Here is a 56,610-nt window from a genome sequence, read left to right as displayed (position 1 = left end):
CTTTTAATCACCCCGCTTTCGCGCATGTTTTCAATCAGCAGCAGCACCAGCGCATCGTCTTCCGTCGGCAGCGCCATGCGCCGCAGGCGCTCACGACCAGGACCGGGTTCATCCTGATGCTGTTCATGGTAAGTCGCGAGGGTGTTCAGTATCTTACGCTGCCAGTGTGCAGCCACCGGCGCATCGAGCAGGCTGTTGCCGGCCTGAATAAAGCCCGGCTGTTGGGTCAGCTGACGCAACCCTTCGCCGCTCAGCTGGCGTGCCCATGCAAAATCACTCAGGCTCACCGCCCCGCGCTCAAGATGCACCCGCAGCGCGGCGTTATCATCCCGAGCCTGAGCCAGCGATGCCAGCCATTGCAGGTATTCAGGCTTACGCTTGCCGCGTCGCGGCGGGTTCAGCGTCACCACCCGCGCTCCGGCCAGCGTTTCCCGTGCGGAAATATCCCGCAGCACCAGACGGTCGTTGTCCGCCAGCCAGAGCGGCGCATCAAAAACCAGTTCGGCAAGATCGTTTTCCAGCAGCGACACCCGCCCGGTGATATGGCTGGCCGCGTGGTGAATATGCAGCGGCTGCCATTGGGTCAGCGGCACGTTTGTCTGCAGGGAGACAATGACGCGTTCAGACGGCTCGGGCGGGGCGTCGGCCAGCAGCCAGTCGCCGCGGCTAAGCTGCTCTTTTTCCGCATCCCCGGCAATGTTGAGCGCGATCCGCTGCCCTGCGTGGGCATGCTCCGCAGGCTGGTTTTGCGCATGCAAGCCGCGCACGCGCATCGGCTTATTAACGCCCGTCAGCCACAGGCTATCGCCCAACTTCACTTCACCGCTCAGCGCCGTACCGGTGACCACCAGCCCCGCGCCTTTGACGGTAAACGCCCGGTCAATCGCCAGACGGAAGCGGTGATGGCTGGCGTGTTCGCGCGACGAAAGCTGCTGCAAATGGTGGCGAAGTTCGTCGATACCGCGCCCTTCAGTCGCCACGGTGACAAAAAGCGGCGCATCGGCAAAACCATATTCCCGTAGGGTCGCCTGCACCGCTTCGCGCACCTCGCTGATGCGCGCGTCGTCAACGCGATCGGCTTTGGTCAGCGCCACGGTCAGCTGCGGGTTGCCGGTCAGCTGGAGGATCGCCAGATGCTCGCGGGTTTGCGCCATCACGCCGTCATCGCACGCCACCACCAGCAGGGCATGGTCGATACCCCCTACGCCCGCCAGCATGTTGGACAGAAACTTTTCATGCCCCGGAACATCAATAAAGCCCAGCACGCGGCCATCGGGCTGGGGCCAGTAGGCATAACCCAGATCGATGGTCATGCCGCGCTTTTTCTCTTCCGGCAGGCGATCGGCGTTTATGCCGGTAATTGCCTGCAGTAACGTGGTTTTTCCATGGTCGACGTGACCGGCGGTGGCAATAATCATTTCAACAACATCTCCAGAAATCGCTCTTCATCTTCAAGACAGCGCAGATCCAGCCACATGCGGCCGTCGTAAATCCGCCCGATGACCGGCGTCGGCAGACCGCGCCAGCGCAACGACAGGGCCTCAAGGTGGCTACCGCGCCCGTCACGCGGGGTGAAGGTGAGCGCTTCACTCGGCAGCCTGTCCACCGGCAGCGAACCGCTGCCAATCTGCGACTGGCAGGGCTCAATGCGAACGTCAAAATCGGGGTAGTGCGGGGCGACGCGCGGCAGCAGCAGTTCGGCCTGGGCGCGAATCGAGGCGGCATCCCGGCTTAACAGGCGCAGCGTGGGCAGGCGGTCGGCCAGTTTCTCCGGGTGGAGATAGAGCCGCAGCGTCGCGTCCAGCGCGGCAAGGGTCATTTTATCGGCCCGCAGGGCGCGCTTGAGCGGGTGCTGCTGCAGCTGCGCAATCAGCTCGCGCTTGCCGACGATAATCCCGGCCTGCGGCCCGCCCAGCAGTTTGTCGCCGGAAAAGCTGACCAGGCTCACGCCCGCGGCAATCATCTCTTGCGGCATCGGCTCTTTTGGCAGCCCGTACTGGCTGAGATCCACCAGCGAGCCGCTGCCGAGGTCGGCAATCACCGGAATATTCAGCTCGCGCCCAATCGCCGCCAGCTCGGCCTCTTCAACCGTTTTGGTGAAGCCTTCAATATGATAATTGCTGGTGTGAACCTTCATCAGCAGGGCGGTGTTTTCATTCACCGCCGCGCGATAATCTTTCGCATGGGTACGGTTAGTCGTACCCACCTCATGCAGCGTGCAGCCCGCCTGGCGCATCACGTCCGGGATGCGAAACGCCCCGCCAATCTCCACCAGCTCGCCGCGGGACACTACCACCTCTCTGCCGCTCGCGGTCGCCGCCAGCATCAGCAGAACCGCCGCCGCGTTGTTATTCACAATGCAGGCATCCTCCGCGCCGGTTAGCTGGCAGAGCAGATCCGCCAGCGCGCGATCGCGATGCCCGCGCCCGGCGCCGTCCAGATCGTACTCCAGCGTCACCGGCGAGCGCATGGCCTGCACGACCGCAGCCACCGCCTCTTCCGCCTGCCGGGCGCGTCCCAGGTTGGTGTGCAGCACGGTCCCCGTCAGGTTAATCACCGGGCGTAACGCGCTTTGCGCCTTCTCGCCCAGCCGATGCTCCACTTCCTGCTCCCACGCTGCGCACCAGTCGGGCAAGGTGTTTTCGGCCTGGATATGGCCGCGGGCTTCATCCTGAAGCAGACGCAGCATCTCCACCGTCGCGGTATGGCCGAAGCGCTCAACGGCAGCATGGATGCGGGGATCGCGAAGAAGTCGGTCGGTCGCGGGGATCTGGCTGTACAGCGAATGATGAGTAGTCATGAAAGCGCCTGGCGAGTAAATATCTTCCCCCCTCCCGACGGGAGAGGGAGTTAACATGTGGAGGGATTGTACCGCCTCCGACGCCGAAGTGTTATAACCCGCGTCAAGCCTTTGGCGGTTCTGTACGGGCAAAGCTCTCGCGGCTAAAGAGCGTTTCTGCGAGTTTCACCAGCAGCGGACGGTCAACGCACCAGCCAGGGGACACCCGGCGGAAGTTGAGATAGCCGATGGCGCAGGCGATAGCGATGGTTGCCAGGTTCAGGCTGTCGGTGTGGATCTTGCCCTCCCGGATAAGCTTTTCGCACATATCCAGACTGCGGCTGATTTTTTCCCGCTGGCGCAGCAGCTCGCTGTCTGACTGCTGGGCGGCGGGCCTTGCCTGCTCGCGTACGGAGGTGAGTGCCGCATCCATAATGCCGTCGGCCAGGGCTTCAATTTGCTTCACCGCCAGCGCCGCTTTAGGGTCAGACGGCAGCATTGCCGGGGCAACGCCCAGCAGCTCGATATACTCCGCAATAATGGGGGAATCGAACCAGTATTCGCCCTCGTCCGTTACCAGCGCCGGGACTTTCCCCAGCGGGTTATACTGCGCGACGCCGTTTTCGGCGTTGTAGGGCTGTTCATTGACGAATTCAAATTCAATCCCTTTCTCCAGCAGGAGAATCGAGATTTTTCGCACGAAGGGACTGGTGTAGCTACCGATGAGTTTCATTGCCTGATCCTTGATGCCGGGAAAAAGTCAGTATGGATCAAGCGATGAAAAAAGGGCAGATATGCGTGTCGCATTCCTGCCCCGGAAGGATTAGTGATCGAGATAGAGGTAGTGCATCCAGCTGGTCATACGCAGCAGCACTTTACGCATCACCGAGACGTGGGCGAAATGATCCGAATAGACCGCCACCTGGGCATAAATACCGTCCGGCAAAGCATCGACGTCGGCGTTAGGCTCCAGCTCAATCAGCGCCTGTACGCCATCCGTACCCGGCGCAACGGTCAGCGCCTGCAATGCGCCCTGCGCCTGATACGACCCGCCCGGCACCACCGGCAGAACGCTGGTGAGCTTACCGGTGAACACCTGGCCCGGCAGCGCGTTAAACACCACTTCCGCTTCATCGCCCGGCTTCAGACGCAGCAGCGAGTTCTGACGGAACTGGGCCACAATCTGACGCTTCTGTTCAGGAATGAAAACCATCACCGGGCGCAGCGGCAGCGCGGCGGCATAGGTTCCCGGACGGATCAGCACCTGGGTGATATAACCGTTGCTCGGCGCACGCACCACGGTCTGATCGAGATTGTATTTCGCTTCAGCAAGCTGGGCGCGTAACGAGGCAATTTGCGACTGCTCGCCGTTTACCATGCTGTCCAGCTGGCTTTGAATCTGCTTCTGTTCAGCAACGGAGCCTTTCACCATGGCATCCTGCGCCAGATAGTTCTGCCGCGCGTTATCTATATCGCTTTCAGAGAACGGATTCACCTTCGCCTGGCTGCCCTTCAGGTAGCGCTGATAATCTTTATACAGGCGATCGCGTTCAGCGGAGACGCGTGTCGTATTGGCAACCGCTTCCGAAAGCTGCGCTTTCAGATTGTCGATATTGTGCGTCGCGGTCACCAGGTCTGCCTTCAGTCTGTCGACGCGCGCCTGATAGCGGCCCGGATCCAGCTTAAATAACACTTCGCCTTTTTTAATGAGCTGGTTATTTTTATCGGTCACTTCCGTAACCACCCCCGTGACCTGCGGCGTAATCGGAATGGAAATTACCGCTTTTTGCGCCGTAAAGGTATACGGATGGTTATAGTTCATTAGCAGAATGAGTCCGGCAACAATAAACACCCCGCCTAACGTCGCGGTAGCAAGCGTCCACTGGTTTACCGGAATACGGAATATTTTAAAGATTGCCCAGGCAAATGCCACATAGGTCAGAATAATCAACAGATCCATGATTAGCGCTCCAGCGTGTTTTTATCATCAGAGGGCTGAACCGCTGCCAGCTTGTGTTCTAACTCGGCCACGCGTTTGGCCAGCGCATCCATGCCCGGAACCTCATCAGACTTAGTGATGTGGTTCTGCATTCCCCAGCCGCGATCTTCCCGGTACAGCGTGGCCCAAATCCACAGGAACGGCCAGATGGCATGGAGCGTAAACAGGCTGATCCAGCCTGCCGTATGAATAGCATCGGCATGGGGATGATTGCGCTTTTTGGCCATATTATAGGGGATGTCATGGATGGCGATGATTCCGTAAAAAAGAACCAGAAATACAAAAATCAACACGCCCAGCGCGAAATAGTTGAGAAACATATTCTCCTCACTTAAACAACGTCAACTCATTACATTAATAAAACAGCACGCAGCCTAATTAATTTATTTTTAAATTTAAAAGGCACACTGATTATTTCAGAGCCGGGGAGTATCGGTTTTTATAATATCTCCATGCAAGTTTATAAGCGTGTCAAAATATATCCTGAATAATAATATACTCAACCTTACATTATGAGCGTAATTCAGGTTTTAACTTTTCGCCATACAACATATGAAGAGTATTTTTTTAGCTTTACGTGTCACTCCAGGCCATCCTGACGCCGATCGCAGTCGGAGAAATCTGCATAAAAATATTTTGTGAAACCAGTCACAATCCAGAAACAAACTCGCAAATACAAAATGTGACATCAATCACATAAAGAGGTGGTTTTTGCTCTATTTCTCGCCATCGTATTTTTTTCACCCACCAATTTTGTGATTCAGATCACCTCATTCAGCGCCACACCCCCTACATTTACGTGACATACATCACACAAAATTCCACTGTCTGGACAGTTGAACGATTCAGTGCCAGATTTCACAGCATCAGAACAGGGTCCGGCTACCTCTGCCGCCGCACATTAACGATAAACCTCGGGCCGCAAGCCTAAGCGTAAACATAAGAAGGGGTGTTTTATGTCATCCGATTTCAAGATCAAAGTTCAAAGCTTTGGTCGTTTCCTCAGCAACATGGTGATGCCAAATATCGGCGCGTTTATCGCGTGGGGTATTATCACCGCATTGTTCATTCCGACAGGGTGGTTGCCTAACGAAACGCTGGCGAAACTTGTTGGCCCAATGATTACCTATCTCCTGCCGCTGCTCATCGGTTATACCGGTGGTCGTCTGGTGGGCGGTGACCGTGGTGGCGTCGTGGGTGCCATCACAACCATGGGTGTTATCGTTGGTGCGGATATGCCGATGTTCCTCGGTGCGATGATTGCCGGTCCTCTGGGCGGCTGGGCGATTAAGAAATTCGACGTCTGGGTTGATGGTAAGATCAAATCCGGCTTCGAAATGCTGGTGAACAACTTCTCTGCGGGCATCATCGGGATGATCCTCGCGATTCTGGCGTTCCTCGGCATTGGTCCGGCTGTTGAAGTGCTCTCCAAACTGCTGGCGGCGGGCGTTAACTTCATGGTGGCGCACGACATGCTGCCGCTGGCGTCTATCTTCGTTGAACCGGCGAAAATCCTGTTCCTGAACAACGCCATTAACCACGGTATCTTCTCGCCGCTGGGTATTCAGCAGTCTCACGATCTCGGCAAGTCCATCTTCTTCCTGATTGAAGCGAACCCGGGTCCGGGTATGGGCGTTCTGCTGGCGTACATGTTCTTTGGCCGCGGCAGCGCGAAGCAGTCTGCTGGCGGCGCGGCTATCATCCACTTCCTGGGCGGTATCCACGAAATTTACTTCCCGTACGTGCTGATGAACCCACGTCTGATCCTGGCCGTTATCCTCGGCGGTATGACCGGCGTGTTCACCCTGAGCGTGCTGGGCGGCGGTCTGGTCTCCCCTGCTTCTCCGGGCTCTATCCTGGCGGTGCTGGCGATGACGCCGAAAGGCGCGTACTTCGCGAATATCGCGGCGATCTGTGCGGCGATGGCGGTCTCCTTCGTGGTCTCTTCTATCCTGCTGAAAACCAGCAAGGTGAAAGAAGACGACGATATCGAAGCGGCAACCCGTCGTATGCACGACATGAAAGCCGAATCCAAAGGCGCGACCCCGCTGGCGGCTGGCGATGTCTCTAACGACCTGAGCCACGTGCGTAAAATCATCGTTGCCTGCGACGCCGGTATGGGCTCCAGCGCAATGGGTGCAGGCGTGCTGCGTAAGAAAGTGCAGGATGCGGGTCTGACTAATATCTCCGTGACAAACAGCGCGATTAATAATCTGCCACCGGACGTTGACCTGGTGATCACGCACCGCGATCTGACCGAGCGCGCTATGCGTCAGGTACCGCAGGCACAGCACATCTCGCTGACCAACTTCCTGGACAGCGGCCTGTACACCAGCCTGACCGAACGTCTGGTTGCCGCGCAGCGTCACGAAGACAACGAAGTGAAAGTGCGTACCAGCCTGCAGGACAGCTTTGACGAGAGCAATGCTCACCTGTTTAAGCTGGGCGCGGAGAACATCTTCCTCGGCCGTACCGCGAGCACCAAAGAAGAGGCGATTCGCTTCGCGGGTGAGCAGCTGGTGAAAGGCGGCTACGTTCAGCCAGAATACGTTGACGCGATGCTGGAACGTGAAAAACTGACGCCAACCTACCTGGGCGAATCCATCGCGGTTCCGCACGGTACGGTTGAAGCGAAAGACCGCGTGCTGAAAACCGGCGTGGTGTTCTGTCAGTATCCTGATGGCGTGCGCTTCGGTGAAGAAGAGGACGACATCGCCCGTCTGGTGATTGGTATCGCCGCTCGCAATAACGAGCACATTCAGGTGATTACCAGCCTGACCAACGCGCTGGACGACGAGTCCGTCATCGAGCGCCTGGCCAACACCACCAGCGTGGAAGAAGTTCTGGCCCTGTTCAACAAATAGCAGCGCCTCTTCCCTCTCCCCTTTGGGGAGAGGGCTAGGGTGAGGGGAAAACGTTCCTCACCCCAGCCCTCTCGGGTAAAAACATTGATGAAGGTTAACACTATGAAAGCATTACATTTTGGCGCAGGTAATATCGGTCGTGGTTTTATCGGTAAACTGCTGGCAGACGCGGGCATTACCCTGACATTCGCCGATGTGAATCAGGTGGTTCTGGATGCCCTGAATGCCCGTCATAGCTATCAGGTTCATGTGGTGGGTGAAAACGAGCAGGTTGAAACCGTCTCTGGCGTCAACGCGGTCAGCAGCATCGGCGACGACGTGATTGACCTGATCGCCAGCGTTGATCTGGTGACCACCGCCGTGGGTCCGGTGGTGCTTGAGCGTATTGCTCCTGCGGTCGCGAAAGGCCTGGCTAAACGTAAGGCACAGGGTATCGATACCCCGCTGAACATCATCGCCTGCGAAAACATGGTGCGCGGCACCACGCAGCTGAAAGGTCACGTTATGGCGGCCGTGGCTGACGAAGATAAAGCCTGGGTTGAAGCGCACGTCGGTTTTGTTGATTCCGCCGTGGACCGCATCGTTCCGCCGTCCGAATCCGCCACCAACGACCCGCTGGAAGTGACTGTGGAAACCTTCAGCGAGTGGATCGTCGATAAAACCCAGTTTAAGGGCGTGCTGCCAACCATTCCGGGAATGGAATTAACCGATAACCTGATGGCATTTGTCGAACGCAAACTCTTCACGCTGAACACCGGGCATGCTATAACCGCGTACCTCGGAAAATTGGCCGGTCATCAGACCATTCGTGACGCGATCCTCGATGAGCAGATCCGCGCGGTGGTAAAAGGGGCGATGGAAGAGAGCGGCGCGGTGCTGATCAAACGCTACGGTTTTGATGCTGATAAACACGCAGCATACATCCAGAAAATCCTCGGTCGTTTTGAAAACCCGTATCTGAAAGATGACGTTGAGCGCGTGGGCCGTCAGCCGCTGCGTAAGCTCAGCGCGGGCGACCGCCTGATTAAGCCGCTGCTCGGCACGCTGGAATACGGCCTGCCGCACGCCAACCTGGTGAAAGGAATTGCCGCCGCGATGCACTACCGCAGCGAGCAGGACCCGCAGGCGATTGAGCTGGCTCAGCTGATTGATGACAAAGGCGCGCAGGCTGCGCTGGCGCAGATTTCCGGTCTGGACGCCAGCAGCGACGTGGTTGCGGAGGCGGTTAACGCATACAACGCAACCAAATGATGCAGAATCCGGCGCAGGTTAGCCTGCGCCCGAATAACAGATTGTCAGATATGCAGGCAATAATGGAACAAACCCAGGCCTTTGAAAATCGTGTGCTTGAGCGTCTGAATGCTGGCAAAACCGTACGAAGCTTCCTGATTGCCGCCGTCGAATTACTGACCGAGGCGGTGAACATTCTGGTGCTTCAGGTGTTTCGCAAAGACGACTACGCGGTAAAGTACGCTGTAGAACCGTTACTGGACGGAGACGGACCGCTGGGCGATCTGTCGGTGCGCCTGAAGCTGATTTATGGTCTTGGCGTGCTGAACCGGCAAGAGTATGAAGATGCGGAGCTGTTAATGGCGCTGCGCGAAGAGCTCAATCATGACGGTAATGAGTACACCTTTACCGATGATGAGATTCTGGGGCCTTTCGGCGAACTGCACTGCGTAACCGCCCTGCCCCCTGCTCCCCATTTTGATAATAGCGACCCTGAACTGTACGCGATGCAAAAGCTGCGCTATCAACAGGTTGTCCGTTCCACTATGGTCCTTTCCCTGACTGAGCTGATTTCTAAAATCAGCTTAAAAAAAGCGTTTCAGAAGTAAGCCCGTTCACATTGGTGTATCCTTCCCTGTAAATTCCCCGTTTTCAGAGTCATTTGTCATGAAAGAAGTCGAAAAGAACGAAATTAAGCGCCTGAGCGACCGCCTGGATCTGATCCGTCACCAGATGGCTGGCCTGTCACTGGTCGATTCCGCCGAGAAGTACGCCGAGCTGGAAAAAGAGTCCGCGAAGCTGGAAGCTGAAATCGAGCGCCTGCGCGAAGTGAAAGGCCAGAAGCTGAGCAAAGAAGCGCAGAAGCTGATGGGCATGCCGCACCGCCGCGCGATTACCAAAAAAGAGCAGGCCGACATGGGCAAGCTGAAGAAAAGCGTCCGTGGCCTGGTGGTGGTTCACCCGATGACCGAGCTTGGCCGCGAAATGGGCCTGAAAGAGATGACGGGTTTTTGTAAGACGGCTTTTTAACCGTTCTTCCCCTCACCCTAACCCTCTCCCCAAAGGGGCGAGGGGACTGTACGGTGCGGTTTTCTCCCTCTCCCTCTGGGAGAGGGCTGGGGTGAGGGATTCAGGCCCCACCAGCTTAAAATTGGCCCAACCAATCCCCATTTTCTTCCTTCCCCGGTTCACAATTTCATTATTTCCGCTCACAAAACCATTGCCACCTCATAACATCTGGTTAACCATTCATTGTCATTAACCCTACAACACAATATTGGCAGGACCACTTTTACACAGTTTGTGACGCAGAGTTGAGCGGAGACTCACCCGCAGCACAGGCTGTCTGGTCCCCAGGAGACCTGCATGAGCCTCTGGCAACAAAACTACGACCCGGCCGGAAATATCTGGCTGTCGAGCCTGATCGCATCGCTTCCGATCCTGTTCTTCTTCTTTGCGCTGATTAAGCTCAAGCTGAAGGGCTACCTCGCCGCGACGTATACCGTTGCCATCGCCCTGCTGGTGGCGTTGTTCTTCTATAAAATGCCGGTCGACCGCGCGCTGGCCTCCGTTGTCTACGGCTTCTTCTACGGCCTGTGGCCGATTGCGTGGATCATCATCGCCGCGGTCTTTGTCTATAAAATCTCGGTAAAGACCGGGCAGTTCGACATCATTCGTTCGTCGATTCTCTCCATCACCCCGGACCAGCGTTTACAGATGCTGATAGTCGGCTTCTCCTTCGGGGCGTTCCTGGAAGGGGCTGCCGGATTTGGCGCGCCGGTGGCGATCACCGCCGCGCTGCTGGTCGGGCTGGGCTTTAACCCGCTTTATGCCGCGGGCCTGTGCCTGATTGTGAACACCGCGCCGGTAGCCTTTGGCGCGATGGGGATCCCGATTCTGGTGGCCGGACAGGTGACCGGGCTGGACAGCTTTGAGATCGGCCAGATGGTAGGCCGCCAGCTGCCGTTCCTGACCATTATCGTCCTGTTCTGGATCATGGCGATTATGGACGGCTGGCGCGGCGTGAAGGAGACCTGGCCTGCGGTGATGGTGGCAGGCGGGTCGTTCGCCATTGCCCAGTACCTCAGCTCGAACTTCCTCGGCCCGGAACTGCCGGACATTATCTCTTCGCTGGTGTCGCTGGTCTGTCTGACGCTGTTCCTGAAACGCTGGCAGCCGGTGCGCATCTTCCGCTTTGCCGACATGGGCGCGTCGCACGTGGATCAGACTCTCGCCCGCACGGGCTATACCGCAGGGCAGATCGTCCGCGCCTGGTCGCCATTCCTGTTCCTGACCGCCACCGTGACGCTGTGGAGCATTCCGCCGTTTAAAGCCCTGTTCGCTCCGGGCGGCGCGCTGTACGACATGGTGATTAACATCTCCGTGCCGTTCCTCGACAAGATGGTTGCCCGTATGCCGCCGGTAGTGCACGACGCCACCCCGTATGCGGCAGTGTTTAAGTTTGACTGGTTCTCCGCCACCGGCACGGCGATTCTGTTTGCGGCACTCCTTTCCGTGGCGTGGCTGCGCATGAAGCCTGCCGCAGCGGTACAGACTTTTGCGGCGACGATTAAAGAGCTGATGCTGCCGATCTACTCCATCGGCATGGTGCTGGCGTTCGCGTTTATCTCCAACTACTCCGGCCTGTCGTCGACGCTGGCGTTAGCGCTGGCCCACACCGGACACGCGTTCACCTTCTTCTCGCCGTTCCTCGGCTGGCTGGGGGTGTTCCTGACAGGGTCAGATACCTCGTCTAACGCCCTGTTTGCCGCCCTGCAGGCAACGGCGGCGCAGCAGATTGGCGTGTCGGACGTGCTGCTGGTGGCCGCGAACACCACCGGCGGCGTGACCGGCAAAATGATCTCCCCGCAGTCCATCGCCATTGCCTGTGCGGCGGTGGGACTGGTGGGCAAAGAGTCGGACCTGTTCCGCTTTACCGTTAAACACAGCCTGATATTCACCTGCATGGTGGGCGCGATCACCACCCTGCAGGCCTATGTCTTAACCTGGATGATCCCATGATAGTGATGCCCAGACGCCTGTCCGACGAGATTGCCTCTCGCGTGCGGGCGCTGATTGAAGAACAACAGCTGGAAGCGGGCATGAAATTGCCCGCCGAGCGCCAGCTTGCCGCCCAGCTTGGCGTATCGCGTAACTCACTGCGCGAGGCGCTCGCGACGCTGGTCAGCGAAGGCATGCTGGTGAGCCGTCGCGGCGGCGGCACCTTTGTGCGCTGGCAGCATGACGACTGGTCCGAGCAAAACATCGTCCAGCCGCTGAAGACGCTGATGGAAAACGACCCGGACTACAGCTTCGACATTCTTGAAGCGCGTCACGCCATCGAAACCAGTACCGCGTGGCACGCGGCGATGCGGGCAACCGAAGCCGACAAAGAGAAGCTCAAAGCCTGTTTTGAGGCCACGCAAAGCAGCGACCCGGACATCGCCTCCCAGGCGGACGTGCGTTTCCATCTGGCAATCGCCGAGGCCTCGCACAACGTGGTGCTGCTCCAGACCATGCGCGGGTTCTTCGACCTGCTGCAATCCTCCGTGAAGCAGAGCCGCCAGCGCATGTATCTGGTCCCGCCGGTCTTTGCCCAGCTGACCGAACAGCACGAGGCGGTGCTCAACGCCATTCTGGCCGGCGATGCCGAAGCCGCGCGCAAGGCGATGATGGCGCATCTCGGCTTCGTGCACACCACCATTAAACGATTTGATGAAGACCAGGCCCGACAGGCGCGTATTACCCGTCTGCCTGGCGACAGTGATATTTCCAGGGAGAACAAAGCATGATTATTTCAGCAGCCAGTGACTACCGCGCCGCGGCGCAGCGCATTTTGCCGCCGTTCCTGTTCCACTACATCGACGGTGGGGCGTATGCCGAATACACCCTGCGCCGCAACGTGGAGGATCTGTCTGAAGTGGCCCTGCGCCAGCGCGTGCTGAAGAATATGTCTGACCTGAGCCTTGAGACGAAGCTGTTTAACGAAACGCTTTCCATGCCCGTCGCGCTCGCGCCTGTTGGCTTATGCGGCATGTATGCCCGCCGTGGCGAAGTGCAGGCCGCCGCCGCTGCGGATGCCAAAGGCATTCCGTTTACGCTTTCTACCGTCTCAGTCTGCCCGATTGAAGAGGTCGCCCCGACCATCAAGCGCCCGATGTGGTTCCAGCTTTACGTCCTGCGCGATCGCGGCTTTATGCGTAACGCCCTTGAGCGCGCCAAAGCGGCGGGCTGCTCCACGCTGGTCTTTACCGTCGATATGCCAACGCCCGGCGCGCGCTACCGCGACGCGCACTCCGGCATGAGCGGCCCGAATGCCGCCCTGCGCCGCTACTGGCAGGCAGTTACGCATCCGCAGTGGGCGTGGGACGTCGGCCTGAACGGTCGTCCGCACGATCTGGGGAATATCTCGGCGTACCTCGGTAAACCCACCGGGCTGGAAGATTACATCGGCTGGCTGGCGAACAACTTCGATCCGTCAATCTCCTGGAAAGACCTGGAGTGGATCCGCGAATTCTGGGACGGCCCGATGGTGATCAAAGGGATCCTCGATCCGGAAGATGCCCGCGACGCGGTGCGTTTTGGCGCGGACGGGATTGTGGTCTCTAACCACGGCGGACGCCAGCTTGACGGCGTGCTCTCTTCTGCCCGCGCGCTGCCGGCCATCGCCGATGCGGTGAAAGGGGATATTGCGATTCTGGCCGACAGCGGCATCCGCAACGGGCTGGACGTGGTGCGCATGATTGCCCTGGGCGCCGACAGCGTGCTGCTGGGCCGCGCGTACCTTTACGCGCTGGCCACCAGCGGCCAGGCCGGCGTGGCAAACCTGCTGAGCCTGATTGAGAAAGAGATGAAGGTGGCGATGACCCTGACCGGCGCGAAAACGATCGGTGAAATCAGCAAGGATTCGCTGGTGCAGGAGCTGAGCAAGCTGCCTGCGGCGCTGGCCCCCCTTTCGCAGGGAAACGCGGCCTGACTTTCATCTGTTACTATTTTTCTCCTGCGCCCGACTTCCCCCTCGGGCGCTTTTTTTGTCGAAAATAACACCTGCGTAACATTCTGGATAAGAAAATTTGACACACCCCTCCGGTTAGCAATTGTATAGACAAGCAAATACAAGAGCACAAAAACAACATCACATCAGAGAGGAGCGTATGGCCTATTCAGGTAAGGTGGATATTCAGCAGGTAATCGACGAGAGTCCCTTTTCAGGGTTTCACTGGCTTCTTATCGTGCTGGGCTTTCTGGTTCTGGCGATCGATGGTTTTGATACCGCAGCAATGGGCTACATCGCGCCTACGCTGTCGGCAGAATGGGGGATACACAAACAGGATCTGGGCCCGGTGCTGAGCGCGGCGCTGCTGGGGCTGTCGCTGGGCGCCCTGATTGCAGGCCCGGTATCGGACCGGATGGGGCGCAAGCGAGTGCTGGTCTTTTCGTGCCTGTTCTTCGGCCTGGCGAGCCTGGGAACAGCCTGGGCGCAAAGCCTGAATACCCTGACGCTGTGGCGCTTTCTGACGGGTCTCGGGCTCGGCGCCGCGATGCCTAACGCCATCACGCTGATTTCGGAGTTCGCCCCCCAGCGCTGCCGCGCCATGGCGATTAATACCATGTACTGCGGCTTCCCTCTGGGCGCGGCGGGCGGCGGCGCGATCTCTTCCTGGCTTATTCCCCACCACGGCTGGCGAAGCGTGCTGCTGACCGGCGCGATTGCCCCGCTGATTTTAACCGTGCTGCTGGCGCTGCTGCTGCCGGAATCGGTGAAGTTTCTGGTGCAGCGCGGGAAGGACGTCATGCAGGTCCGCCGCATCGCCAGCCGGTTCAGCCGCAGCACGCTGGAGAGCGTTACGGGCTTTTTCCTGGCGGAAGAGAAAGTCGCGTCTAAAAAAGGGAGCGTGGGGCAGCTGTTTTCCATGCCCTGGCTGCCCGGCACCCTGATGCTGTGGGTGACCTATTTTATGGGGCTGGTGATTTACTACGTCCTGCTTAGCTGGATGCCGACGCTGATGCAGGGGATGGGGTATGCCCTGGCGGAATCCGCCTGGCTCACCTCGCTGTTCACCTTCGGCGGCACCGCAGGCATTCTGCTCGCGGGCTGGATGATGGACCGCTGGGAAGCGCACAAGGTGGTCGCAGGGGGATTTGTCCTGACGATGGGACTGATCCTGTTACTCGGCCTTGAGCATAACCATATCGCCCTGTTTGGCGGGCTGATTTTCCTGATGGGGATCGCGATGAACGGCGCGCAGTCGGGCATGCAGACCCTGGCGGCCACCTTTTACCCTACCGAGTGCCGCGCGACGGGCATCGCCTGGATGCAGGGGATCGGCCGCTTTGGCGGGGTGGCGGGCACTATGACCAGCGCCCAGCTTCTTTCTATGCAGTGGCAGGCAGACAGTATTTTAATGATCCTCAGCGTACCCGCCCTGGTAGCCGCGGCGGCAACCGTCTACAAAATGCTGTATAGCCGCTCGCAGGAACCCGGCGTCGCGTAGTTCCTCTCTTTTCTGCTATTCTGCCCCCGCAATTAAGGGGGCAGCATGCTTAACATCGTTTTATTCGAACCAGAAATTCCGCCGAACACCGGCAATATCATCCGCCTGTGCGCCAACACCGGTTTTCGCCTGCACATCATCGAGCCGATGGGCTTTACGTGGGACGACAAACGCCTGCGCCGCGCGGGACTGGATTACCATGAATTTACCGCCGTGGTTCGCCATCACGATTACGCCGCGTTTCTGGAAGCAGAGAAGCCGCAGCGCATGTTCGCCCTGACCACCAAAGGCACGCCAGCGCACAGCGCCGTGAGCTATCAGGAGGGTGACTATCTGATGTTTGGCCCGGAAACCCGCGGCCTGCCGGCCACGATCCTGGATGCCCTGCCCGCTGAGCAAAAAATCCGCATTCCGATGATGCCGGACAGCCGCAGCATGAACCTGTCGAACGCGGTGTCGGTGGTGGTGTACGAAGCCTGGCGCCAGCTGGGTTATCCCGGCGCCATTCTCAGAAGTTAAATGCCGTCACCATACTCGAAGGTATGGTGAATGCCGTTGAAGTGCTGGTCCATATCCATCGACGGCTTATCGCTGTCTGGCTTACCAACGATGCGCGCCGGTACGCCAGCGGCGGTGGTGTGCGGCGGCACGGGCTGGAGCACAACCGACCCCGCGCCAATCTTCGCGCCGCGCCCGACTTCGATATTGCCGAGAATTTTAGCCCCCGCGCCAATCATCACCCCTTCGCGAATTTTCGGGTGGCGATCGCCGCTGGTTTTACCGGTACCGCCCAGGGTAACCGACTGCAGGATCGAGACGTCATCTTCAATCACCGCCGTTTCACCCACCACGATGCCGGTGGCGTGGTCGAGCATGATCCCGCGGCCAATCTTCGCCGCCGGGTGAATATCGACCTGGAACGTCACGGAGACCTGGTTTTGCAGGAAAATCGCCAGCGCGCGGCGGCCTTCATTCCATAACCAGTGGCCGATGCGGTACGCCTGCAGGGCGTGGAAGCCTTTCAGGTACAGCAGCGGCGTAGAGTATTTATCCACCGCCGGGTCACGCGTGCGCACGGCCTGGATATCACAGGCGGCAGAGGCGATCATTTCCGGGTCTGCGGCGTAAGCCTCTTCCACCACTTCACGAATGGCGATAGCAGGCATAATGGAGGAAGCGAGCTTGTTGGCGAGCATGTAGCTCAGCGCGCTGCCGAGATTTTCGTGCTTGAGTAACGTCGCGTGGTAAAAACTGGCCAGCATCGGCTCACAGTCGGCCAGCGCCCGGGCTTCGGCTTTAATATTATTCCAGACGATATCCAGTTCTTCACACGGCATTGCTAACTCCAGACGATAGTATAATGACCAGCCAGTTCTGCGCTGGCTGGGTCATTCAGGTGACAACGGTTCCGACTAGTTACTGCTGCGCTCGTCCTTGCGCGCACGACCTAATAAGGTCAATGCTGCCTCGCGCGCATTTTTTCCGCAATACAATACCTGATAAATTTCCTCGGTTATTGGCATTTCGACACCAAACCGGTGCGCCAACTCGCGAACTTCTTTGGTATTGCGGTAGCCTTCCACCACCTGTCCAATCTTCTCCTGCGCGCTTTTTACATCGCTGCCCTGTCCGAGCATCATGCCAAAGCGGCGGTTACGAGACTGGTTGTCGGTACAGGTCAGCACCAGGTCGCCCAGACCCGCCATCCCCATAAAGGTGGCCGGATCGGCACCCAGCGCTTCGCCCAGACGGGACATCTCGGTTAAGCCGCGGGTAATCAACGCCGTACGCGCGTTGGCGCCAAAGCCAATACCGTCAGACATCCCGGCACCGATGGCAATCACGTTCTTCACCGCGCCGCCCAGCTGGACGCCGATAAAATCGGGGTTGCTGTAGACGCGGAAGCTCTTGCCGCAGTGCAGCAGCTGCTGGAGATCGTCGGAGAAGGCCTGGTCAGTGGATGCCAGCGAGATCGCCGTCGGCAGGCCCGCAGCCAGCTCTTTGGCAAAGGTCGGGCCGGAGATGACCGCCAGCGGGATCTCATCCCCCAGCGCTTCGCGGGCAACGTCCTGCAGCAGGCGTCCGGTTTCCGCTTCCAGCCCTTTGGTCGCCCAGACGATACGCGCATCCGGGCGCATCAGCGGCTTGATCTGATTCAGCACGTCGCCAAAGACATGGCTCGGCACCACAATCAAAATGTTACGGCTGGCCGCCAGCGCGGTCGCAAGATCGCTTTCCAGGTGCAGGGTGTCAGGGAACGGAACGTCCGGGAGAAACGCCACATTGCAACGGTCATGCTGCAGCGTGGCGATATGTTTTGGATCGTGGCCCCACAGGACCACGTCGTGACCATTTCTTGCCAGCGTGATGGCAAGAGCGGTGCCGTATGAGCCGGCACCGATCACAGTCATTGACGCATTAACAGTGCTCATCAGGCATCCTGATGTTGTTCGGCACCTTCGCCAGCCTGCTGCTGCAGATAGTTCATGAACAGCGCATCAAAGTTCACTGGCGCAAGGTTCAGTTGCGGGAATGTACCGCGAGAAACCAGGCTGGTGATGCATTCACGGGCATACGGGAACAGGATGTTCGGGCAGTATGCACCCAGGCAATGCGCCATCTGGTTGCCTTCGATGCCGCCGATGGAGAAGATACCGCCCTGCTGTACTTCGCACAGGAATGCAGTTTCTTCGCCCAGAGAGGCGGTCACGGTCACACGCAGTACGACTTCATACACGTCATCCGCCAGCTGGGTGGATGCGGTATCCAGATCAAGTTTAACCTCTGGCTGCCAGTCTTTCTGGAAAACGTGCGGCGCATTTGGCGCTTCGAAAGAGACATCCTTGGTGTAGATACGCTGGATCTGGAAAGTCATTTCGGTGTTGTTTTGTTCTGACATGGAAATACCCTTTTTAATTGTCCTAAAGTCTCTTAGCTCAGCAGCGGATCGAGTCCACCACGAGCGTCGAGCGCATACAAGTCATCACAGCCGCCAATGTGCTGCGCATCAATAAAAATCTGCGGAACCGTCGTACGACCACTACGTTGGATCATCTCTTCGCGTTTAATCGCGTCACCGTCGATCGGCAGTTCCTTGAACGTGACGCCTTTGCTGCTCAGCAGCGCTTTCGCACGGTGGCAGAACGGGCACGTCGCTTTGGTGTAGATCTCAATATTGGCCATGACTGAACTCCTTATTTACCGCGAACCAAAGGAAGATTTTCCCCGCTCCAGCCGGAAATCCCTTCTTTCAGTACCGTTACGTTTTCGAAGCCCGCTTTATAAAGCGCGCTGGCAGATTCCTGCGCCTGCATACCGGTCGCATCCACAACGATAATGGGCTGGGCTTTGTGTTTCTCAAGCTCACCAACGTTGTTGGCTTTGATTTCAGCTGGCAACAGGTTGATTGCGCCGGCAATGTGACCTTTACGGAAATCGTCACGCTGACGCAGATCGACAACGACGGCATCTTCTTTGTTAATCAGACGCGTCGCTTCACCACGGGTGATAACCTTAATCTTAGACGTCAGGCTCTTAAATGTGGTGAACAGCACAGCAGCCAGCAGGCCAATCCACGCGATGCTCAGTACCGGATGGCGGCTAACGAATTGCATAATTTCTTGCATGGAGGGTAACTACTCCCGACTAAGTGATAAAAAAAACCAGGACAGGAGTATACCTGTGCGTTCTGGCAAATACAGCCAGCGACCATAACCTAATCCATTTTCTGCGGCATGCCACCTAAAAAAATGCTTCAAAATGGTCCGGTCAGCATCTTGCCCCCGCGCTTTCTTTGATCTTCTGCGGCTATTTGATCGATTCAGCTGTAGTAAAATTACGCAAATTTTGACTCTTGAGCATGAGGTTGTTGCAATGTCGGTTTCTAAAAAACCTATGGTACTGGTGATTCTGGATGGCTATGGCTACCGTGAAGACAGCCAGGATAACGCTATTTTCAACGCAAAAACCCCGGTCATGGATGCACTGTGGGCAAAACGTCCGCATACCCTGATTGACGCATCCGGTCTGGAAGTGGGCCTGCCGGATCGCCAGATGGGCAACTCCGAAGTCGGCCACGTTAACCTAGGCGCAGGCCGTATCGTGTATCAGGATCTGACCCGTCTGGACGTCGAAATCAAAGAACGTACCTTCTTCGCGAACCCGGTTCTCTGCGGTGCGGTAGATAAAGCCGTTGCGGCAGGTAAAGCGGTGCACATCATGGGTCTGCTCTCCGCGGGCGGCGTGCACAGCCACGAAGATCACATCATGGCGATGGTTGAACTGGCCGCTGAACGCGGTGCGGAAAAAATTTACCTGCACGCCTTCCTGGACGGTCGCGATACGCCGCCACGCAGCGCAGAAGGCTCTTTGCAAGCCTTCGAAGACAAATTCGCCGCGCTGGGCAAAGGCCGCGTAGCCTCCATCATTGGCCGTTACTACGCTATGGACCGCGACAACCGCTGGGATCGCGTTGAACAGGCCTATGATCTGATGACCCAGGCAAAAGGGGAATTCCAGTTCGCGACTGCCGTTGAAGCGCTGGAAGCCGCTTACGCACGTGATGAAAACGATGAATTCGTGAAAGCGAGCGTGATCCGCGCTGAAGGCCAGGACGATGCCGCCATGGAAGATGGCGACGCGCTGATCTTCATGAACTTCCGCGCTGACCGCGCGCGCGAAATCACCCGTGCGTTCGTGAATAGCGATTTCGACGGTTTCGCCCGTAAAAAAGTGGTGAACATCGACTTCATCCAGCTGACCGAATACGCGGCAGACATCAACGCGCCTTGCGCTTACCCACCTGCCTCGCTGGCCAATACCTTCGGCGAGTGGATGGCGAAGAACGACAAAACCCAGCTGCGTATCTCCGAAACTGAGAAGTATGCGCACGTGACCTTCTTCTTTAACGGCGGCGTTGAAGAGCCGTTCAAAGGCGAAGAGCGCATTCTGATCAACTCGCCGAAAGTGGCGACTTACGATCTGCAGCCAGAAATGAGCTCTGCAGAATTAACTGAAAAACTGGTCGCGGCCATCCGAAGCGGCAAGTACGACACCATCATCTGTAACTATCCGAACGGCGACATGGTCGGCCATACCGGTGTGATGGAAGCGGCAGTGAAGGCGGTTGAAGCGCTGGACCACTGCGTTGAGCAGGTTGCGAAAGCGGTTGAGTCCGTTGGCGGCCAGCTGCTGATCACCGCTGACCACGGTAACGCCGAGCAGATGCGCGACCCGGCAACCGGTCAGGCGCACACCGCCCATACCAACCTGCCGGTTCCGCTGATTTATGTGGGTGATAAATCACTGAAAGCAGTGGAAGGCGGCAAGCTTTCCGACATCGCGCCAACCATGTTGTCGCTGATGGGTATGCCGATCCCTGAAGAGATGACTGGTAAGCCGCTGTTCATCGTGGAATAATCGCTCCCCATGAGGGGAAAGGCGATTTTTTCAATCACATGGGTCGTGAAGCCGCTTAGGTTATCAGTCAGACCTCTGCTTTGCGCCAGCGCACTCAGCGCTGGCGTATTGCTGTGCGCCGCATCCGCCCACGCGGATGACCGCGACCAGCTGAAATCCATTCAGGCCGATATCGCCGCCAAAGAGCGTGCGGTACGCCAGCAGCAACAGCAGCGCGCCACCCTGCTCGCCCAGCTTAAGCAGCAGGAAGAGGCCATCTCCGCTGCCGCACGTAAGCTCCGTGAAACGCAAAACACCCTCACCCAGTTGAACAAACAGATCGACGAGATGAACGCGTCGATTGCCAAACTGGAGCGCCAGCGTGATGCGCAGGAGCGCAACCTCGCGGCTCAGCTCGATGCCGCATTCCGCCAGGGTGAACATACCGGACTCCAGCTGATCCTCAGTGGTGAAGAGAGCCAGCGCGGCCAGCGCCTGCAGGCCTACTTCGGCTATCTGAACCAGGCGCGTCAGGAGACGATCGCGCAGCTGAAGCAGACGCGTGAAGAGGTCTCCACCCAAAAAGCGGAGCTGGAAGAGAAGCAGAGCCAGCAGCAGACGTTGCTCTACGAACAAAAAGCGCAGCAGGCAAAGCTTGAGCAGGCCCGTAACGAGCGCAAGAAAACGCTGTCCGGTCTTGAGTCCTCCATTCAGGCAGGACAGAGCCAGCTGAGCGAAATGCGCGCCAACGAATCCAAACTGCGCAACAGCATTGCCCGTGCGGAAGCCGCAGCGAAGGCGCGCGCTGAAAAAGAGGCCCGCGAGGCGCAGGCGGTTCGCGACAAGCAGCAGGAAGCCTCCCGCAAAGGGACCACCTACAAGCCAAGCGAAAGCGAACGTTCCCTGATGTCGCGTACCGGCGGTCTGGGTTCCCCTCGCGGTCAGGCCTACTGGCCCGTTCGCGGCACTATTCTGCATCGCTATGGCGAACAGCTGCAGGGTGAGCTACGTTGGAAAGGGATCGTTATCGGTGCGTCTGAAGGTAGCGAAGTGAAAGCCATCGCCGATGGCCGCGTGATTCTGGCCGACTGGCTGCAGGGTTACGGGCTTGTGGTAGTGGTCGAACACGGTAAAGGCGACATGAGTCTTTACGGCTACAACCAGAGCGCGCTGGTCAGCGTCGGCACCCAGGTGCGCGCCGGCCAACCCATCGCCCTTGTGGGCAGCAGTGGCGGTCAGGGCCGCCCGTCACTCTATTTCGAAATTCGTCGTCAGGGTCAGGCGGTCAATCCACAGCCGTGGTTGGGAAGATAAGTTTTGCTTCAGTTTCGTCGAATGGTTCTCTCCGTCGTCAGCGCGCTGGCGCTGGCTGCACCGGTATATGCAGGCAAACTCGCGATTGTGATTGATGACTTCGGTTATCGTCCACACTATGAAAATCAGGTGCTGGCGATGCCGTCAGCCATCTCCGTCGCCGTCCTGCCGAATGCGCCACACGCGCATGAGATGGCAACCAAAGCCCACAATAGCGGTCATCAGGTGCTCATCCATCTGCCGATGGCACCGCTCAGCAAGCAGCCGCTGGAAAAAGATACCCTGCGCCCGGATATGAGCAGCGATGAGATCGAGCGCATCATCCGCGACGCCTACAACAAAGTGCCGTATGCCGTGGGTCTGAACAACCATATGGGCAGCGCGATGACCTCCAGCCTGTACGGTATGCTGAAAGTGATGCAGGCGCTGGAGCGTTACAATCTCTATTTCCTCGACAGTATGACCATCGGCAACAGTCAGGCGATGCGTGCCGCTCAGGGTACGGGTGTGAAGGTCATCAAGCGTAAAGTCTTCCTGGACGACTCCCAGAACGAAGCGGATATCCGCGTGCAGTTTAACCGCGCGGTAGCGCTGGCGCGCCGCAATGGTTCGGCGATTGCCATCGGGCACCCGCATCCGTCTACCGTTCGCGTTTTACAGCAAATGCTGCCGACCTTACCCGCCGATATCACGCTGGTACGCCCGAGCGATCTGCTTAATGAACCGCAGGTAGATACGTCTCGTCCGGGTAGCGCACAACCTCCCACCACGCAGCCGCGCAATCCGTTCCGCGGCGTGAAGAACTGCACGCTGAAAAAACCGCCTGAACCGGTGCATGCAACCCGCTTCTTCGCGGTCATCAGCGAAAGCGTGAGCCAGAGTACGCTGGTGCAATACTTCCAGCACCAGTGGCAGGGATGGGGTAAAAAAGTCTCAGCGAACCAGTCCCAGTGACGGGCGATTAAGGTAGAACAATGCCGCAACGACACAAAATTCTGCTCCTCGATACCGGTAAAGAGTGGGGAGGAGGCACCAACAGCATGCTCGAACTTCTGAAGCGCATTAACCGCGAGAAGTTCGATATTACCTGCTGTTTTTACAGCGACTACAGCCGGGCCGAAGGGCAAACCATCGGCCAGGTGCTGAACGGCATTGGCATTCCCTTAATTGTGATTCCCCAGGATAAGCAGCCCGCATGGGCGAAAATCGCAAAAGAGCTGGGCCGCAGCCTGTTGTTTTTCTCCCGCAGCGCCCGGAAGGCGTTTACGCGCCATATTGATACCCTCTGGCGCATTCGCCCCAACGTCAGCAAGATCGAGACGATTTTTCGGGAAGGCGGTTTTGATACGCTGTACATGAACAACCAGCCAGGCTCTAACGAAGAGGGTTATCTGGCGGGCGCGAAGCTGCATGCGCGGATCATCCAGCACTGCCGCATTGAGCCGGTGCTGACGCCGCCGCTGGTGAAGCTGGTGAATGCCCATGCCACAAAAATCATCGCCGTCTCGCACGGCGTTGAGCGCGTGTTACTTCAGCATGGCGTCCGGCCCGAGCTGTGTACAACGGTCAACAACGCTATCGACATCCACCAGCCTTTGCCCGACCGACGCGCCATGCGCCAGCGTCTGAACATTGATGACGACACCTTTGTGTTCGGCAGCATTGGGTCGCTTATCCCTCGCAAGGCCAACCACCACACGCTGGAGGCGCTGGCCCAGTTCAGCCAGAAGCATCCGCAGGCAAAATGGAAGATGGTGCTGGTCGGTGAAGGGGCTGAACGCGGCGCGCTGGCGGCACAGGCTGACGCGCTGGGTATTGCTGAACACGTGATTTTTACCGGTTTCCAGAACACGCCTTTTGACTATCTCGCCACCTTTGACGCGTTTATTCTGGCCTCGCAGAGCGAAGGCCTTCCCCGCGTCGTGCTGGAAGCGATGCTGCTGAACATTCCCGTCATTGGTTCAAAGGTGACCGGCACGGCAGAATTGATCGATCACGAGTCGACCGGGCTGCTTTTCCCGTGGAGCGATGTATCGAAACTTGCTCAACATCTGGATAATATCTGGCAGGATCCCGATCTGCGCGCCCGGCTCGCCGCGGCCGCGTATCAGAATGTCTGCAACGTGTATGCCATTGAAAGCTATGTTAACGGTGTCGAGGCCGTTCTTGGCGCGCAATAACCAAACGAGAAGAACATGTTTAAATTCCTGAATGCTCGCTACCGCCACATCACCGGGCGACATAACATTCCGTACGCTTCCCTTCCGGTCACGCGCGATCTCGTTGCGGTGGATTCCATCGTGATTCCGTGTACGGGCGCGGATTTCGTAGAAGAAGCGCTGTTGTCAGCGACCTTTGCAGAACGTTACGCCACCGGCGTCAGCGAAATTGTTATCGTCAGCGATCAGCCTGAATCCGCTTTCGGCGAACTGCCGCCAAAAACCCGCGTCGTTACGCTTACCCTTCCGGTACGCGAGGAAAGTTATCGCTATAAGCAGATCTATCTCAGCCGTCTGGTGAAGCTGAACGCTCCGCTGCAGGCGCGCGGCGAAGGGGTATTGATGATCGACTCCGATCTCAACCTGCTGAAGATGCCAGAGATTAACATGGCCGATATGCACATCTACTCCAGCTTCCGTCAGGGCAAAATGATTGCCAAACTGGACGGCGCACCAGCGGAGAAAGTGCCGGCGTATTACAAAGAGACGGTGCGTCCGTATCTGGTCGATCACGTTAACGGCGCGTTTCTTGCCGCCACCAAAAAGACCTGGCGCCGTATCTGCCCGCTGTGGCTGACGCTGTTCCAGGATACCTGGGAACTGATGGACGACACGCAGCCGCCGACCGATCAGCTGCCGCTCGCTGCGCTGCTGGACATGCTGGATTTAAAAACGGTTAACCTTGGCGACTGGATGAACTGGCCGGTCTCCAAGAAGATCGGCGGTCAGGAAGCCGTTGTGCCGAAAGAGGTGATTGGCGCGCACGGTGGTTTCCCGCTTTCCGAATGGCAGAAGTATCTTGAATCGCCGGATAATAAGCTGCTGTTCAAAGGTCAGGATTACACCCGCAAGGTGCGTTATCTGACGGACGAAGAGAAAAAGAATCAGTAAAAAAAGGGGCCGCTGGCCCCTTTTTTATTACTTATCCCAGCTCAGGATCACTTTCCCTGACTGGCCGGAACGCATCGCGTCAAAGCCCTGCTGGAACTCGTCGATGGAGAAACGGTGAGTAATAATCGGGGACAGATCCAGCCCGGACTGGATCAGCGCCGCCATCTTGTACCAGGTTTCGAACATCTCGCGGCCATAGATGCCCTTGATGAACAGCCCTTTGAAGATGACTTTGTTCCAGTCGATGGACATATCTGACGGCGGAATACCCAGCATCGCGATACGGCCACCGTGATTCATGGTGTCGAGCATGGTGCGGAACGCCGGTGGCGCGCCGGACATCTCCAGACCCACGTCAAAACCTTCGGTCATGCCCAGCTCTTCCATCACGTCGGTCAGGCTCTCTTTGGAGACATCCACCGCGCGGGTGACGCCCATTTTACGCGCCAGCGACAGGCGGTATTCGTTCACGTCGGTGATCACGACGTTGCGCGCCCCCACGTGCTTCGCCACGGCAGCCGCCATAATGCCGATTGGGCCCGCGCCGGAGACCAGCACGTCTTCACCCACCAGGTCGAAGGAGAGCGCGGTGTGTACCGCGTTGCCGAACGGGTCGAAGATGGAGGCCAGATCGTCAGAGATATTGTCCGGGATTTTGAACGCGTTAAACGCCGGGATCACCAGGTATTCCGCGAAGCAGCCCGGACGGTTTACGCCCACGCCGACGGTGTTGCGGCACAGGTGCGTGCGTCCACCGCGGCAGTTACGGCAGTGGCCGCAGGTAATATGGCCTTCACCGGAGACGCGATCGCCAATTTTGAAGCCTTTTACTTCCTGGCCGATACCGACCACTTCGCCGACATATTCGTGACCGACAACCATCGGTACCGGAATAGTTTTCTGCGACCACTGGTCCCAGTTGTAGATGTGAACGTCAGTACCGCAGATAGCCGTTTTACGAATTTTGATCAGCAGATCGTTATGACCGACTTCCGGCTCCGGCACGTCGGTCATCCAAATCCCTTCTTCCGCTTTCAGTTTGGATAACGCTTTCATCACACGTCCTCAGGCAATTACGCCCAGCTGTTTACCGATGCGGGTAAAGGCTTCCACCGCACGTTCAATTTGTTCAGGCGAGTGCGCCGCAGACATCTGGGTGCGGATACGCGCCTGACCTTTTGGCACCACCGGGAAGAAGAACCCGGTGACGTAGATCCCTTCTTTCTGCAGCTCGCGGGCAAATTGCTGCGCGACGACCGCATCGCCCAGCATCACCGGAATGATCGCGTGGTCAGCACCGGCCAGGGTGAAGCCTGCGGCGCTCATTTTTTCACGGAACAGACGGGCGTTGGACCACAGGCGGTCGCGCAGTTCGGCCCCGGACTCCACCATCTCCAGCACCTTGATGGAGGCGGCCACAATCGCCGGCGCCAGGGAGTTGGAGAACAGATACGGGCGAGAGCGCTGGCGCAGCCACTCAACCACCTCTTTACGCGCGGCGGTATAGCCGCCGGACGCGCCGCCGAGCGCTTTGCCCAGCGTACCGGTGATGATGTCCACGCGGCCCATTACGTCGCAGTATTCGTGGGAACCGCGACCGTTTTCGCCGACAAAGCCGACCGCGTGAGAGTCATCGACCATCACCAGCGCGTCGTATTTATCCGCCAGGTCGCACACGCCCTTCAGGTTGGCGATCACGCCGTCCATGGAGAACACGCCGTCGGTGGCGATCAGCACGTGGCGAGCACCCGCTTCGCGGGCCTCTTTCAGGCGCGCTTCCAGCTCAACCATGTCGTTGTTGGCGTAGCGGAAGCGCTTCGCTTTACACAGGCGTACGCCGTCGATGATGGAGGCGTGGTTCAGGGCGTCGGAGATAATCGCATCTTCTGCGCCGAGCAGGGTCTCAAACAGACCGCCGTTGGCGTCGAAGCAGGAGGAGTACAGGATCGCGTCTTCCATCCCAAGGAAGCTCGCCAGCTTTTGCTCAAGCTGCTTGTGGCTGTCCTGCGTACCGCAGATGAAACGTACGGAGGCCATGCCGAAACCGTGGGTGTCCATGCCGTTTTTTGCAGCGGCAATCAACTCAGGGTGATTCGCAAGACCTAAGTAGTTGTTCGCACAAAAGTTGATCACATGGCTGCCGTCGGCAACGGTGATGTCCGCCTGCTGAGCAGACGTGATAATACGCTCTTCCTTGAACAACCCTTCCGCACGTGCGGTGTCGAGGTCGCTGTTTAACTGTTTGTAAAAATCACCACGCATTGCAATTCTCCAGACTCGGCAAATTTCGGCACATATTACCCAAACCTATAGTTCATGACGAGATGACGCAGTATCTCTTCTCGTTTTTGCAGCATAAATCACGTGTAACCCTGCTGCATATCGGTGAATGGCTGAAGGGTCGCCATACTAATGATATGATATGAATATTAGCGTCCGGGATTGTCCCCGGGCTCCACACTTCAAAGGTTACAGTTATGATCATCGTTACCGGCGGCGCGGGCTTTATCGGCAGCAACATTATCAAGGCCCTCAATGACAAAGGCATCACCGACATCCTGGTGGTGGACAACCTGAAAGACGGCACCAAGTTCGTTAACCTGGTGGATCTGAACATCGCTGACTACATGGATAAAGAAGACTTCCTTATCCAGATTATGGCAGGTGAAGAGTTCGGCGAGATCGAAGCCATCTTCCACGAAGGTGCGTGCTCCTCCACCACCGAGTGGGACGGCAAGTACATGATGGACAACAACTATCAGTACTCCAAAGAGCTCCTGCACTACTGCCTGGAGCGTGAAATTCCGTTCCTGTATGCCTCCTCCGCGGCAACCTACGGCGGTCGCACCTCGGACTTCATCGAATCCCGCGAGTACGAGCAGCCGCTGAACGTCTACGGCTACTCCAAGTTCCTGTTCGACGAGTACGTGCGTCAGGTTCTGCCAGAAGCGAACTCGCAGGTTGTCGGCTTCCGCTACTTTAACGTCTACGGGCCGCGCGAAGGCCACAAAGGCAGCATGGCGAGCGTGGCATTCCACCTGAATACCCAGTTGAATAACGGCGAGAGCCCGAAACTGTTCGAAGGCAGCGACGGCTTTAAGCGTGATTTCGTCTACGTGGGCGACGTGGCAGCCGTCAATCTGTGGTTCCTGGAAAACGGCGTGTCCGGCATCTTCAACCTCGGCACAGGCCGCGCGGAATCCTTCCAGGCGGTGGCTGACGCAACGCTGGCGTACCACAAGAAAGGCAGCATTGAGTACATTCCGTTCCCGGATAAGCTGAAAGGCCGCTACCAGGCGTTCACCCAGGCTGACCTGACCAACCTGCGCGCCGCAGGCTATGACAAGCCGTTTAAAACCGTTGCCGAAGGCGTAACGGAATATATGGCCTGGCTGAACCGCGACGCATAAGTATGAAGATTCTGGTGATCGGCCCGTCATGGGTGGGCGACATGATGATGTCGCAAAGTCTCTATCGCACGCTCAAGGCGCGTTATCCCCAGGCGATAATCGACGTGATGGCACCCGCCTGGTGCCGTCCGCTGCTATCGCGTATGCCGGAAGTGAACGAGGCGATCCCGATGCCGCTTGGCCACGGGGCGCTGGAAATCGGCGAACGCCGCAAGCTCGGTCACAGCCTGCGCGAGAAGCGCTACGACCGGGCGTATGTCCTGCCAAACTCCTTTAAATCCGCCCTGGTGCCTTTCTTTGCGGGCATCCCGCATCGTACCGGCTGGCGCGGCGAAATGCGCTACGGCCTGCTGAACGACGCGCGGGTGCTGGATAAAGAGGCCTGGCCGCTGATGGTGGAGCGCTACGTGGCGCTGGCCTACGACAAAGGGGTGATGCGCAGCGCGAAAGACCTGCCTCAGCCGCTGCTGTGGCCGCAGCTGCAGGTTAACGACGGGGAGAAATCCCACACCTGCAACGCGTTTGGCATTTCGTCTGAACGCCCGATGATTGGCTTCTGCCCCGGCGCGGAATTTGGTCCGGCAAAACGCTGGCCGCACTACCACTACGCCGAACTGGCGAAACAGCTGATCGACGAAGGCTATCAGATTGTGCTGTTTGGCTCGGCGAAGGACCACGAGGCGGGCAACGAAATTCTCGCCACGCTGAGCAACGAGCAGCAGGCCTGGTGCCGTAACCTGGCTGGGGAAACGCAGCTCGAGCAGGCGGTTATCCTGATTGCCGCCTGTAAGGCCGTGGTCAGCAATGACTCTGGCCTGATGCACGTCGCCGCCGCGCTGGATCGTCCGCTGGTTGCGCTGTATGGCCCAAGCAGCCCGGACTTCACGCCGCCGCTGTCGCACAAGGCGCGCGTAATCCGTTTGATCACCGGCTACCACAAGGTACGTAAAGGCGATGCCGCTGAAGGCTACCATCAGAGCCTGATCGACATTACCCCGCAGCGCGTTCTCGAAGAGCTCAACGAACTGCTATTGAGCGAAGAAGGATAACGGATGCGGGTACTGATCGTTAAAACCTCCTCAATGGGCGATGTGCTGCATACGCTGCCGTCGCTGACGGACGCTATGCGGGCCATTCCCGGCATCCGCTTTGACTGGGTAGTAGAAGAAGGCTTCGCGCAGATCCCCACCTGGCATGAAGCGGTAGACCGCGTGATCCCGGTCGCGATTCGCCGCTGGCGCAAAGCGTGGTTCTCCGCGCCGATTAAAGCCGAGCGTAAAGCCTTCCGTGAAACGGTGCAGGCGCAGCGCTACGACGCAATCATCGACGCCCAGGGGCTGGTGAAAAGCGCCGCGCTGGTCACGCGTCTGGCGCACGGCGTAAAGCACGGCATGGACTGGCACACCGCCCGCGAACCGCTGGCGAGCCTGTTCTATAACCGCCGCCACCACATCGCAAAGCAGCAGCACGCCGTAGAACGCACCCGCGAGCTGTTTGCGAAAAGCCTCGGCTATGCGAAACCGGAAGCGCAGGGCGACTACGCCATTGCGCAGCACTTTTTGCGCAATACAGATCCCTGTGCCCAGCCTTATCTTGTCTTCCTGCATGCCACAACGCGTGACGATAAGCACTGGCCGGAAACGCACTGGCGAAGGCTGATTGAACTAATGCAACCTTCCGGTATCCATATTAAACTCCCGTGGGGCGCTGAGCATGAGCGGCAGCGTGCGGAGCGTCTGGCAGCAGGCTATACCCACGTTGAGGTTTTACCCAAACTCACGCTGGCGCAGGTTGCCGCAGAGCTGGCAGGCGCTAACGCCGTCGTTTCCGTGGATACGGGTTTAAGCCATTTAACCGCGGCGCTGGATCGTCCAAATATCACCCTTTTTGGCCCGACCGATCCCGGCCTGATCGGGGGCTATGGCAAAAACCAGCATCAGATGGTCAGCCCGACTCAGCAAACGAAGGATATCAGCGCAGATGAGATTTTTTCATTTTTACAGGGCAACCGTTGGCTTTCCAACAGGGATATTTAACCCATGAGTTACGTATTTCTGCTGATTTTACTCTTTCCGGTGAAGCTTATCCGGAAGCTGTTCCGCAAAGAGACAGGGAAAAACCTGGTCATTCAGACAGCCAAAATCGGCGATTTTGTTAATGCAACGCCTCTTCTGGCGTGGCTGCAGAAAAGCGACGTGCTCATCAGCCGCAGCGTAGGCGCGCTGGCGAAGCATGATGAGACGATCGAAGAGATTTTTTTTATCGAGCAGCATAAGCGTAACCTGTGGCGAAAGCTTCGCTTTGCCTGCAGGATCATGAACCGGTATGACAACGTCTATCTCCTGCAGCCTAACAGCGTGAATCTCTTTTTCGCCGCCGTTTGTAACGCCAAAAACAAGCAATTTTTAAGCACATACACGCGCAGGTGGTATCACGGGATTTTCTATCTCACCGCCGACGGTACCGTTGAGCACGGCAAAAAAACGCTATCAGTGACCAATTACCTGAAGCTGGCCGACCGTTCGTTGACGTGGCAAGACTCTCCAAAGCACGCCACAAAGCCCCTGTTTAAACCCGCGACTTACCCGGTAATCCTTGATAAACCCGGCGCGATCCGCATTGGCATTAGCGTAGCCGCGGGGAATAAAGCAAAAACCGTTCCGCCGGTCATCTGGAAGCAAATTGCCGATCGTCTCGCCGACCTGCCCTGCGAGTTTTATGTCTTTGGTGCTCCGAATGAACAGTCGTGGATGGATGACATCACCCGCGCTTACGGTGAACTGCCCAACTTTATTAATCTGATTGGTAAGATCTCGCTTGAAGAGCTTCCGTGGGTCATTTCTAAGATGGACTGCTATATCGCATCCGACTCCGGAAATGTCTACATCGCCGATGCAGTAGGAGTGCCGGTCGTCTTACTGTTCGGTCCGTGCTGTCACTATGAGCAGCGCCCGCTTGGCAACGTGCTGCTGATTGGCAACGATGACAACATTTGCTCGTATGTCTTTGAAACTCGCTATTATTTCTCACAAGGCCGGGAAGAACTCTTCGCGGTAACAGATGAATCGCTGGACGAACTCAAACATTTCATTTGCGGACTGCCAACAGCAAATTCTGCCTTTGATGCTCAGGGAAACTAATTACTATGGCTTTTCTCAGCATCATTATTGCCGCACATAATGCCGAAAACACGCTTCACGCCACGCTGGAAAGTCTGCAAAACGCGATCGAGAATACAGGCGATGATGTAGAAGTTATTATCGTTAACGACAGTTCCAATGATTCCACACAGGATATTATTGAGGCGTGGTTGCCAAAGCTTCCGCATGCGCAATCCCAATACGTTGAGTATCGTAACGTAGGACATGTTCGAAACGGTGCGGTCTCTCTCGCATCAGGCGAATACATTACGATGCTGGATAGCGATGACCTGTTGAAACCAGGCAGCATCCGGGACGCCGTCGCATTCCTGAAAGCAGAGCGGCCTGATATGTTGCTGACGCGCCTGCTGGAAATACGGGACATGCGGAAAATCACCTCCGACTGGCAGGGATTCACGCCTGCCATATTGTCGCAAAGCGATGCAATAAAGCGTTTCCTACAGCACAAAGATTTTCAGGCGCATCTCATCGGGCAATTCGTGCATCGCAAACTGTATGCAAGCAATCCGATCCCTTCAATGGTCTGTTATGAGGATTTCGCGGTATTTCCCGGCATGCTGATGCAAGCGGGTAAAATATTCTACCAGCGTCAGGGGCACTATTATTACATCAAACGCAGCGACAGTTTATCGAGCCGTCTCGACGCCGGTAAAATCACTACGCTCGTTGAATGTACGTTACAGATGGAAAAAACATTCCCGCACTCGTTTAAGCATCTTGTTGATTGCCACTGGTTTGATATCTACAGTAACCATCGGCAACATCTGACCGACCCGCAGCTCAAACTGGTTAAGCAGCGGGTGAATGCACTTTATTCTTTCTCTTTTTTCTTCTCCAGAGATGTACGTTTCAGCTACAAAAAAAGGGTCATTGAGGCATTATGGAAAAAGTAAAACTGCGGCTCTATCAGCTGACGCTGATTTTGAGCCTCATTTCGTTTGCACTGGCGCTGCTGAGCTCAGGTAAACAACGCGAATTTTTCTATATTGCGGTTTATGCCAGCATTATCGGCTTAGCTTGCGAATATAAAAAAATTACCCTGCGCCCCTTTTCAATCGCGCTACCCATTTTGCTGATTGGGCTGCTCAATCTTGTCTGGTATATGGTGTACGAATATCACAGCGAAGGTTTAAATGCTTACAGCGATTATCTGGGCGCCAGTAAAAAACTGATTTTATCGAGCATTCTCGTTTTTTATCTTGACCGGTTTAAGTCTTACATTGATAAAGCATCCTTTCAGAGATATTTCTTATACGCTTCTGGCGCGGGGTTTGTACTTGCCACTAGCTATGGCTTATGGCAGGCCTCGCAAGGTATGGGGCGTATCGAGATGGCCATAAATCGTGCGACCGTGTCGGCCTATGTTTACTCTGTCCTATCACTGGCGTTTGTATATGGCCTTTACCTACAAAAAAACATAAAGCTGTATGCTGCTGCAGGGCTCATCGTCTTAATATCTTATTTTGTCATTCTCTTAACGGGTACACGGGCCGCAATGGGGCTGTATTTGCTTCTGGCGATTGTGCTCACGCTCTACCACTTCAGAAGAATTCACCTAAAATCAATGCTGATTTTTTTATGTATTGTGGCAGGTGTAGTTATCGTTAGTTACAAGCCATTAATTTCACCCAAGATTATGCAAGCACAGGCTGAACTTGAGAAATATGAAAGTGGTGTTGACAGCACCTCACTTGGCTCTCGTTTTACCATGTGGAATGTAGGTATTCAGAATGGGCTTGCACATCCATTAGGGCAATCATTAGAAGAAAGGTATTTCTGGACGCAGCATTATATTAATGATGGACATCCTAATCTAATCAGTGCACTTGGCTATTTAAAAATACATCTACACAATGAATTTATCGAAAAATACTCTCTGCAAGGGCTTCCGGGTATAGCGATATTACTCTTTTTCTTCGTCTCGATGTTCGCTCACGCACTTAAAAACAGAAATGGTTTGCTGCTGACAACGATGCTTCTTTTATTACTCTATGGTCTGACGGACGTCATTTTATTGAGTTCAGAAGCCTTAATATTTTTTGTTACTGTGTTTGCCCTGAGCACTCCACTCTCGCAAACCAGACAACGTTAATAAGCGATAATGCCCGCCATGCGGGCATTATTTTTTCTTGTACTGATAAAACTCCGCCAGCGTCATCCCAACCGTCTTGTCGGATAACCAGCTAAAGAGCATTTCCAGATCCTGATACAACCCTTCAATCGCCGCCTCATCTTTAAACGTGGGGCTTCCACCCGGCATAAATTCCGAGGAATGCAGCATAAACTCCACGTAATCCTGCCCCTGCGACAGGCATTGCTGCGCCACCTGAATCATCTGCGAGGCATTGCCACCGGTCGGTCGTAGCCAGTTCACGGAGGGCGAACGATATTTACCGCGAAGCCGATCGTATCCCTTTTTGATCGTATTCAGCCAGGCCGGATGTTTATACTGAATGCTCATCGGCACTTCGAGTAAGGGGCTATTACCTGCCCTGGAAATAGTATCTAAATCCATAAAATAGGCATGGTCGGGAAAATGCTGATAATCCGTTCCGCCATTGCCCTGCGGGGCGCCTTTCGCGTTGCGCCAGTTCACGCGCGGCGTCACGGAGCAATCAACCTGGTAGCCCAGCTCAACGAGCAATTTTGCATAGCGGCTATCAAATGACCAACGACCGGCGCGGTGGCTCAGCATTTTGGTCTGGAATGTCTCTTCCAGCAGACGGGTCATGAACAGTACTTTCTCACGCATCACCTCGTCTGAAAATTCAATCAGATACGGCTGCCATCGCCAGTCATCTCCCGTGAGATCGTGCTCAGGGGGGCTATTCCATGCGTGAAGGTGCATTCCCACCTCCCCCTGCCCGCGAGCAATCACGTCCCTGGCGAATTCAATGAAAACGGGCTCGATTGCCATCTCATAGTTTGTCAGCCATACGGGCTTAAACCCAAAACGCTCACAAAGGGCCTGGAAGCGGGCCAGGTAGCGCGCGTTTTCCGTTTTAATGACGCGGTGATTCTGCCAGAGATTATCGCCCTCAGTATCAATCGTGATGATAAACGCTGGTTTTTTCATAATGAGTCCGCATGACAGGGAAGTTAGCGCTATGTTACGCACTCACCGAAGCATGAGTAAACCCTTCCTGGGAAATTCCTGAGATTATGGAGAAAGAGTGCAAGTCGCTACCAGGTCTATTAGAATTGCCAACAGTACAACGCCGATAAGATGATGATGAATAACTTACCTGACACGCCTGATTTGCGCATTTTACTGATCAAACTCCGCCATCATGGCGATATGTTATTGACTACCCCCGTCATTGATTCGTTACGTCAAAAATGGCCACACGCGCAAATTGACGTGCTGTTGTATGAAGAAACGCGCGATATGCTCGCCGCACATCCGGCAATTGGCACTATTTATGGCATCGATCGTAAATGGAAGCAGCTGGGCACGTTAAAGCACCTCCAAAAGGAGTGGCAGCTGCTCTGCGCGTTACGAAAGCAACATTATCATCTGGTGATTAATCTTGCCGATCAGTGGCGTAGCGCTATCGTCACCCGCTTCACCGGTGCGCCGGTTCGCCTCGGATTCGCCTTTAACAAACGCAACAATCTCTTCTGGCGTTTCTGTCATAGCGAATTAGTCTCTGTTGCAAATCACAAATCCCTGCACACCGTCGAACAAAATCTCTCCATTCTGTCGCCATTACAGGTCGCGCCTGAGCCAGCTGTTACCATGGCCTACAGCGCAGAAGACTGGCACCACGCCCGCCAGCAGCTGGTGCAAAAAGAAGTGGGCGATAACTACATCGTCATTCAGCCAACGTCACGCTGGTTCTTCAAATGCTGGGATGAGAGCAAAATGGCGGAAGCCATCACCGCGCTGCAGCAGGATGGGCATACCGTTGTACTGACGGCCGGGCCGGATAAAAAAGAGCTGGCGATGATCGATCGCATTCTCGCCGCCTCACCGAAGACGGGAGTCGTCTCGCTGGCGGGCCAGCTCACGTTGCGCCAGCTGGCCTCACTCATCGATCACGCGTGTCTTTTTATTGGCGTTGACTCCGTTCCGATGCATATGGCCGCCGCGCTGCAGACGCCCTGCGTGGCGCTGTTTGGCCCTTCCAAACTGACGTTTTGGTCTCCATGGCAGGTCAACGGTGAAGTCATCTGGGCTGGCGACTACGGTCCCCTTCCCGATCCCGACGCTATTGATACCAAAACGAAAGAACGCTATCTCGACGCCATTCCTGTTGATGCTGTCGTCTCCGCTGCAAGGAGATATTTGTCATGAAACACCATCGTCTGGCGATTGTTCGCCAAAAATATCGCCCTGATGGCGGAGCGGAGCGCTTCGTTTCGCGTGCGCTCACCGCGCTGAGCAACCAGAATCTTGAACTCAACGTCATTACGCGTGAATGGCAGGGCGAAAAGCAGGCCGACTGGCATATCCATATTTGCGACCCGCGCAAATGGGGCCGCATCAGCCGCGAGCGTGGTTTTGCCCATGCCGCCCGGGCGCTGTGGCAACAGCAGCAGTTTGATATTGTGCAAAGCCACGAGCGTATTCCGGGCTGTGATATCTACCGCGCAGGCGATGGCGTTCATCGCCGCTGGCTGCTGCAGCGTGCGCGCATTCTGCCCGCCTGGCGCGCGCAGATGCTGATGGTCGATCGCTATCACCGCTACGTGATGCGCGCCGAGCGTGAAATGTATCAGGCGCCAGAGCTGAAAGCGGTTATCTGTAATGCGGAGATGATTAAACGCGAAATCGTTGAAGACTTTGATATTGACGCAAAAAAAATACATGTGATTTATAATTCAATTGATTCCAGCCGCTTCGTTCCGGCCCAGGAAGCACAGCGTGCCGCGCTGCGTCAGCAATTTGGTTTGCCAGCCGATGCCGTGGTGTTCTGTTTTGTAGGATCGGGATTTGAACGAAAAGGATTGGCCAGCGCCATACGCGCTATCGCAGGAACTTCAGCCTGGCTGATTGTGGTTGGACAGGATAAAGCAGAACATCGTTATCGTGACCTCGCCCGTTCATTAGGCTGCGAAGGGCAAATCCGTTTCCTGGGGATGCAGAAAGAAACGCTGCCTTTTTATCAGCTATCCGATGGTTTACTGTTGCCAACGCTGTATGATCCCTTTCCAAACGTCATTCTTGAAGCGATGGCCTGCGGCTTGCCCGTCATTACTTCAGAGAGCTGCGGAGGCGCTGAATTTATTCAGCAAGGCCAGAACGGATTTTATTGTGACGCCCTGGATATCAGCACATTGAAGGAGGCAATTGCAGCCACCCCTTCTCTGGGAAAAAATAACACGATGGGGCAAGCGGCACGTGAACGGGTAAAAGACGCCACCCCCGAAAAACTGTCAAGTCAGCTTATTTCGCTTTATCAAAAATTACTGGATTAAAAATGCGCATCCTAATGATTATTGATGGTTTACCCGGTGGGGGAGCTGAAAAAACAGTTCTTACACTTTCCAGCGGATTAACGGAAATGGGGCATCAGGTCTCCCTTTTCTCTCTGCGGAAAGTGTGTGATTACGCCATCCCGGAAGGCATTGATTATCAGGTGGTTCAGGATACCTGCAAAAAACCGTGGCGCAAGCTGACGGAGATCCCGCGCCGCGCCCGTCTGCTGGATCGGGCAATTGAGCGGGCTGAGCGCAGCGGAAAATTTGACGTTGTGTTCTCTCATCTGCACAAAACGGACCGCATTGTGGCGCACTGCCGCGCGCTGGAACGCGATAAGGTCTGGTTCTGCGTGCATGGCATGTTCTCGTTCTCTTATCTTCGCCATCGCAGCGGGCTTTCGCGCTGGTTTAAGCATCTTAAAATTCGTCATACCTACGAAAACCGAAACGTTGTCGCCGTCTCAGGCGCCGTGTTGAAAGATCTTTCCGAGACGCTGGCTCTCAAACTCCGGCGTAAAGCGGTTATCCACAATCCTTTTGATATCCCTGAAATTCAACGTCTGGCGGATGCCCCCTTCGAGATGCAAGGGAAGGATTACATCATCCACGTCGGCCGCTTCCATGAACACAAACGCCACGACCGCCTTCTGCGCGCGTTCGCACAGAGCCAGCTTGACACTACGCTTGTCATGATGGGCAATGGCTCCGAAGCCAAAATTCAAAAGCTCAAACAGCTTGCCCGCGGCTTGGGTATTGAAAACAAAACGGTTTTCCGTCCCTTCGACTCCAACCCCTACCCCTGGATTAAAGGGGCACGCCTCTTAGTGTTAAGTTCTGACTGCGAAGGTTTTGGTAATGTGCTGGTGGAATCCATTATCTGCCAGACGCCACCGGTCAGTACCAATTGTCCTGGTGGCCCCGCAGAAATCCTCACCGGCGACTTAGCGCGCGGGCTGGCAGAGCTAAATGACGGGTCACTGGCAAAAACCCTGGTAGATATTTATACCGCCCCGCCGGTCGTTGGCGATGCAACGATTGCATCGTTCGGTATCAATGCCATTTGCCAGCAGTACATTGCTTTGGTCGACAATCAAAAATAATCAGGTTTCTTATGCAAAATTCAGCGCCATTATTAAGCGTGGTGGTTGCCGTTTATAACGGCGAAGCTTTTCTGGATCAGTTCTTTACCTGCCTTGTGAATCAACGCATCGACAGCATGGAAGTCATCATTGTCAATGACGGCTCGACTGACCGCTCAATGCAGATCGTCGAAAGCTGGCGTGAAAAACTGCCGCAGATGCAGGTGATTGAACAGCAAAACCAGGGCGTTTCCATCGCGCGGAATACCGGCCTGGCCGTTGCAACCGGTCAGTATCTCTCTTTCCCGGATATTGATGACGTCTTCAAACCTGGCATGTACCAGCGTCTGCTGGATATGGCCGTTACGCAGGATCTGGATGTCGCCACCTGCAACGGCAACTACGTCTGGGAAAATGATAAGAAACCGTCTCGTCCTATCTTCCCTGAGGATAAACTCGCCTCGACGGGCGTTATGACGGGCCCGGCATGGCTAAAGATGGCGCTGGATTCACGTAAGTTCCTGCACGTGACCTGGCTTAATATCTATCGCCACGATTTTATTCGTAAACACAGTTTCCATTTCGAACCCGGCCTGCGTCATCAGGATATCCCGTGGACCACCGAGGTGCTGCTTGCCGCAGAGCGCGTTCAGTACACCAGCGAACGCTTTTATGACTACTACATTCACTCTGCCTCGGTATCGCACATGCCGGATAATGACGACACGCTGATTCGCTCCGCGCGCCACTACATGAAAATCCTGCAGATGCTTGATGCCATTAACCAGCGTTACCCGGATAAAGTGAAAAATATCCCCGCCTGCCACTGGCAAATCGCCAAAGAGGGGCTCGGGATCATTCATACCTTCGACAATATGAAGGATGAGACGAAGAAAACAATGATTATCAAAGAGTTCTTCGACACCGGGATCTGGAAGCTTATCTGGAAAAGTGCCAAAAGCCCGCGTTTGCGCTGGCGCCTGGGCCGACGCTACTTCCGTTTAAAACGGTATCTGGCATAAGAGATAGCTTTACCTGGCTTAAATGCTTAGAATTTGCCCGCCGAAACTAAAAAGACGGATAATCGCTTGGAATTGTTGTATACCGCCCTGCTCTATATCATTCAGCCACTGGTGTGGCTGAGACTGTTGCTTCGTAGCCGTAAAGCGCCTGCGTATCGTAAACGCTGGGCTGAACGCTATGGCTTTTGCCGCAATAAAGTCGCCCCGGACGGTATTTTGCTGCATTCCGTTTCTGTCGGTGAAACGCTGGCGGCGATCCCGCTGGTTCGCGCTCTGCGCCACCGCTACCCGTCTCTGCCGATTACCGTCACCACCATGACGCCAACCGGCTCGGAGCGCGCGTTATCCGCGTTTGGCAAAGACGTTCATCACGTCTACCTCCCATACGATCTGCCCTGCGCTATGAATCGTTTCCTGAATACCGTTCGCCCGAAGCTGGTTATCGTGATGGAAACCGAGCTGTGGCCGAACATGATTTCCGCGCTGCATGCCCGTAAAATTCCGCTGGTGATCGCCAACGCGCGCCTGTCAGAGCGCTCGGCAAAAGGCTACGGCAAGCTGGGCAAATTTATGCGCCGCCTGCTGAGCAAAATCACGCTGATTGCCGCGCAGAACGAAGAAGACGCGGCGCGCTTTATCGCCCTGGGCCTGAAGCGCAACCAGCTTGCCGTGACCGGCAGCCTGAAATTCGATATTTCCGTTACCCCTGAACTGGCCGCCCGCGCCATCACGCTGCGCCGCCAGTGGGCTCCGCGTCGGCAGGTCTGGATCGCGACCAGTACTCACGAGGGTGAAGAGGCGATTATCCTGCAGGCGCACCGCAAGCTGCTGGAAACCTTCCCGGACCTACTGCTGATTCTGGTGCCTCGTCACCCTGAACGTTTTAAAGACGCCCGCGAAATGGTGCAGAAAGGCGGCTTCAGCTTCACCCTGCGCAGCAGCGGAGAGATCCCTTCCGGCAGTACCCAGGTGGTGATTGGCGATACGATGGGCGAATTGATGTTGCTCTACGGTATTGCTGATCTCGCCTTTGTTGGCGGCAGCCTGGTGGAGCGCGGAGGCCATAACCCGCTGGAGCCGGCAGCCCACGCCATTCCTGTGCTGATGGGTCCACACACGTTTAACTTCAAAGATATCTGCGCTAAATTGCAGCAGGCCGATGGTTTAATTACCGTGACCGATGCGGACTCGGTCGTCAAAGAAGTATCAACTCTTCTGACGGACGAAGATTACCGCCTGTGGTACGGTCGCCACGCCGTCGAAGTGCTGCACCAGAATCAGGGCGCACTCACCCGTCTGCTGCAGCTTCTGCAACCTTATCTGCCTCAGCGGAGCCACTAATGTCTACGCGTCTGTCGGTCGTCATGATCGCCAAAAACGCCGCCGACCTGCTTCCGGATTGCCTGGCCTCCGTCGCCTGGGCTGACGAAATTGTTATCCTCGACTCCGGAAGCACGGACAACACGGTGGACATCGCCCGGGCTGCGGGCGCAAAAGTTTTTACCGATACTGACTGGCAAGGCTATGGCATCCAGCGCCAGCGCGCGCAGGGGTATGCTACCGGTGATTATGTGCTGATGCTCGATACCGACGAACGCATCACGCCGGAGCTTCAGCAGGCTATTCAGGCGGTGCTTTCATCACCCCAGCCTGGCGCCGTATACAGCATCGCGCGTCGCAACTACTTCCTTGGCCGCTTCATGCGCCACAGCGGCTGGTATCCAGATCGCGTAATGCGTCTCTACGAGCGCGAGCGCTATCAGTACAACGACAACCTTGTCCATGAGTCACTGGCCTGCGACGGCGCCAAGGTCATCCCCCTGACGGGTGATTTGCTGCATCTGACCTGCCGTGATTTCGCCAGCTTCCAGCAAAAGCAGCTCAACTATGCCACCGCATGGGCGCAGGAGCGTCACCAGAGGGGCAAGAAGGCTTCGCTGACGGGAATCTTCACCCACACGCTGGGCGCGTTTCTGAAAACGCTGCTGCTGCGCGGTGGCGTGCTGGATGGTAAGCAGGGCTGGTTACTGGCGGTAGTGAATGCCCAGTATACTTTCAACAAATACACCGAGCTGTGGGCGCTCTGCCGCGGCTACTCAGAGAAAACGTGAGCCATGAGCACAAAAGCGATTTATCCGGGTACCTTCGATCCGATCACTAACGGTCATCTTGACATCATTACCCGTGCGGCGGGCATGTTCGACAAGGTGATCCTGGCGATTGCCGCCAGCCCAAGCAAAAAGCCGATGTTTGATCTCAACGAGCGCGTGCAGCTTGCCACTGATGCCATTTCTCACCTGCCGAATGTTGAAGTCGTCGGGTTCAGCGACCTGATGGCGAACTTCGCCCGCGCCCAGCAGGCCAATATTCTGATTCGCGGCCTGCGCGCGGTGGCAGACTTCGAGTATGAGATGCAGCTGGCGCATATGAACCGCCACCTGATGCCGGAGCTGGAAAGCGTATTCCTGATGCCGTCAAAAGAGTGGTCGTTTATCTCGTCCACGCTGGTGAAAGAGGTGGCGCGCCATCACGGGGACGTTACCCATTTCCTGCCGGATAACGTCCACCAGGCGCTGATGGAAAAGCTAAAGTAGCGCTATTTCTGACACTGGCGGCAGTAGAACGTGGCGCGCTGGGCGTGCTTCGCGGCAACGATCGGCGTCCCGCATACCCGGCATGGCTCACCTTTACGGCCATACACCTGCAGCTCCTGGGCAAAATAGCCCGGTTTACCGTCGCTTTGCAGGAAGTCTTTCAGCGTGGTCCCGCCCTGCTCAATCGAGCGCAGCAGCACGGCTTTAATGACCCGAACCAGCAGCTCACACTCCTGCGCGGACAGCGACGAAGCCAGCCGATCGGGATGGATCCCGGCCGCGAACAGCGATTCACTGGCGTAAATATTCCCCACGCCGACCACCAGCTTGTTATCCATCAGCCAGGGCTTGATCGGGGTCTTTTTCTTCGCGCACTTCTCTTTCAGGTAGTCCGCGTTAAACGCGTCTGAAAGCGGCTCAGGGCCCAGATGCGCCAGCACGTTGTGACCTTCCAGCTCCTTCGTCCACAGCCACGCGCCAAAGCGCCTTGGATCGGTGTAGCGCAGCACTTTGCCGTTGCTCATTACCAGATCAACATGGTCGTGCTTTTCCGCAGGCAGTTCTTCGGTCAGGATGCGCAGGCTCCCGGACATTCCCAGATGGATAATAATCCAGCCGTCAGGCAGCTCCAGCAGCAGGTATTTCGCGCGGCGCTGCACGCTAAGGACGGGTTTGTCGCTTAACGCGTGGATCTCATCGGACACCGGCCAGCGCAGTCGTCCATTGCGAACGACAGCATGAAGAATAGTCGCGCCGACCAGATGGGGCTCAATGCCGCGACGGCTGGTCTCTACCTCAGGTAATTCAGGCATGGTTCCTCCGTTGAGATGCAGAATGCAAAAAACCCCGCAGTTGCGGGGTTTTTCAATACAAGGAGGCTAAAATTATTTGATTTTAGCTTCTTTGTACAGTACGTGCTGGCGTACAACTGGATCGAATTTTTTCAGTTCCAGTTTTTCCGGCTTAGTACGTTTGTTCTTCGTGGTGGTGTAGAAGTGACCTGTACCAGCAGAAGAAACCAGCTTGATTTTCTCGCGAATACCTTTAGCCATGATTTATTTCCTCTTTAAGTACTTAGTACTTTTCGCCACGGGCACGCAGTTCAGACAGAACTGTATCGATGCCTTTCTTATCGATTACACGCATACCTTTAGCAGATACGCGCAGGGTGACAAAACGCTTCTCGCTCTCAACCCAGAAACGGTGAGAGTGCAGGTTCGGCAGGAAACGGCGTTTAGTCGCGTTCAGTGCGTGGGAACGGTTGTTACCGGTCACCGGACGCTTGCCAGTAACTTGGCAGACTCGGGACATGTCTATTCTCCAAAAATCAAATTAGCTCGAGCTTCGTATGGGGTATCGGCGCCTCGTCAGGCTTTACAGCCCGGTCATCGCGTAGTTCTAAGTGAACTCTCGATTGCCAGGCCCAAATGCCAAACCCGAGATTCTCAAAGGTGGCGTAGTATACGCTGACTCGGCGGTGTGCTCAAGTCCCGAACAGACAAAGATCCCGATGGATCGCGAGAAATAGCCTAAATCCAGCCATGTTCTGCAAAAGAAATGTACTCTCCGCGGCCAATTATCAGATGGTCCAGCACACGAATGTCCATGAATTGACAGCATTTGATAATGCGTTCGGTGATTTCTTTGTCAGCTCTGCTCGGTTCTGCACAGCCAGAGGGGTGATTATGCGCGAGGATCACGCCCGCTGCATTCACTTTTATCGCTTCACGCACAATTTCACGCGGATGTACCTCAACGTGGCTCAGTGTACCCGAAAACAGGCGGCTGTGCTTCAGTACCCGGTTCCTGTTGTCGAGAAAGATCACCATAAAGATCTCCCGCTCCAGACCGGATAGCTGGCTTTGCAAAAATTCGCGGGTCATGTCAGGGGTAAGGATCGGATCTTGCTCCTCCATCTGCACGTTATAAAATCGCCGTGCAAGTTCAGCAATACCCCGTAACTGGGCATACTTCGCGACGCCAATGCCTTCTACGTGCGTAAATTCCTCCAGTTCGGCTGTCAGCAGACCATGTAGTGAACCAAAATGGTCTATCAGATTTCTCGCCAGCGTAAATACCGTTTTTCCCTTCGTACCTGTACGTAAAAAGAGCGCCAGCAGTTCGTCATCTTTTAATAACGTGACGCCATGACGCAGCATTTTTTCGCGTGGTAGCAGCAGTTCAGTCTCTTCCATGCCTGGCCTCCTTCTGTTTGCCATTATGCTGCCACAGGCAAATCCGGGGCTCGACGCTGAGGTTTCGTTCTTGCGTAGCGCCTCGCAAAGTGAATAAAGGACTTCATCACCCCCTATTTGGGATTGTGATAAAATGCCCGCTCTCTGGTGAAACCCAACAGGAAAGAATCATGATGAGCCTGGCCGGTAAAAAAATCGTTCTTGGCGTGAGCGGCGGCATTGCTGCCTATAAAGCGCCGGAGCTGGTGCGTCGTCTGCGCGAGCGCGGGGCGGACGTGCGGGTCGCGATAACCGAAGGCGGTAAAGCCTTTATCACCCCTCTGAGCCTGCAGGCGGTTTCAGGATACCCGGTATCTGACAGCCTGCTCGACCCGGCCGCCGAAGCCGCGATGGGGCATATTGAGCTTGGTAAATGGGCCGATCTGGTGATTCTTGCCCCTGCCACGGCAGATTTAATTGCCCGCGTGGCGGCCGGTATGGCGAACGATCTGGTTTCGACCATTTGCCTCGCGACGCCTGCGCCCGTCGCCGTTGTGCCCGCCATGAACCAGCAGATGTACCGCAATGCCGCCACCCAGCATAATCTGGAGACGCTGGCCTCGCGCGGCCTGCTTATCTGGGGCCCGGACAGCGGCAGCCAGGCCTGCGGCGACGTTGGCCCAGGGCGTATGCTCGACCCGTTGACGATTGTCGATATGGCCGCCGCCCATTTCTCGCCTGTCAACGACCTGCAACATCTCAACATCATGATTACCGCGGGCCCGACTCGCGAGCCGCTGGATCCGGTGCGCTACATCACCAATCACAGCTCCGGCAAAATGGGCTTTGCAATTGCTGTCGCAGCGGCAAAACGCGGTGCTAACGTCACGCTGGTCAGCGGCCCGGTCTCGCTACCTACGCCACCTTTTGTGCAGCGCATTAATGTCACCACCGCGCTGGAGATGGAAGCCGCCGTGCAGGCTCATGCGCAACGCCAGCAGATTTTTATCGGCTGTGCGGCCGTGGCAGACTATCGCGCCGAGACCATCGCCGAGTCTAAAATCAAAAAGCAAGGCGATGAATTAACACTGAAAATGGTGAAAAACCCGGACATTGTTGCCGGTGTCGCCGCATTAAAAAGCCATCGTCCTTACGTTGTTGGATTTGCCGCAGAAACGAATAATGTGGAAGAATATGCCCGGCAAAAACGTACCCGCAAAAACCTCGATTTAATTTGCGCGAACGACGTATCGCTGGCCACGCAAGGATTTAATAGCGACAGCAACGCACTGCACCTTTTCTGGCAGGATGGAGATAAAATCTTACCGCTTGAGCGCAAGGAACTCCTGGGCCAACAATTACTGGACGAGATCGTTACCCGTTATGATGAAAAAAATCGACGTTAAGATTCTGGACCCGCGTGTTGGCGAGCAATTCCCGCTGCCAACCTATGCCACCTCCGGCTCTGCCGGACTTGACCTGCGCGCCTGTCTCGATGACGCCGTAGAACTGGCTCCCGGTGCCACCACCCTGATCCCAACGGGCCTGGCGATCCACATTGCTGACCCGTCTCTGGCGGCAGTCATCCTGCCGCGCTCGGGTCTGGGCCATAAGCACGGCGTTGTGCTGGGTAACCTGGTCGGCCTGATCGACTCCGATTACCAGGGTCAGCTGATGGTGTCCGTCTGGAACCGTGGCCAGGACAGCTTCACCATTGAACCGGGCGAGCGTATCGCGCAGATGGTTTTTGTACCGGTGGTACAGGCAGAATTTAACCTGGTGGCAGACTTTGATGCCACCGACCGTGGCGAAGGCGGCTTCGGCCATTCCGGGCGCAAATAACCGCCCGACACACACGTATCTCGCAGCGCCATAACGCAATAACAAACCGCAAACGTCAGTTTGCGGTCGCTGTGTGGATGCCAGCCTGGCAAGTGCTTATTTTTCAGGGGTATTTTGTAACATGGCAGAAAAACAAACCGCGAAAAGGAATCGTCGCGAAGAAATACTTCAATCTCTGGCTCTGATGCTTGAATCCAGCGATGGCAGTCAACGCATCACCACCGCCAAACTGGCCGCCTCTGTGGGTGTCTCTGAGGCGGCGCTGTATCGTCATTTCCCCAGCAAAACAAAAATGTTCGACAGCCTGATCGAGTTTATTGAAGACAGTCTGATTACGCGCATTAACCTGATTCTGAAAGACGAAAAAGACACCACCGCGCGTCTGCGTCTGATTGTGCTGTTAATTCTGGGCTTTGGGGAACGCAATCCGGGTTTAACCCGAATCCTGACCGGCCACGCGCTGATGTTTGAGCAGGACAGGCTGCAGGGCCGCATCAATCAGCTTTTCGAGCGTATTGAAGCACAGCTGCGCCAGGTGCTGCGCGAGAAGAAAATGCGTGAAGGCGAAGGATACAATACGGATGAGACATTACTGGCAAGCCAGATCCTGGCGTTTTGTGAAGGCATGCTCTCCCGCTTTGTGCGCAGCGAATTTAAATACCGACCAACGGACGATTTTGACGCCCGCTGGCCGTTAGTGGCAGCGCAGCTGCAGTAGCACCGCAGGCCCGGTAAGCGTAGCGCCGCCGGGCAATTCAATTACACGCCAAACTCTTCGCGATACGCCCGAACCGCCGCCAGATGATCCGCCATCTCTGGCTTCTCTTCCAGATACGCAATCAGGTCTTTCAGGGTGATGATAGAGGTCACTTTGCAGCTGTAATCACGCTCTACTTCCTGGATAGCAGAGATATCGCCGCGACCACGCTCCTGACGATCCAGAGAAATCAGCACGCCAGCCAGCGTCGCACCGTTGGCCTGGATAATCTCCATAGATTCACGGATCGCGGTGCCTGCGGTAATCACGTCGTCGACCAGCATCACGCGGCCCTGCAGCGCGCTGCCCACAAGATTACCGCCTTCGCCGTGGGTTTTGGCCTCTTTGCGGTTAAAGCAGTACGGCACGTCACGGTCATGGTGTTCTGCCAGCGCGACTGCAGTGGTCGTCGCAATTGGAATGCCTTTGTAGGCCGGGCCAAACAGCAGGTCAAAATCAATTCCGGAATCCACCAGCGCTTCGGCATAGAAACGGCCTAACAGTGCCAGATCGCGCCCGGTATTGAACAGCCCGGCGTTGAAGAAATAGGGGCTCTTACGCCCGGATTTCAGCGTAAACTCGCCAAACTTAAGTACCTGTTTATTAATCGCAAACTCAATAAACTGGCGCTGATACGATTTCATGGATTCGCTCCTTTGGTTTTTTCTGTCTTACAGGCAAAAAAAAGGCGACTCACTGGTCGCCTTTAAAATCAATTTTCTAACGCCGCTTTTTGCGTCGTTACAATGGATTCGATTCCCCCTCGGGCCAACGCCAGCAGGGAGAGAAGTTCTTCATGGGTGAACGGCTCGCCTTCCGCCGTGCCCTGCACTTCAATGATGCGGCCATCTTCGGTCATCACCACGTTCATGTCGGTCTCGGCGGCGGAATCTTCAACGTATTCCAGATCGCAAAGCGCTTCACCGTTAACGATCCCCACGGAAACCGCCGCGACCATCCCTTTCATAGGGTTGGTTTTCAGCTTACCGGCTGCAACCAGCTTGTTCAGGGCATCGGCCAGCGCCACGCAGGCACCGGTAATGGACGCGGTACGCGTGCCGCCATCTGCCTGAATCACGTCGCAGTCCAGAGTAATAGTGAATTCACCGAGAGTTTTCAGATCAACGGCGGCGCGCAGCGCACGCGCGATAAGACGCTGAATTTCCATGGTACGGCCACCCTGCTTACCCTTTGCCGCTTCACGGGCGTTACGGGTATGGGTCGCGCGCGGCAGCATGCCGTACTCGGCGGTGATCCAGCCCTGGCCCTGACCTTTCAGAAAGCGCGGAACGCCCTCTTCGATGGACGCGGTGCACAGCACTTTGGTGTCACCAAACTCAACCAGCACGGAGCCTTCAGCGTGTTTTGTATAGTTACGGGTCAGGGTGACGGGACGCACCTGATTGGCGCTACGACCTGATGGACGCATGATGGATTCTCCGGCTTGAAACGAATGTGGCTGCGCATTATACGGATAAAGGACGCTTATTCCTATCCTGAGAAGCCCCCGAAAGCTATAATCCCCCCATCTCTCCTTTAAAAACGGGAATGTCTATGATCCGCAGTATGACCGCCTACGCCCGGCGTGAAATCAAGGGTAGCTGGGGTAGCGCTACCTGGGAAATGCGTTCGGTAAACCAGCGCTATCTGGAAACATATTTCCGTATGCCGGAACAGTTCCGCAGCCTTGAACCTGTGGTGCGCGAGCGTATCCGTACGCGTCTGACCCGCGGGAAAGTGGAATGCAACCTGCGCTTTGAGCCAGATGCCAGCGCGCAGGGCGAACTGATCCTCAACGAAAAGCTGGCGAAACAGCTCGTGAATGCGGCGAACTGGGTCAAAATGCAGAGCGATGAAGGTGAAATCAACCCGGTTGATATTCTGCGCTGGCCTGGGGTCATGGCCGCCGGTGAGCAGGATCTGGATGCCATTGCCGCTGAAATCCTGGCAGCCCTCGACGGCACGCTGGACGACTTTATCGTTGCCCGCGAAACCGAAGGCCAGGCGCTGAAAGCGATGATTGAGCAGCGTCTTGAAGGCGTCAGCGCTGAAGTAGCCAAAGTCCGCACCCACATGCCGGAAGTACTGCAATGGCAGCGCGAGCGTCTGGTCGCCAAGCTGGAAGAAGCGGAAGTTCAGCTGGAAAACACCCGTCTGGAACAAGAGCTGGTGCTGATGGCGCAGCGCGTTGACGTGGCCGAAGAGCTGGATCGTCTGGAAGCGCACGTGAAAGAGACCTATAACATCCTGAAGAAGAAGGAAGCTGTAGGCCGCCGCCTGGACTTTATGATGCAGGAGTTCAACCGCGAGTCGAACACTCTGGCGTCTAAGTCTATCAATGCTGAAGTGACCAACTCAGCGATTGAACTTAAGGTTCTGATTGAGCAGATGCGCGAGCAGATCCAGAATATTGAGTAATCGCTTTTTGGGTGGTGTCGGCTGACGCCACCCATTATTATTTCTAATCCGAATTTCCCTCTCTTTTCTAATTCACCAGCCAAGTATCAAAGATATTCAACGTGTATTGATTAAATTTTATAGGTGAAATCCCATCACCTTAGAAAATCTCAATCGTGATCTTGCGCACAAATCGCTAACCTTTCCGCGTTCACACCGGAGGGTATATGCTGCTTCACATTCTTTATCTCATTGGTATCACCGCAGAAGCCATGACTGGCGCTCTCGCCGCCGGGCGTCGCCGGATGGACACCTTCGGCGTGATCATTATTGCCACTGCAACCGCGCTGGGCGGTGGTTCCGTGCGCGACATCCTGCTTGGCCATTACCCGCTCGGCTGGGTGAAGCATCCTGAGTATGTGATTATCGTCGCAACGGCTGCCGTATTAACCACCATAGTGGCACCCGTTATGCCTCATCTTCGCCGTCTGTTCCTGGTGCTTGATGCGCTGGGGCTGATCGTCTTTTCCATCATCGGCGCGCAAATCGCGCTCGATATGGGGGAAGGCCCGGTTATCGCCACCATTGCTGCCGTGGTAACAGGCGTTTTCGGCGGCGTGCTGCGCGATATGTTCTGCAAACGCATTCCCTTGGTCTTCCAAAAAGAGCTGTACGCCGGCATCTCCTTCGCCGCAGCGGTACTCTACATTGCCCTGCAGCATTACGTTTCAAACCACGACGTGGTGGTCATCTCCACGCTGCTGTTTGGCTTTACGGCCCGCATGCTGGCGCTGCGTCTGAAGCTCGGGCTGCCCGTCTTTCACTATAAGCACGGCGCTCACTAATCTCAGAACCCGTTGATGTGCTGCCGGGCAAGCCACCTGACCAGCACATCAATCTCTGGCGCGTGCAGCCAGCTAACGATTTGCCGCGCCTTCTCCTCACCTATCCCCGGTAAGGTCTGCCACGCCTTTTCACTGCGTTCGCTCATCTTCTGCCAGGACACCTCCCCCAACGCCTTCAGCGACGCCTGCGGCAGCGGAACACCCAGCGCCATAATCCAGCGGGTAAAAGGCTGCTCACGCACCTGATTAAAGCGATGCCAGAGCGCCAGTCCGCGCGCTGCGGAAAACCCCGGCGTCGACTGCAACTGCTCCTGCGTTAACAGCAGCCACGAAAAGAGATGTTCAAAATGATGCGCCTGCCAGAGCATCCGCCAGCCTGACTCACCTAACCCTTCAATGTTGAATACCTGCTTAGAACTGAGCCACGTCAGCCGGGCAAAAAACTGTTCCATACACTCCGGCGAGGCATAAAAGCAGCTCAGGGAGTGATAACGCGAGGCCGGAGGCTCTGGTTTTTGTCTGTCCGCTCCTCGCCAGACCACCTTATCAAACCAGGGGATACCCTGCCCGGCCAGGCTGACCTGGATCTGATCGCCCGGGGCAATATCCAGCCTCTGCCAGCGCCCAACAGAACCGAGACTCACTCGCTGCACCTGTTTATCGTCCAGCTGCACAGGCTCAAGTGCCGCCACGACAGAAATTTTGCCCGTGCGCCCCACGGAAAAATGAATATTCCTGACCTCTGCAACCTGTGCCGCAGGCGAATATTTCCACGCGATAATCCAGTTGCCTTCGCCGGGCAGCCAACCCTCCCCTGAAGGAGACTCCGCAGACCGAACCACTATGCCATCCGTGGCAAAGGGTAATGCCGTGTTTTGCCAGGCCAAACGCTGCTTTTCAACAGCATCAATAGTTTGTACGGGCAGCGTATAGCGTGCCGTCAGGGAAAAGCCTGCGCTGGACAGCTCAGAAAGCCTGTTTTCCATTCCTTTCGGTCCATCTGGCCAGGCCCAGATAAATATTCCTGTCTGGCTCAGAAGCGCGTTGTCCTTTTGTCGCATCATCGCACCCGCGACTTTTGCGCGTGCATTCATTCCACCCATCTGCCGCTGGACGTGGTTTTCGCGTAGCCAGAAAAGCTCCCCCTGTAAGACGCTGTTTGCCAGGGCGCCAGATACCTCCTTAGGCACGGACGGGATCAAACGCACGCGGGCCGTCCAGTCCTCGCCTTTTAGCCCATTACCACGGCTGATGGCCCGCGCTAGCTTTCCGTTGCGATACACCAGCGTCACCGCCACGCCGTCGACTTTTGGCTGCATCCAGAGATTTTTTCGACCGTGCATCCAGTGACCCAGCGCTTCTTTGCTGGCTGCTTTACGTACCCCCGTATGGGCAACAGGATGTTTTACGTTTCCCTCCAGCGCAGGAAGGGTGCTCTCAACAAAATCGTTGCCAAAACAACGCTGCCACTGGTTTAAACGTCCGTTGAGCTGGTCATACACTTCATCATTAACCTCGCTCACCCCCTGCTTCCAGTAAGCCTCATCCCAGCGTTTGATTTGTGCGCTTAATGACGCAATCTCTTTTTCCGCTTTTGCCTGTGACCACACCGGACACACCGCCGCCCCGTAACCACACCACAACAGCATTAACCCGCTTATCCATCGCCACATCGCTACCCCTCCTTTGCAATGCAGAAGATATAACCTGGCGTGAGAAACGACGCTAATAGCAACCTTTCACGCTGCGAGGCGCTATCCAGCGTTAATTTTTATTGCTGCAAACCGCAGGTAAAACCTGAAAACGGTACGCAAAATTCAATAATCCAGGGTAAAAAGTGTGACAAAGGCTACGTCACACTGCGGCGACGTGTATAATAAGCCCGTATGTAGGACTTCTTCGTTAACACATACAAAAGACTCTCATGGCTCAAGGCACGCTTTATATTGTTTCTGCCCCTAGTGGCGCGGGTAAATCCAGCCTTATTCAGGCACTGTTAAAAACCCAACCGTTGTACGACACACAGGTTTCTGTTTCTCACACCACGCGAGCGCCGCGCCCGGGTGAAGTGCACGGTGAACACTATTTCTTTGTGGATCACGACGAGTTCAGAGCGATGATCGGCAGAGACGCGTTTCTTGAACACGCTGAAGTGTTCGGTAACTACTACGGCACCTCGCGTGAAACCATTGAGCAGGTTCTGGCGACGGGCGTGAATGTGTTCCTCGACATCGACTGGCAGGGCGCACAGCAAATTCGCAAGAAAATGCCTGACTCGCGCAGTATCTTTATTTTACCGCCGTCGAAAGATGAGCTGGATCGCCGCCTGCGTGGCCGCGGTCAGGACAGTGAAGAAGTCATCGCAAAGCGTATGGAACAGGCAGTTGCAGAAATGAGCCATTACGCGGAATATGATTACCTTATTGTGAATGATGATTTTGATGCCGCGCTGAGCGATCTCAAAACCATTCTTCGCGCAGAACGACTGCGTATGAGCCGCCAGAAGCAGCGACATGACGCATTAATCACCAAACTGTTGGCAGACTGAACCCACTTTCAGTATCATGCCCAGTCATTTCTTCACCTGTGGAGCATTTTAAGTATGGCACGCGTAACTGTTCAGGACGCTGTAGAGAAAATTGGTAACCGTTTTGACCTGGTGCTGGTCGCCGCGCGTCGCGCTCGTCAGATGCAGGTAGGCGGTAAAGATCCGCTGGTACCGGAAGAAAACGATAAAACCACCGTTATTGCACTTCGCGAAATCGAAGAAGGTCTGATCAACAACCAGATCCTCGACGTGCGTGAGCGCCAGGAGCAGCAAGAGCAGGAAGCCGCAGAACTGCAGGCCGTAACCGCCATTGCTGAAGGTCGTCGTTAATTAAACCTGCGGGTCGCCCTTGTATCTGTTTGAAAGCCTGAATCAACTGATTCAAACCTACCTGCCTGAAGACCAGATTAAGCGTCTTCAGCAGGCGTATCTCGTTGCACGTGACGCTCACGAGGGCCAGACACGTTCAAGCGGTGAACCCTACATCACGCACCCGGTTGCGGTAGCCTGTATTCTGGCCGAGATGAAACTCGACTACGAAACGCTGATGGCCGCCCTGCTGCACGACGTGATCGAAGATACCCCTGCCACCTACCAGGATATGGAACAGCTGTTTGGCAAAAGCGTTGCCGAGCTGGTGGAAGGGGTCTCTAAGCTTGATAAGCTTAAATTCCGCGATAAGAAAGAGGCGCAAGCCGAAAACTTTCGCAAGATGATTATGGCGATGGTGCAGGATATCCGCGTCATTCTCATCAAACTCGCTGACCGTACCCACAACATGCGCACGCTGGGCTCACTTCGCCCGGATAAACGTCGCCGCATTGCCCGTGAAACCCTCGAAATTTACAGTCCGCTGGCGCACCGTTTAGGTATCCACCACATTAAAACCGAGCTGGAAGAGCTGGGCTTTGAAGCGTTGTACCCGAACCGCTATCGCGTGATTAAAGAGGTGGTGAAAGCCGCGCGCGGTAACCGTAAAGAGATGATTCAAAAGATCCTCTCTGAAATTGAAGGGCGGTTGCAGGAAGCGGGAATTCCGTGCCGCGTCAGCGGTCGCGAAAAACATCTGTACTCCATCTACTGCAAAATGGTGCTCAAAGAGCAGCGTTTTCACTCGATCATGGATATTTACGCGTTCCGCGTGATCGTCCATGACTCGGACACCTGTTATCGCGTGCTGGGGCAGATGCACAGCCTCTACAAGCCGCGTCCGGGGCGCATGAAAGATTACATCGCCATTCCGAAAGCGAACGGCTATCAATCTTTGCATACCTCGATGATCGGTCCGCACGGCGTGCCTGTTGAAGTGCAGATCCGCACCGAAGACATGGACCAGATGGCAGAGATGGGGGTTGCCGCACACTGGGCTTACAAAGAGCACGGTGGCGAAAGCAGCACGACCGCACAAATCCGCGCCCAGCGCTGGATGCAGAGCCTGCTGGAGCTTCAGCAGAGTGCGGGTAGCTCGTTCGAATTTATCGAGAGCGTTAAATCCGATCTCTTCCCGGATGAGATTTACGTTTTCACCCCAGAAGGCCGCATTGTCGAACTGCCTGCGGGCGCAACGCCGGTCGACTTCGCCTACGCCGTGCATACCGATATCGGGCATGCCTGCGTGGGCGCACGCGTCGACAGACAGCCTTATCCGCTGTCACAGCCGCTCTCCAGCGGCCAGACGGTCGAAATTATTACCGCGCCGGGCGCACGTCCGAACGCGGCCTGGCTGAACTTTGTCGTGAGTTCCAAAGCGCGCGCCAAAATTCGTCAGCTGTTGAAAAACCTCAAGCGCGATGACTCTGTCAGCCTGGGGCGTCGTCTGCTCAACCACGCGCTGGGCGGCAGCCGCAAGCTGGCTGAGATCCCACCGGAGCATATCCAGCGTGAACTTGACCGTATGAAGCTCACGTCTCTGGACGATCTTCTGGCGGAAATTGGTCTGGGTAACGCGATGAGCGTTGTAGTAGCGAAAAACCTGCAGCAGGGTGAAGCGACGCCTGCTGCTCCAGGCGCATCCGGCCATGCGCATCTGCCGATTAAAGGCGCGGACGGGGTGCTGATCACCTTCGCAAAATGTTGCCGTCCAATCCCTGGCGACCCGATTATTGCGCACGTCAGCCCCGGCAAAGGGCTGGTTATCCACCATGAATCCTGTCGTAACATTCGCGGCTACCAGAAAGAAGCTGAGAAGTTTATGGCGGTCGAGTGGGATAAAGAGACGGCGCAGGAGTTTATCACTGAAATTAAGGTGGATATGTTCAACCACCAGGGTGCCCTGGCGAACCTGACGGCAGCCATCAACACGGCCTCGTCCAACATTCAAAGTCTGAACACGGAAGAAAAAGACGGCCGCGTCTATAGCGCCTTTATTCGTCTGACCGCCCGCGACCGCGTGCACCTGGCGAACATTATGCGCAAGATCCGCGTCATGCCGGACGTGATTAAAGTCACCCGAAACCGAAACTAGGTTTATGAATTCACAACGTTATGCCCGTATCTGCGAAATGCTCGCCAGACGTCAGCCTGACTTGACGGTCTGCATGGAGCAGGTGCATAAACCCCATAACGTCTCTGCCATCGTCCGTACCGCAGATGCCGTCGGCGTGCATGAAGTGCACGCCGTCTGGCCGGGTCACCGGATGCGAACCATGGTCTCTGCTGCCGCAGGCAGTAACAGCTGGGTATCCGTCAAATCTCACCAGACGATTGGCGATGCCGTATCGCATCTGAAAGGACGCGGGATGCAGATCCTGGCGACAAACCTGTCCGCAAAAGCCGTGGATTTCCGCGAGATCGACTACACCCGCCCGACCTGCATTTTGATGGGGCAGGAGAAAACCGGGATCTCCCAGGAAGCGCTGGATCTGGCGGATCGGGACATCATCATTCCGATGATCGGCATGGTTCAGTCCCTTAACGTCTCCGTGGCGTCCGCGCTCATTCTGTATGAAGCGCAGCGCCAGCGTCAGAACGCCGGGATGTACGAGCGCAGCAACAGCATGCTGCCGGAAGAGGAACAGCAGCGCCTGCTGTTTGAAGGAGGCTATCCGGTGCTGGCACGCGTTGCGAAGCAGAAAAAATTGCCTTACCCCCACGTCAACGCGCAGGGCGAGATTGAAGCCGATGCCGAGTGGTGGGCCACCATGCAGTACGCCGGGTAACCGATGAAAGGCCGCCTGCTGGATGCTATCCCGCTCAACAGCCTGACGGGCGTGGGCGCGGCGCAAAGCAATAAGCTGGCAAAAATTGGCCTGCACACCGTGCAGGATCTCCTGCTTCACCTTCCCCTGCGTTACGAAGACCGCACCCAGCTCTACAAGATTGGCGATCTGCTTCCCGCCATTTACGCCACCGTTGAAGGCGAAGTCCTGAACTGCAATATCACTTTCGGCGGACGCCGGATGATGACCTGTCAGATCAGCGACGGCACCGGCATCCTCACCATGCGTTTTTTCAACTTCAGCGCGGCGATGAAAAACAGCCTGGCGACAGGCCGCAGGGTGCTGGCCTATGGCGAAGCCAAGCGCGGGAAATACGGCGCAGAGATGATCCACCCGGAGTACCGCGTGCAGGGCGATCTCAGCACGCCGGAGCTGCAGGAGACGCTTACTCCGGTTTACCCGACGACCGAAGGCATTAAGCAGGCGACGCTGCGTAAGCTCACCGATCAGGCCCTTGAACTGCTCGATACTTGCGCCATTACCGAGCTGCTGCCGCCAGAACTGGCTCAGGGGATGATGAGCCTGCCCGAGGCGCTGCGCACCCTGCACCGCCCGCCGCCAACGCTGCTGCTCAGCGATTTAGAAAGCGGCAAACACCCCGCCCAACGGCGTCTTATCCTTGAGGAATTACTGGCGCATAACCTGAGCATGCTGGCGCTTCGCGCCGGCGCACAGCGTTTCCACGCTCAGCCGTTAAGCCCGAATGATGTGCTCAAAGATAAGCTGCTGGCCTCTCTGCCCTTTAAGCCCACCGGCGCGCAGGCGCGCGTCACCGCCGAGATCGAACGCGATATGGCGCTCGACGTGCCGATGATGCGCCTGGTGCAGGGCGACGTAGGCTCCGGTAAAACGCTGGTTGCCGCCCTGGCCGCGTTACGCGCCATCGCCCACGGCAAACAGGTCGCCCTGATGGCGCCGACAGAGCTGCTGGCCGAGCAGCACGCCAATAATT

57 protein-coding genes (2 of these 57 only partly in view) are annotated in these 56,610 nt (G+C 56.2%); 37 read left to right on the top strand and 20 right to left on the bottom strand.

Annotated elements, in window-relative coordinates; all coding sequences use genetic code 11:
• The 5 genes from selB to OSH03_RS15425 all read right to left on the bottom strand — a co-directional run.
• Positions 1-1,418 carry the 5' portion of a selenocysteine-specific translation elongation factor gene (selB, locus tag OSH03_RS15445; RefSeq protein ID WP_266179509.1) on the bottom strand. The gene continues 421 nt to the left of window position 1, outside the view, so the window shows 1,418 of its 1,839 coding nt (coding positions 1-1,418); its start codon is at positions 1,416-1,418; its stop codon lies beyond the left edge, outside the window.
• The gene (gene selA / locus OSH03_RS15440; RefSeq protein ID WP_266179508.1) at positions 1,415-2,800 is read right to left on the bottom strand and encodes an L-seryl-tRNA(Sec) selenium transferase; all 1,386 of its coding nucleotides are present in this window, start codon (positions 2,798-2,800) and stop codon (positions 1,415-1,417) included. Before selA ends, selB begins: the two co-directional genes overlap by 4 nt.
• A 103-nt stretch (positions 2,801-2,903) precedes the next feature.
• The gene (locus tag OSH03_RS15435) at positions 2,904-3,512 is read right to left on the bottom strand and encodes a glutathione S-transferase (protein WP_266179507.1); all 609 of its coding nucleotides are present in this window, start codon (positions 3,510-3,512) and stop codon (positions 2,904-2,906) included.
• Between the two features lie 90 nt (positions 3,513-3,602).
• On the bottom strand, positions 3,603-4,739 hold the full coding sequence (locus tag OSH03_RS15430) for an HlyD family secretion protein (protein WP_061096611.1): 1,137 nt from the start codon (positions 4,737-4,739) through the stop codon (positions 3,603-3,605).
• 2 nt (positions 4,740-4,741) lie between these two features.
• Positions 4,742-5,098, bottom strand: coding sequence for a DUF3302 domain-containing protein (locus OSH03_RS15425; protein ID WP_266179506.1), 357 nt, complete (start codon positions 5,096-5,098; stop codon positions 4,742-4,744).
• Between the two features lie 636 nt (positions 5,099-5,734).
• Between OSH03_RS15425 and OSH03_RS15420 the strand changes: the two genes are divergently transcribed.
• The 9 genes from OSH03_RS15420 to trmL all read left to right on the top strand — a co-directional run bounded on the left by OSH03_RS15420 (position 5,735) and on the right by trmL (position 15,885).
• The gene (locus tag OSH03_RS15420) at positions 5,735-7,642 is read left to right on the top strand and encodes a PTS mannitol transporter subunit IICBA (RefSeq protein ID WP_266179505.1); all 1,908 of its coding nucleotides are present in this window, start codon (positions 5,735-5,737) and stop codon (positions 7,640-7,642) included.
• Positions 7,643-7,744: 102 nt separating this feature from the next.
• Positions 7,745-8,893, top strand: coding sequence for a mannitol-1-phosphate 5-dehydrogenase (mtlD, locus tag OSH03_RS15415; protein WP_266179504.1), 1,149 nt, complete (start codon positions 7,745-7,747; stop codon positions 8,891-8,893).
• Positions 8,890-9,480 (top strand): mannitol operon repressor MtlR, encoded by a 591-nt coding sequence (mtlR, locus tag OSH03_RS15410; RefSeq protein WP_028015045.1) that lies wholly within the window; start codon positions 8,890-8,892, stop codon positions 9,478-9,480. The genes mtlD and mtlR overlap by 4 nt, the downstream gene beginning before the upstream one ends.
• Before the next feature lie 58 nt (positions 9,481-9,538).
• Positions 9,539-9,901 (top strand): YibL family ribosome-associated protein, encoded by a 363-nt coding sequence (locus OSH03_RS15405; RefSeq protein WP_151412675.1) that lies wholly within the window; start codon positions 9,539-9,541, stop codon positions 9,899-9,901.
• Between the two features lie 336 nt (positions 9,902-10,237).
• Positions 10,238-11,893: an L-lactate permease gene (lldP, locus tag OSH03_RS15400; RefSeq protein ID WP_266179503.1), complete on the top strand. Its 1,656-nt coding sequence runs from the start codon at positions 10,238-10,240 to the stop codon at positions 11,891-11,893.
• Positions 11,890-12,663 carry a transcriptional regulator LldR gene (lldR, locus tag OSH03_RS15395; RefSeq protein WP_266179502.1) on the top strand — a complete coding sequence of 258 codons (774 nt, stop codon included), beginning with the start codon at positions 11,890-11,892 and terminating at the stop codon, positions 12,661-12,663. Before lldP ends, lldR begins: the two co-directional genes overlap by 4 nt.
• Positions 12,660-13,847, top strand: coding sequence for an FMN-dependent L-lactate dehydrogenase LldD (lldD, locus tag OSH03_RS15390; protein ID WP_061096616.1), 1,188 nt, complete (start codon positions 12,660-12,662; stop codon positions 13,845-13,847). The genes lldR and lldD overlap by 4 nt, the downstream gene beginning before the upstream one ends.
• A 178-nt stretch (positions 13,848-14,025) precedes the next feature.
• Entirely contained in the window at positions 14,026-15,366 is a 1,341-nt protein-coding gene (locus tag OSH03_RS15385) for an MFS transporter (RefSeq protein ID WP_061096617.1), read from the top strand.
• A 45-nt stretch (positions 15,367-15,411) separates the two neighbouring features.
• Entirely contained in the window at positions 15,412-15,885 is a 474-nt protein-coding gene (gene trmL, locus OSH03_RS15380) for a tRNA (uridine(34)/cytosine(34)/5-carboxymethylaminomethyluridine(34)-2'-O)-methyltransferase TrmL (RefSeq protein WP_028015039.1), read from the top strand.
• Here trmL and cysE read toward each other — a convergent pair.
• The 5 genes from cysE to OSH03_RS15355 form a co-directional block, all read right to left on the bottom strand.
• Positions 15,882-16,703, bottom strand: coding sequence for a serine O-acetyltransferase (gene cysE, locus OSH03_RS15375; RefSeq protein WP_008502718.1), 822 nt, complete (start codon positions 16,701-16,703; stop codon positions 15,882-15,884). The genes trmL and cysE overlap by 4 nt on opposite strands.
• A gap of 75 nt (positions 16,704-16,778) precedes the next feature.
• The gene (gpsA, locus tag OSH03_RS15370; RefSeq protein ID WP_253540248.1) at positions 16,779-17,798 is read right to left on the bottom strand and encodes an NAD(P)H-dependent glycerol-3-phosphate dehydrogenase; all 1,020 of its coding nucleotides are present in this window, start codon (positions 17,796-17,798) and stop codon (positions 16,779-16,781) included.
• Entirely contained in the window at positions 17,798-18,265 is a 468-nt protein-coding gene (gene secB / locus OSH03_RS15365) for a protein-export chaperone SecB (RefSeq protein ID WP_003860835.1), read from the bottom strand. The genes gpsA and secB overlap by 1 nt, the downstream gene beginning before the upstream one ends.
• Positions 18,266-18,297: 32 nt before the next feature.
• The gene (gene grxC, locus OSH03_RS15360; RefSeq protein WP_003860837.1) at positions 18,298-18,549 is read right to left on the bottom strand and encodes a glutaredoxin 3; all 252 of its coding nucleotides are present in this window, start codon (positions 18,547-18,549) and stop codon (positions 18,298-18,300) included.
• Positions 18,550-18,560: 11 nt separating this feature from the next.
• Complete coding sequence (locus tag OSH03_RS15355) at positions 18,561-18,992, bottom strand: rhodanese-like domain-containing protein (RefSeq protein ID WP_014882007.1); 432 nt, start codon at positions 18,990-18,992, stop codon at positions 18,561-18,563.
• A 247-nt stretch (positions 18,993-19,239) separates the two neighbouring features.
• On the opposite strand from OSH03_RS15355, the gene gpmM reads away from it, so the two are divergent.
• From gpmM to OSH03_RS15330, 5 genes are read left to right on the top strand one after another with little or no spacing between them, the layout of a single operon-like run.
• Entirely contained in the window at positions 19,240-20,784 is a 1,545-nt protein-coding gene (gene gpmM, locus OSH03_RS15350; protein ID WP_266179501.1) for a 2,3-bisphosphoglycerate-independent phosphoglycerate mutase, read from the top strand.
• 33 nt (positions 20,785-20,817) lie between these two features.
• The gene (gene envC / locus OSH03_RS15345; RefSeq protein ID WP_231940812.1) at positions 20,818-22,077 is read left to right on the top strand and encodes a murein hydrolase activator EnvC; all 1,260 of its coding nucleotides are present in this window, start codon (positions 20,818-20,820) and stop codon (positions 22,075-22,077) included.
• A 3-nt stretch (positions 22,078-22,080) separates the two neighbouring features.
• Positions 22,081-23,031 (top strand): divergent polysaccharide deacetylase family protein, encoded by a 951-nt coding sequence (locus OSH03_RS15340; RefSeq protein ID WP_266179500.1) that lies wholly within the window; start codon positions 22,081-22,083, stop codon positions 23,029-23,031.
• A gap of 20 nt (positions 23,032-23,051) precedes the next feature.
• Positions 23,052-24,257: a glycosyltransferase gene (locus OSH03_RS15335; protein WP_266179499.1), complete on the top strand. Its 1,206-nt coding sequence runs from the start codon at positions 23,052-23,054 to the stop codon at positions 24,255-24,257.
• 15 nt (positions 24,258-24,272) lie between these two features.
• On the top strand, positions 24,273-25,187 hold the full coding sequence (locus OSH03_RS15330; RefSeq protein ID WP_253540238.1) for a hypothetical protein: 915 nt from the start codon (positions 24,273-24,275) through the stop codon (positions 25,185-25,187).
• A 27-nt stretch (positions 25,188-25,214) separates the two neighbouring features.
• Here OSH03_RS15330 and tdh read toward each other — a convergent pair whose 3' ends face one another.
• Entirely contained in the window at positions 25,215-26,243 is a 1,029-nt protein-coding gene (tdh, locus tag OSH03_RS15325) for an L-threonine 3-dehydrogenase (protein WP_042717745.1), read from the bottom strand.
• 9 nt (positions 26,244-26,252) lie between these two features.
• Entirely contained in the window at positions 26,253-27,449 is a 1,197-nt protein-coding gene (kbl, locus tag OSH03_RS15320) for a glycine C-acetyltransferase (protein ID WP_048996487.1), read from the bottom strand.
• A 215-nt stretch (positions 27,450-27,664) separates the two neighbouring features.
• Here kbl and rfaD point away from each other — a divergent pair, with 215 nt between their 5' ends.
• Genes rfaD through OSH03_RS15290 form a run of 6 tightly spaced genes read left to right on the top strand, consistent with a single transcriptional unit; the run spans position 27,665 to position 33,850 of the window.
• Positions 27,665-28,597, top strand: a complete 933-nt coding sequence (gene rfaD, locus OSH03_RS15315) for an ADP-glyceromanno-heptose 6-epimerase (RefSeq protein WP_061096624.1) — start codon at positions 27,665-27,667, stop codon at positions 28,595-28,597.
• A 2-nt stretch (positions 28,598-28,599) separates the two neighbouring features.
• On the top strand, positions 28,600-29,646 hold the full coding sequence (rfaF, locus tag OSH03_RS15310; protein ID WP_116342993.1) for an ADP-heptose--LPS heptosyltransferase RfaF: 1,047 nt from the start codon (positions 28,600-28,602) through the stop codon (positions 29,644-29,646).
• Between the two features lie 3 nt (positions 29,647-29,649).
• Complete coding sequence (rfaC, locus tag OSH03_RS15305) at positions 29,650-30,633, top strand: lipopolysaccharide heptosyltransferase RfaC (RefSeq protein WP_266179498.1); 984 nt, start codon at positions 29,650-29,652, stop codon at positions 30,631-30,633.
• 3 nt (positions 30,634-30,636) lie between these two features.
• Positions 30,637-31,737: a glycosyltransferase family 9 protein gene (locus tag OSH03_RS15300; RefSeq protein WP_266179497.1), complete on the top strand. Its 1,101-nt coding sequence runs from the start codon at positions 30,637-30,639 to the stop codon at positions 31,735-31,737.
• A gap of 5 nt (positions 31,738-31,742) precedes the next feature.
• On the top strand, positions 31,743-32,651 hold the full coding sequence (locus tag OSH03_RS15295) for a glycosyltransferase family 2 protein (RefSeq protein WP_266179496.1): 909 nt from the start codon (positions 31,743-31,745) through the stop codon (positions 32,649-32,651).
• Complete coding sequence (locus OSH03_RS15290; protein ID WP_253540234.1) at positions 32,639-33,850, top strand: O-antigen ligase family protein; 1,212 nt, start codon at positions 32,639-32,641, stop codon at positions 33,848-33,850. The genes OSH03_RS15295 and OSH03_RS15290 overlap by 13 nt, the downstream gene beginning before the upstream one ends.
• A gap of 27 nt (positions 33,851-33,877) precedes the next feature.
• Here OSH03_RS15290 and OSH03_RS15285 read toward each other — a convergent pair whose 3' ends face one another.
• Positions 33,878-34,834 (bottom strand): polysaccharide deacetylase family protein, encoded by a 957-nt coding sequence (locus tag OSH03_RS15285; protein WP_266179495.1) that lies wholly within the window; start codon positions 34,832-34,834, stop codon positions 33,878-33,880.
• A 150-nt stretch (positions 34,835-34,984) separates the two neighbouring features.
• Here OSH03_RS15285 and rfaQ point away from each other — a divergent pair, with 150 nt between their 5' ends.
• From rfaQ to coaD, 7 genes are all read left to right on the top strand, one after another.
• Positions 34,985-36,055, top strand: a complete 1,071-nt coding sequence (rfaQ, locus tag OSH03_RS15280; protein WP_266179494.1) for a putative lipopolysaccharide heptosyltransferase III — start codon at positions 34,985-34,987, stop codon at positions 36,053-36,055.
• Complete coding sequence (locus tag OSH03_RS15275; protein ID WP_266179493.1) at positions 36,052-37,179, top strand: glycosyltransferase family 4 protein; 1,128 nt, start codon at positions 36,052-36,054, stop codon at positions 37,177-37,179. Before rfaQ ends, OSH03_RS15275 begins: the two co-directional genes overlap by 4 nt.
• Before the next feature lie 2 nt (positions 37,180-37,181).
• Complete coding sequence (locus tag OSH03_RS15270) at positions 37,182-38,282, top strand: glycosyltransferase (RefSeq protein WP_266179492.1); 1,101 nt, start codon at positions 37,182-37,184, stop codon at positions 38,280-38,282.
• A gap of 11 nt (positions 38,283-38,293) precedes the next feature.
• Positions 38,294-39,283 (top strand): glycosyltransferase, encoded by a 990-nt coding sequence (locus OSH03_RS15265; RefSeq protein ID WP_061096633.1) that lies wholly within the window; start codon positions 38,294-38,296, stop codon positions 39,281-39,283.
• Positions 39,284-39,349: 66 nt separating this feature from the next.
• Complete coding sequence (gene waaA / locus OSH03_RS15260; RefSeq protein ID WP_266179491.1) at positions 39,350-40,624, top strand: lipid IV(A) 3-deoxy-D-manno-octulosonic acid transferase; 1,275 nt, start codon at positions 39,350-39,352, stop codon at positions 40,622-40,624.
• Positions 40,624-41,394: a glycosyltransferase family 2 protein gene (locus OSH03_RS15255; protein ID WP_266179490.1), complete on the top strand. Its 771-nt coding sequence runs from the start codon at positions 40,624-40,626 to the stop codon at positions 41,392-41,394. The genes waaA and OSH03_RS15255 overlap by 1 nt, the downstream gene beginning before the upstream one ends.
• A gap of 3 nt (positions 41,395-41,397) precedes the next feature.
• Entirely contained in the window at positions 41,398-41,877 is a 480-nt protein-coding gene (gene coaD, locus OSH03_RS15250; protein WP_061096635.1) for a pantetheine-phosphate adenylyltransferase, read from the top strand.
• Positions 41,878-41,879: 2 nt separating this feature from the next.
• On the opposite strand, the gene mutM is transcribed toward coaD, so the two are convergent.
• The 4 genes from mutM to radC all read right to left on the bottom strand — a co-directional run bounded on the left by mutM (position 41,880) and on the right by radC (position 44,072).
• Complete coding sequence (mutM, locus tag OSH03_RS15245) at positions 41,880-42,689, bottom strand: bifunctional DNA-formamidopyrimidine glycosylase/DNA-(apurinic or apyrimidinic site) lyase (RefSeq protein ID WP_266179489.1); 810 nt, start codon at positions 42,687-42,689, stop codon at positions 41,880-41,882.
• A gap of 72 nt (positions 42,690-42,761) precedes the next feature.
• A complete protein-coding gene (gene rpmG, locus OSH03_RS15240; protein WP_003024094.1) occupies positions 42,762-42,929 on the bottom strand; it encodes a 50S ribosomal protein L33 in 168 nt (55 codons plus the stop codon).
• A gap of 22 nt (positions 42,930-42,951) precedes the next feature.
• On the bottom strand, positions 42,952-43,188 hold the full coding sequence (rpmB, locus tag OSH03_RS15235; protein ID WP_002436699.1) for a 50S ribosomal protein L28: 237 nt from the start codon (positions 43,186-43,188) through the stop codon (positions 42,952-42,954).
• Between the two features lie 218 nt (positions 43,189-43,406).
• Positions 43,407-44,072, bottom strand: a complete 666-nt coding sequence (gene radC, locus OSH03_RS15230) for a RadC family protein (protein WP_061096637.1) — start codon at positions 44,070-44,072, stop codon at positions 43,407-43,409.
• A gap of 173 nt (positions 44,073-44,245) precedes the next feature.
• Here radC and coaBC point away from each other — a divergent pair, with 173 nt between their 5' ends.
• From coaBC to slmA, 3 genes are all read left to right on the top strand, one after another.
• Positions 44,246-45,457 (top strand): bifunctional phosphopantothenoylcysteine decarboxylase/phosphopantothenate--cysteine ligase CoaBC, encoded by a 1,212-nt coding sequence (coaBC, locus tag OSH03_RS15225; protein ID WP_266179531.1) that lies wholly within the window; start codon positions 44,246-44,248, stop codon positions 45,455-45,457.
• Positions 45,435-45,893 (top strand): dUTP diphosphatase, encoded by a 459-nt coding sequence (gene dut / locus OSH03_RS15220; RefSeq protein WP_015570042.1) that lies wholly within the window; start codon positions 45,435-45,437, stop codon positions 45,891-45,893. Before coaBC ends, dut begins: the two co-directional genes overlap by 23 nt.
• A gap of 121 nt (positions 45,894-46,014) precedes the next feature.
• The gene (slmA, locus tag OSH03_RS15215; RefSeq protein WP_028015015.1) at positions 46,015-46,611 is read left to right on the top strand and encodes a nucleoid occlusion factor SlmA; all 597 of its coding nucleotides are present in this window, start codon (positions 46,015-46,017) and stop codon (positions 46,609-46,611) included.
• Positions 46,612-46,652: 41 nt separating this feature from the next.
• On the opposite strand, the gene pyrE is transcribed toward slmA, so the two are convergent.
• Both pyrE and rph read right to left on the bottom strand, forming a co-directional pair.
• The gene (gene pyrE, locus OSH03_RS15210; protein ID WP_041911672.1) at positions 46,653-47,294 is read right to left on the bottom strand and encodes an orotate phosphoribosyltransferase; all 642 of its coding nucleotides are present in this window, start codon (positions 47,292-47,294) and stop codon (positions 46,653-46,655) included.
• 68 nt (positions 47,295-47,362) lie between these two features.
• Positions 47,363-48,079 carry a ribonuclease PH gene (rph, locus tag OSH03_RS15205; protein WP_006812424.1) on the bottom strand — a complete coding sequence of 239 codons (717 nt, stop codon included), beginning with the start codon at positions 48,077-48,079 and terminating at the stop codon, positions 47,363-47,365.
• A gap of 125 nt (positions 48,080-48,204) precedes the next feature.
• Between rph and OSH03_RS15200 the strand changes: the two genes are divergently transcribed.
• Together OSH03_RS15200 and OSH03_RS15195 are read left to right on the top strand one after the other, a co-directional pair.
• Complete coding sequence (locus OSH03_RS15200; RefSeq protein WP_061096640.1) at positions 48,205-49,068, top strand: YicC/YloC family endoribonuclease; 864 nt, start codon at positions 48,205-48,207, stop codon at positions 49,066-49,068.
• A 206-nt stretch (positions 49,069-49,274) separates the two neighbouring features.
• Positions 49,275-49,892, top strand: a complete 618-nt coding sequence (locus OSH03_RS15195; RefSeq protein ID WP_061096641.1) for a trimeric intracellular cation channel family protein — start codon at positions 49,275-49,277, stop codon at positions 49,890-49,892.
• Positions 49,893-49,894: 2 nt separating this feature from the next.
• Here OSH03_RS15195 and ligB read toward each other — a convergent pair whose 3' ends face one another.
• Positions 49,895-51,565, bottom strand: coding sequence for an NAD-dependent DNA ligase LigB (gene ligB, locus OSH03_RS15190; RefSeq protein ID WP_266179488.1), 1,671 nt, complete (start codon positions 51,563-51,565; stop codon positions 49,895-49,897).
• Between the two features lie 251 nt (positions 51,566-51,816).
• Between ligB and gmk the strand changes: the two genes are divergently transcribed.
• The 5 genes in view from gmk to recG are tightly spaced (at most 54 nt apart) and all read left to right on the top strand, a layout consistent with a single transcriptional unit that may run on beyond the window.
• The gene (gmk, locus tag OSH03_RS15185) at positions 51,817-52,440 is read left to right on the top strand and encodes a guanylate kinase (RefSeq protein ID WP_010426438.1); all 624 of its coding nucleotides are present in this window, start codon (positions 51,817-51,819) and stop codon (positions 52,438-52,440) included.
• A 54-nt stretch (positions 52,441-52,494) separates the two neighbouring features.
• Entirely contained in the window at positions 52,495-52,770 is a 276-nt protein-coding gene (gene rpoZ / locus OSH03_RS15180; protein ID WP_000135058.1) for a DNA-directed RNA polymerase subunit omega, read from the top strand.
• Positions 52,771-52,789: 19 nt separating this feature from the next.
• Complete coding sequence (spoT, locus tag OSH03_RS15175) at positions 52,790-54,904, top strand: bifunctional GTP diphosphokinase/guanosine-3',5'-bis pyrophosphate 3'-pyrophosphohydrolase (RefSeq protein WP_151412660.1); 2,115 nt, start codon at positions 52,790-52,792, stop codon at positions 54,902-54,904.
• A gap of 4 nt (positions 54,905-54,908) precedes the next feature.
• A complete protein-coding gene (gene trmH, locus OSH03_RS15170; protein WP_061096643.1) occupies positions 54,909-55,598 on the top strand; it encodes a tRNA (guanosine(18)-2'-O)-methyltransferase TrmH in 690 nt (229 codons plus the stop codon).
• Between the two features lie 3 nt (positions 55,599-55,601).
• Positions 55,602-56,610 carry the 5' portion of an ATP-dependent DNA helicase RecG gene (gene recG, locus OSH03_RS15165; RefSeq protein WP_266179487.1) on the top strand. The gene runs 1,073 nt beyond the window's last position, so the window shows 1,009 of its 2,082 coding nt (coding positions 1-1,009); its start codon is at positions 55,602-55,604; the stop codon falls past the right edge of the window.

The organism is Enterobacter nematophilus, assembly GCF_026344075.1.
Classification (GTDB): Bacteria; Pseudomonadota; Gammaproteobacteria; order Enterobacterales; family Enterobacteriaceae; genus Enterobacter; species Enterobacter nematophilus.
The sequence above is the reverse complement of the archived record's forward strand: the minus strand, read 5'-3'. Positions and strand labels throughout refer to the sequence as shown.

Bases quoted from the DNA above. Each gene is read 5' to 3' on its own strand.
- selA (WP_266179508.1), bottom strand. From the start codon at position 2,800: ATGACTACTCATCATTCGCTGTACAGCCAGATCCCCGCGACCGACCGA.
- OSH03_RS15435 (WP_266179507.1), bottom strand. From the start codon at position 3,512: ATGAAACTCATCGGTAGCTACACCAGTCCCTTCGTGCGAAAAATCTCG.
- OSH03_RS15430 (WP_061096611.1), bottom strand. From the start codon at position 4,739: ATGGATCTGTTGATTATTCTGACCTATGTGGCATTTGCCTGGGCAATC.
- OSH03_RS15425 (WP_266179506.1), bottom strand. From the start codon at position 5,098: ATGTTTCTCAACTATTTCGCGCTGGGCGTGTTGATTTTTGTATTTCTG.
- OSH03_RS15420 (WP_266179505.1), top strand. From the start codon at position 5,735: ATGTCATCCGATTTCAAGATCAAAGTTCAAAGCTTTGGTCGTTTCCTC.
- mtlD (WP_266179504.1), top strand. From the start codon at position 7,745: ATGAAAGCATTACATTTTGGCGCAGGTAATATCGGTCGTGGTTTTATC.
- mtlR (WP_028015045.1), top strand. From the start codon at position 8,890: ATGATGCAGAATCCGGCGCAGGTTAGCCTGCGCCCGAATAACAGATTG.
- OSH03_RS15405 (WP_151412675.1), top strand. From the start codon at position 9,539: ATGAAAGAAGTCGAAAAGAACGAAATTAAGCGCCTGAGCGACCGCCTG.
- lldP (WP_266179503.1), top strand. From the start codon at position 10,238: ATGAGCCTCTGGCAACAAAACTACGACCCGGCCGGAAATATCTGGCTG.
- lldR (WP_266179502.1), top strand. From the start codon at position 11,890: ATGATAGTGATGCCCAGACGCCTGTCCGACGAGATTGCCTCTCGCGTG.
- lldD (WP_061096616.1), top strand. From the start codon at position 12,660: ATGATTATTTCAGCAGCCAGTGACTACCGCGCCGCGGCGCAGCGCATT.
- OSH03_RS15385 (WP_061096617.1), top strand. From the start codon at position 14,026: ATGGCCTATTCAGGTAAGGTGGATATTCAGCAGGTAATCGACGAGAGT.
- trmL (WP_028015039.1), top strand. From the start codon at position 15,412: ATGCTTAACATCGTTTTATTCGAACCAGAAATTCCGCCGAACACCGGC.
- cysE (WP_008502718.1), bottom strand. From the start codon at position 16,703: ATGCCGTGTGAAGAACTGGATATCGTCTGGAATAATATTAAAGCCGAA.
- gpsA (WP_253540248.1), bottom strand. From the start codon at position 17,798: ATGAGCACTGTTAATGCGTCAATGACTGTGATCGGTGCCGGCTCATAC.
- secB (WP_003860835.1), bottom strand. From the start codon at position 18,265: ATGTCAGAACAAAACAACACCGAAATGACTTTCCAGATCCAGCGTATC.
- grxC (WP_003860837.1), bottom strand. From the start codon at position 18,549: ATGGCCAATATTGAGATCTACACCAAAGCGACGTGCCCGTTCTGCCAC.
- OSH03_RS15355 (WP_014882007.1), bottom strand. From the start codon at position 18,992: ATGCAAGAAATTATGCAATTCGTTAGCCGCCATCCGGTACTGAGCATC.
- gpmM (WP_266179501.1), top strand. From the start codon at position 19,240: ATGTCGGTTTCTAAAAAACCTATGGTACTGGTGATTCTGGATGGCTAT.
- OSH03_RS15335 (WP_266179499.1), top strand. From the start codon at position 23,052: ATGCCGCAACGACACAAAATTCTGCTCCTCGATACCGGTAAAGAGTGG.
- OSH03_RS15330 (WP_253540238.1), top strand. From the start codon at position 24,273: ATGTTTAAATTCCTGAATGCTCGCTACCGCCACATCACCGGGCGACAT.
- tdh (WP_042717745.1), bottom strand. From the start codon at position 26,243: ATGAAAGCGTTATCCAAACTGAAAGCGGAAGAAGGGATTTGGATGACC.
- kbl (WP_048996487.1), bottom strand. From the start codon at position 27,449: ATGCGTGGTGATTTTTACAAACAGTTAAACAGCGACCTCGACACCGCA.
- rfaD (WP_061096624.1), top strand. From the start codon at position 27,665: ATGATCATCGTTACCGGCGGCGCGGGCTTTATCGGCAGCAACATTATC.
- rfaF (WP_116342993.1), top strand. From the start codon at position 28,600: ATGAAGATTCTGGTGATCGGCCCGTCATGGGTGGGCGACATGATGATG.
- rfaC (WP_266179498.1), top strand. From the start codon at position 29,650: ATGCGGGTACTGATCGTTAAAACCTCCTCAATGGGCGATGTGCTGCAT.
- OSH03_RS15300 (WP_266179497.1), top strand. From the start codon at position 30,637: ATGAGTTACGTATTTCTGCTGATTTTACTCTTTCCGGTGAAGCTTATC.
- OSH03_RS15295 (WP_266179496.1), top strand. From the start codon at position 31,743: ATGGCTTTTCTCAGCATCATTATTGCCGCACATAATGCCGAAAACACG.
- OSH03_RS15290 (WP_253540234.1), top strand. From the start codon at position 32,639: ATGGAAAAAGTAAAACTGCGGCTCTATCAGCTGACGCTGATTTTGAGC.
- OSH03_RS15285 (WP_266179495.1), bottom strand. From the start codon at position 34,834: ATGAAAAAACCAGCGTTTATCATCACGATTGATACTGAGGGCGATAAT.
- rfaQ (WP_266179494.1), top strand. From the start codon at position 34,985: ATGATGATGAATAACTTACCTGACACGCCTGATTTGCGCATTTTACTG.
- OSH03_RS15275 (WP_266179493.1), top strand. From the start codon at position 36,052: ATGAAACACCATCGTCTGGCGATTGTTCGCCAAAAATATCGCCCTGAT.
- OSH03_RS15270 (WP_266179492.1), top strand. From the start codon at position 37,182: ATGCGCATCCTAATGATTATTGATGGTTTACCCGGTGGGGGAGCTGAA.
- OSH03_RS15265 (WP_061096633.1), top strand. From the start codon at position 38,294: ATGCAAAATTCAGCGCCATTATTAAGCGTGGTGGTTGCCGTTTATAAC.
- OSH03_RS15255 (WP_266179490.1), top strand. From the start codon at position 40,624: ATGTCTACGCGTCTGTCGGTCGTCATGATCGCCAAAAACGCCGCCGAC.
- coaD (WP_061096635.1), top strand. From the start codon at position 41,398: ATGAGCACAAAAGCGATTTATCCGGGTACCTTCGATCCGATCACTAAC.
- mutM (WP_266179489.1), bottom strand. From the start codon at position 42,689: ATGCCTGAATTACCTGAGGTAGAGACCAGCCGTCGCGGCATTGAGCCC.
- rpmG (WP_003024094.1), bottom strand. From the start codon at position 42,929: ATGGCTAAAGGTATTCGCGAGAAAATCAAGCTGGTTTCTTCTGCTGGT.
- rpmB (WP_002436699.1), bottom strand. From the start codon at position 43,188: ATGTCCCGAGTCTGCCAAGTTACTGGCAAGCGTCCGGTGACCGGTAAC.
- radC (WP_061096637.1), bottom strand. From the start codon at position 44,072: ATGGAAGAGACTGAACTGCTGCTACCACGCGAAAAAATGCTGCGTCAT.
- coaBC (WP_266179531.1), top strand. From the start codon at position 44,246: ATGAGCCTGGCCGGTAAAAAAATCGTTCTTGGCGTGAGCGGCGGCATT.
- dut (WP_015570042.1), top strand. From the start codon at position 45,435: ATGATGAAAAAAATCGACGTTAAGATTCTGGACCCGCGTGTTGGCGAG.
- slmA (WP_028015015.1), top strand. From the start codon at position 46,015: ATGGCAGAAAAACAAACCGCGAAAAGGAATCGTCGCGAAGAAATACTT.
- pyrE (WP_041911672.1), bottom strand. From the start codon at position 47,294: ATGAAATCGTATCAGCGCCAGTTTATTGAGTTTGCGATTAATAAACAG.
- rph (WP_006812424.1), bottom strand. From the start codon at position 48,079: ATGCGTCCATCAGGTCGTAGCGCCAATCAGGTGCGTCCCGTCACCCTG.
- OSH03_RS15200 (WP_061096640.1), top strand. From the start codon at position 48,205: ATGATCCGCAGTATGACCGCCTACGCCCGGCGTGAAATCAAGGGTAGC.
- OSH03_RS15195 (WP_061096641.1), top strand. From the start codon at position 49,275: ATGCTGCTTCACATTCTTTATCTCATTGGTATCACCGCAGAAGCCATG.
- ligB (WP_266179488.1), bottom strand. From the start codon at position 51,565: ATGTGGCGATGGATAAGCGGGTTAATGCTGTTGTGGTGTGGTTACGGG.
- gmk (WP_010426438.1), top strand. From the start codon at position 51,817: ATGGCTCAAGGCACGCTTTATATTGTTTCTGCCCCTAGTGGCGCGGGT.
- rpoZ (WP_000135058.1), top strand. From the start codon at position 52,495: ATGGCACGCGTAACTGTTCAGGACGCTGTAGAGAAAATTGGTAACCGT.
- trmH (WP_061096643.1), top strand. From the start codon at position 54,909: ATGAATTCACAACGTTATGCCCGTATCTGCGAAATGCTCGCCAGACGT.